Below are 57,671 nucleotides of genomic sequence, written 5' to 3'. Positions count from 1 at the left end.
TGCGCAACCGTTTGCAATTTGTCCCATAAAGTATAATTATCATGACATGATGCATAATTTATTGTTTGATACGGTTCATTTGCCCAAGGCTCTTTTGAATAATTAACTTTACTGTAATCTATTCCGTCGTGCTTAGTAGATGCAACTATACCAAATTTCACAGAATCCTCAAAGCCATTTCCTCCATTTATAAATCCTGCTGATGGCCCATCAAATACATTTCCTTTAATTCCATCTCTAAAATCATCACTAAACATGCCTAATTGCATTTCTCCAAATTTAGGATCATTTGCTTTTAATGATTGCTGTTCCTTTGGTAAGCCACATTGGCCACTAGCCCAGCCTTCACCATACATTAATATTTTATTATCAATTTTATCTAATTCAGATCTTATTTGTTTCATTGTTTCAATATCATGATTAGCCATTAAATCAAACCTAAATCCATCAACATGATATTCTTCAGCCCAATATTTAACTGATTCAACAATAAGTTTTCTAACCATTGAGCGCTCTGAAGCCAATTCATTTCCACATCCTGAACCATTAGAATAAGAACCATCTTCATTTTGACGATAATAATAATCTGGCACTACCAAATTAAATAAAGAATCTTTTGTTGCCCCAGTATGATTATAAACAACATCCATAACAACTTTTATTCCTTGTTTATGAAGTTCATTTATCATTTCTTTAAATTCTTTAATTCTTATTTTTGCATCATATGGATCAGACGAATAAGATCCTTCAGGTACATTATAATTTTGAGGATCATATCCCCAGTTAAATTGTGGAGTATCAAGCTTAGTTTCATTTATGGATCTATGATCAAAGCTTGGCATTAATTGTACTGTATTTATTCCAAGTTCTTTTAAATGAGCTACTCCTGTTTTAATATCTGTGCCTGGAATAGTCGTACCATTTTGCCATACACCTTTATATTTACCTTTGTATTCCAAATTAACACCAGAATTTTCATCTATAGAAAAATCTCTAATATGCATTTCATATATTGTAGCATCTGTTGGACTTTCAAGTTTAGGCCTCTTATCCTCACTCCATCCAGCTGGATTTGTTGAATTTAAGTTTATAACCATTCCAATATTTCCATTAACTCCAACTGCTTTTGCATAAGGATCAGTAACTTCATTTTGCTTTCCATTTACTGTTACAAAATAATTATAATAAACTCCATTTAAATCTCCAGATTGTTTAAGTCTCCAAACACCTTTTTCACCTTTAACCATATCTATCACCTTTTCTGGCGGAGCAATCTTTTTACCATCCTTGCCATAGAAAGCAACTTTCACAGCAACTGCTGTTGGAGCCCATAAAGCAAATTCTGTTTCATCAGCATTGTATATAGCACCAAGTTGTCCTTCATATCCATATAAGTCACTGAATTCTTTAGTATTATATACTTTTCCAAAACTAGAATCCCTGCTCTTATATTTAGGTATTTCTAAAGTGTAATTTTTCTCTAAATCAATTGCTTTGTTAAATTTAATAGTACCGTCTAATGAACTTTCTCCAATTTTTACAGAATATAATTCATTATTAATGACAGTTCCATTTTCTTTTAAAATAATTCCTTCAGTTGCTGAAAGTTTAGAATTTAACTTAAAATTCATTTCATTAATAGAATCTATCTTTAAAGAAATTATTTCTGGTTTTCTTATAGGTTCATTTACACTATAATATACTTTTTCATCTCCTTGAAGAATATAAGCATTAATTTCTCCATTATTATTTGCATATGCTAAATTAACACTTCTATCCTTATCCACATCTTTTGCTTTCCAGTCATTACCACCTTGTCTGATTATAAATGAAATATCTTGTTTAGTTGTTACATTTGTTTTACTAATCTCTGCAATTTTTCCATAATCGTCTTGTTTAGTAAATGCATATCCTGCTGAATCATCATTATTAATCCAAGACCATACATCCCAAGAATCATAATTTTCATCAGCCCTGTAATAGTGGAGATTTAACTTAACTGTGCCAAAATACCTATTTATAGATTTATCTTCACGTGTTGTTGTTCCATTACCTTGAGTAATTACAGTTTCAACATCTCCATTATTTAAATCTACAGCCTCATCTCCTGTTGCTTTTTCCTTCCAATCACCTTTTCTAACAATAAATAGTAATTGTCCGGCTTCTTTAGTAGTTTCAACAACAGCAAATTTTCCTTGCTGATCTTGACCTACAAAATCTACTTGCTTACCATCTTTTCCTTTTTCCCATGCCCAAATATTCCATCCTTCGTAATTTCCATCTGGCCTATTATATCTCATTTTCACATAGACCTTCTCTGATTTTTCTGCTGCTTTTACTAATACAACTGGCATTTGCATCATTGTAACTATAAAAGTAATTATCAGCATTAATACAGAATACTTTTTTAATTTTTTCACTCTAATCCCTCCAGTTAAACATTTTCATAACAATTATAACCTATTATTTTATAAAAGTATCTCACCATGGATTTTTTTATATTTTTTTACAAACATGGCAATATATTATTATACTTTTATACTAAATAAAAATATGAAATTATCAATTCAACTGGGTATATATGTTGTAATACTATTCTTTAATAAAATTTCTTAATATATACTTGTTTCATGTAAATTTTTAATTACAACATATATAATAAATTTTTATTATTAAGTTTCAACTTTATATTCTCATAATACAATATTTCTTATTACTTTTGATTAATACTACTAATGTCCACATCTTCCATATAAATCATATTCGACTATTAACACCTTTAACCGATTATAATACTCCTCTATTTCACTTGGCACTTCAACATGGGCAATGAAATTCTTACCACAAGGGCCATAGCCATTAACATCATCTTTTAGCCTAGGTATTTCTCCCATGATAAGCTCTAAAAATCTTTTTTCCTCCCATATGCCCTCCACGTCTCTATTTATTAATTTTAAATCGTCATCAACTTCTGGAATAAATGGAGCATAATTTATAATCTTTACTTTCTCATTTTTAATATGCTTTTTAAATGAAGCATGTGTTCTTAACTGCATTGTAGGATCTTGAATTAAAAGAAGAGAATTATATGAAATTTGTAATTCTGATAATAATTTAACTGCTTTTAATGCATTGTCTCCACAATTAGTAGATTGATTTTCTACAATTATCTTATTTTCTGGAACTTTATAAATCTTAGTTATAATATCAAAAAATATATCTGCTTCTGCTCTATTATCTACTTGAATATAATTATAACGTTCATCTTTTCTTACTTGATGTCTTAATATTTCCGTAGAATGTCCTATGCCTCCATTAATAAGGATTCTATCACATAAATTATTTTCATATGCGTAAGAAGCGCATTTAATAGTATGAGTAATTGAATTTCCTAATAAAACTAATATATCTACTTTCTTAATTCCAAATGCCTTTTCTAAATCAAATGAATTTAATTTAGGAATACACCTAGCTGCAAGAAATTTAGAAATTTTATTAATAAAATACTTAATTTCATTATTTTCCATGCTTTTGTATCCTCCTGAATATTTTATTGAACTAATTATAAATTCTTCTCAATCCCTGGAAATAATTTATATTAGTTATTTATTTTACTCATTATCTGCTGTGAATACACTTCCACTCTTTTTTCTTGCAATTGTTTGAACTTCTGCTACAGTCAAGCTGTGTTCTATCCTCTATTTTGTCTATCTATTCATATTGTTAATTATTTTGTACACTATCCATAATATCCATTATTTCTATGGAGTCTTTCCAGCTCATAATTTCACTTTCAAGTTTTCCTTGATTTATACACTCAATAACTTCCTTAATTTGATACTCAAATCCATTTATCTCAAAAGGAATTTCTATCTTTTCTTCTTTACCATCAATAAAAATATAAGCTGTATCAGCATTTGAAAATACAGGTACACGAATTCTTCCTTTAGTTCCAATGATATTAGCATCTCTTACAGTATCAAGATTTATTGCAGCATACAACTGAGCTTGTTTTCCTTCTTCATATTCTAAGTTTATTGAAACAGATTCATCTATTCCAGATTTCCCTATATAAAGATTGCTTTTTATATTTTTAGGGTAATTTCCAAAAATAAATGAACTATAAGATACAGTGTAAATTCCTACATCCAATAGAGCTCCTCCGCCTAATTCTTTATTATACAATCTATCTTTTGGATCAAAGACTGAACTAAATCCAAAATCAGCTTGTAATAAGCGAATATCTCCTAATACACCTTGGTTAATAATCTGTTTAACCTTTTGATTTACTGGTAAGAAACGTGTTTTCATAGCCTCCATAAAAAACATTTTGTTTTCTTTAGCAACCTCAATTATTTCTCTAATTTCTTTTCCATTTATTGTAGCGGGCTTTTCACATAATACACCTTTACCACTTTTTAAACATAAAATAGAAATATCTTTATGAAAAACATGAGGCACTGCTATGTAAACAACATCTATATTTTCATCTTTAACTAAATCTTCATAACTTCCATAACACTTATCCTCGGAAACCCCATATAACTTTCCAAAGGCTTCTGATTTTTCTTTATTCCTTGATGCAACTGCTTTAAGTTCCACAGATTCCATAGCATTAACAGTTTGAGCAAACTTGTTTGCTATATTTCCAAGTCCAATTATTCCCCATTTTATCTTTCTCATTTTTGTTCTCCTCATCTTTAAATATAATATATTATTTTGTTTACTTGATTTCATTATAATATTAACACATAAAAACAAACTTTATTACCCTGACAATCTGCCCATATTTTCCCTTTATGAAGTTCTACTATACTTTTTGCAATAGAAAGTCCTATACCTGCTCCTCCTGTTTTATTATTTCTTGATTTATCAGTTCTATAAAACATTTCAAAAATTTTATTTAACTCTTCATATTTTATGGTCGTTCCTTCATTTTCAATAGTAATTAAGACATCTTTACTATTAGAAATGTTTATTTTTATTGTACTATCTTTATTACTATATTTTATAGCATTTGAAATAATATTTTCAAAAACTCTCAACATTTTATTTGGATCAACATTTACTTTAACTTCTTTTTCTGGAGCTTCTAATACAATATTTAAATTATTTTGGTTACAAATAGGCATCATTCCTTCTACTACTTGTCTCATAAACTCATTTAAGGATATATTAATCTTTTCAATTTTCACATCACAAGCTCTGAGTTTTGTATATTCAAAAAGATCATTTATTAGATTTTCTAAGCGCTCTGCTTTATTATCAATTATATCTATATATCTTTTTATGTCATTGTCTAATTTACTATTTTCTTTAATTAATTTTATGTAGCCAATAATAGAAGTTAAAGGTGTTCTCAAATCATGAGATACGCTTACTATAAGCCTATCCTTATTTTTTTCGGCTTCCTTTTCTCTTTCTTTTAGCTGCTTTAATTCCTCCGTCATATAATTTATATTTTTGCCAAGAAGCGATAATTCATCTCTGCCTTTAATTTGAACCCTATAATTCAAATCTCCTTTAGCTATTTCAATTACTCCTTTTGAAAGATAATTTATATACTTCACCCTTCCATAAGTTAATACAAAAAATATTATTAGAAAGATTACTATTCCTAAAGGAAAAATATTAAAATTATCTCCCATGTATAAAATCTGAGTAATTAAAACATATTTGTTATTATCTAAAACATTTACGTAATAATATTTGATTTTTGTATTATTAAAATTAGTCTTACCTTGCTCCTCCAAAATTTTATTTATATCAAATTGTTTCTCAAATCGATTATTATGACTTATAATCACATTTCCTTTTGTATCAACTATAAACACTTCATCTAAATTTGTATCCCTATTTACAATTTCTTTAATTTTTTCTTCATTATTTGAATTTTCTATTATCTCAGCATATATTCTATTACATTCAGAATTAAATTTGCTTATTTGATGAGAATAATCCGTTTGTTTATTCCTCCAAACATCATTTATTATAAGAGCAAAAACTATACTTAAAATTGCAGATATAAGAAATACAAAAAGGAACTCAACTCTAATTCCCCCGAATCTTTTACCCTTCAATTTTATATCCAACTCCCCATACAGTTTTTATATATTTAGGATTTTTAACGTTATCTCCAAGCTTTTCTCTTATATTTTTTATATGAGTCATAATTGTGGAATCTGATTCAAAAAATTCTTCCTTCCATACATTTTCATATATCTTTCTGCTACTAAAAACTATATTTCTATTTTCAGCAAGTAATCTTAGTATTTCAAATTCCTTACTTGTAAATTTTATTTCTTTTTCTCCAATTAAAACTTCATGAGTTTTTGAATTAATGACTAAATTATCAATTATTATTTCATAATTTTGAGGCTTCTTTGTCATGTTAAGATACCTTCTAAGCTGAGCCTTTACTCTTACTACTAACTCTAAAGGATTAAAGGGTTTAGTTACATAATCATCTGCTCCTGTCATAATGCCTAAAATCTTATCATTATCTTCTCTCTTAGCTGACAGCATTATGATTGGAACATCTAATTCTTCCCTTATTCTTTTACAAATTTGTATTCCATCTATATTGGGCAACATAATATCTAGAATCATAAGCTGTATGTTCTCTTTTCGAGCCATTTCTAAAGCTTCTATCCCTTCCTCTGCTAGGATTACTTTATATCCCTCATTTTTTAAATATATTTCTATAAGCTCTCTAATCTCTTTTTCATCATCAACTACTAATATAGTTGGTTGCATCATTTAATAGTCCTCCTTAAATTAATGAATATATGATTATTGCTAGCATCATCAAGGTTGATACAACACTTCTTTTTACTTTCAGCTTATCTTTTCTTAATGTTAAAAGCGTTATGGCCTCACATATACTAATAAAAATCACAAATATGGTTATTGGATCCAAAATTTTATCTCCCACCATAATCTTACTACTAATTCCTGTAGCAATAAACCCTGCTAATACGTAAAATAATAACTTGAAGAAATTTTTTACTATAATCTTAAAAATTTTCTTTTTATCTTTAACATAATTTTTAATAAAAATGAAATGATATACAATAGAAAAAATTATAAACCATACTATAAATCTAGTTCCTAAGTGGATTATATTAGTTAAAAATATTTTAGAAAAACTTTTTTCAATACTACTTGGATCTATATTCCCAGTTATTTTTTCAATCTCATCTTTGCTTGTACTCTTAGTTAATAATTCCATAGTTTTACTGCTTATTCCATTTATATTTAATAATTCCTCACTGCTCTTAAAGCCTTTAACTTTATCTCTGTACAAAATTATTGCTTCTGCATCACTTTTGCTGATGCCATTTATTCTTTCCAAATCTTCCTTTTCACAAATGTTTATATTAAAAATATAAAAAGGATATCTTACACCTCCAAATTGATCAAAAATATAATTAATGTGTTCACTATTACTAATACACCATATCTCTGGTGCACATTCCTCTGTAAATTCATGGCCTGTGCTCTCTTTGAATATACCTAATAACCTGTCTCTTTCTTCTGGATATTCTTTAATATATCCACTAACAAACTGCATTAGCTGAGGTTTATCATTTTTATTTAAATATTTGCTAAAAACATTAAATACTTTATCATATCTTTTATCCAATTCCACAGTGTCAGTGGTTATAAGATTAACAAAAAAATTTGAAATTACTATTTCTGTAGATAAACTTTGTTCTAAGCTTTTAATTTTTGATTTATCTTGTGAAAGGCCCATGTTTCTATACAAAATTGATTTTTCTGTATCACTGAAATCATAACTAGAATTTTTATACTTCCCATCTCCGTTTAAGCCAAGTTCATGTCTTTTTAAATTTTCATAATTTTGCTGCCAAAAAGGTGAAAATTCTCTATAATAATCTAATCTTAGATGAAAAAGAAAATCTCGATTCCCCCCACTTATCATTGGTTTTGTGAAATTTATTGTTCTGTCAATATCTCTATAAATGCTATTTTTAATTCTAGAGTTTTCTTCATACATTCTAGAAACCACTTCAAAATGTTCACCAAAGCCTTCACTAAAAGCAGTGCTATATTCTGTAATAATATTCGAATAATGCATATCTACTGATTTTTGCTTTATTTCTTCATCCTTTGATGTAAGGATTTTTTGTATAACATGTCCCATCTCATGAGGTAATATTTGAGTTATGGATTCTAATGCTCCAAAATTTTTCAATTGCCAAGTAGAAAGTTCAATATAAGGTGATTTGGTCTTATCATAAAGCTGGCCATCTTTTTTTAGATAAAAGCCTACATCACCATAACATCCCGAATTTTCTTTAAAAGCAAAATACAATTTTTTATCTTCTAAATCACAATATTTTTGTGCTTCACTATAAAGTTCTAAAGACTTTTTTATAAACGAATTATGTGTAATTTCAATAAAATCCTTATTTTCCTCCATTGGTTCATAAACTGGCTTTCCATCCTTAGTTTCCCCTGTACCTTTAAGAAGTACAATCTTAGGTACATCCTTTGTAATTTCCTCTGCTGATACTTTTTTAATAATTCCAAGCTGCATTATACACATAATGCAAAACATAACCAAAATATATTTCTTCATAATTTTCTCCTTAAAATCTTATTAAGTCTATAACTTAAAATCTATTTATTCATTTAAGTTGTATTACTTAAATGTTAAAATACATTTCTAATGAAAATTTGGAGTAAATCTGAAGAATTTCTGAAGAATGTAATCTTAGGAATAAATTCGTATTAGAAGTTAAAAATATTTCACATTTATTGTTGACCTAATCAAAAAAAGAGCATCATAAATAATCATAATTATTAATGATGCTCTAAATTCTATTAAAATTTTATCTATTTATTAATCCTTGTAAATGGCAAGTAATTTAGTTATTATTTATATGATTAAACAATACTTCTGAATTTGAAGAAATATGTTCAATAGTAGCTGATACTTCTTCTAATGAAGCAGCCTGTGTAGTAGATATTTCTCCCAATTCATTTATTGTATCTATTATTTGCTTCATACTATTACTCATATCAGCAAGTGCAGCTGAAATTTTCTTAGAAGATTCACCACTATCTAAAGCTAATTTTCTCATTTCACCAGCAACTACAGAGAAGCCCTTTCCGTACTCACCAGCCCTTGAAGATTCAATTGCAGCATTTAATCCAAGAAGATTTGATTGCTTAGCAATACTTTCAATTAAAGTTACAGCTTGACTACTTTCATTTATTAACTTTTCTGTAACTTTTGTATTATCAACCATATAATTTAATTTTTCAGATAACTTAACAGCACTACTAGCAATTTCTGAAACTGTTGAATTTGTTTCTTTAAGTGAACTATTTAACTCTTCACTAGATGATAGGACTTTTACGTATTCTTCTGCGTTAGTGCTAATACCTATACAACCAACAACATCATTTTTTTCATTCATAATAGGAATAGCTATGGATTTTGCATCAAAACCATGAATCTCTTTTTTAAATAAAGAGTTTAAAGTTTTCTTATTTCTAAACACAACTTCTCCGATTCCACTCTTTTCAAGTATGTCTTTTTCAAACTTTTGTCCTTTTTCCATTACAGCTTTGCATTCTTTACCATCTGAACTAAAAATACATCCCTCTTTATCACAAATTATAATTGATGATTTTTCATCAAACATTCTCCTTATTACTGGTGCAACATCAATCATAGATTCTAAAACTTTTTCCATTCCGTTTCCCTCCATAGCATTTTAAATTTAATTAGTAAATATTATGCTGTTTATTGTCATATCTATGTTTTAATTATAACATAATTTTCTTAATATTCATTATATTTCTCTTCTATAGCTAAATATTTACGCAATAGTATATTCTTTGACTACCATTAATAACTTTCGGCTAAAAAGCCTTCAAAACCAGAGCTGCATTATGTCCGCCAAAACCAAAAGAGTTGGATAACGCATATGTTATATTTGCACTTTTCCCTATATTAGGTACATAATTAAGATCACATTCTGGATCTGAAGTTTTATAATTTATTGTTGGCGGCAAAAAGCCTTCTTTAAGTGCCAAAGATGTAATAATAGCTTCAATAGCCCCTGATGCCCCTAGTAAATGACCAGTCATTGATTTTGTTGAACTAATAGCTAGTTCATATGCATGTTTACCAAAGACAGACTTCACTGCTGCTGTTTCACCTTTGTCATTTGCTTTTGTTGAAGTTCCATGTGCATTTATATATCCAATATCAGTAGTATTTATTCCTGCATCTTCAATTGCAAGCTTCATGCATTTTGCTGCCCCTTCGCCCCCTTCAGCAGGTGCTGTCATATGATATGCATCATTTGTACATCCATATCCTACTATTTCAGCTATAATTTCAGCGCCTCTATTTAATGCATGTTCAAGTTCTTCAAGAATGAGAACTCCTGAACCTTCTCCTAAGACAAAACCATTTCTATTTAAATCAAAAGGTCTACAAGCTTCAATAGGATTATCATTTGTAGTCATTGCTTTACTTGCAGAAAATCCAGCTAAAGTTAACCCATTTATACATGCTTCTGCACCCCCAGCTATCATTATATCTGCATCATTTCTTTGTATTACCTTAAAGGAATTGCCTATGGAATTTGTTGAAGATGCACAAGCAGTAACTGTACATTCATTAAAACCTTTAGCTCCAAACTTTATAGCTACAAGACCTGATGCCATATTAGGTATCATCATTGGGACTACAAAAGGACTAACTCTTCTATAACCCCTATCTAGAAATTCTCTATGTTGATTTAACATAGTTTCAATTCCTCCAACACCAGATCCAATTATTACTCCCATTCTATCTTTGTTTACCTTATCCAAATCAAGCTTTGAATCTTCAACTGCCATTTTAGCCGCTGCTAATGCAAATTGTGCAAACCTATCTGTTCTTTTAACTTCTTTTTTATCTATAAATTCTTCTGGATTAAAATCTTTTACTTCTGCTCCAACTTTAACAGGCAAATTGGAAATATCTATTCTTTCAATTGTACTTATTCCACACTTTCCTTCTTTGATTGATTCCCATAGCTTATGAGCCCCAATACCTAGAGATGATATACTCCCCACTCCTGTAATAACTACTCTCCTTTTCATTTTAAGCCTCCTAAAATTATAAAATTCTTCACACTAATTAATTATTGAAGTTATACTGTTATTCAATAAAGAAATAGTATAATTTCATAAAATTAATATTCTTTACTTTAATAACCACATTATATATAATGTTTTTTAACAAATTAATTTTTCCTACAAATACAATTTTAATAGAATTTATTTATTAAAATGAACAGATATTGCTTTTTTTAATAGTTCTATTATTAGGAAAAGGTGTTTAAAATATGAAGGACTTAAAAGAAACTATAATAACAACTATAGATTATATTGAAAAGAATATTTCTGATAGAATTTCTTTAGATGATATCTCTCTTTATACAGGATTATCAAAATATTATCTCCATAGAATATTTAAGTCCCTTACAGGGGAATCTATTATGGAATATGTTCAATCACGTAAATTAACCAATAGCCTTAACGAACTCTTAAATACTAATATGAGAATTATAGATATAGCTTTAAATTATGGTTTTGATTATGAACAGTCTTATATTAGAGCATTTAAAAAGAAATTTGGGGTTACCCCATTAAAAATAAAATCTCAAAAAACCTCTTTAAGCTTAGTTCTTACAGAAAAGATAAATGCTGACGATATTTTTTCTCTAGGAAATTCAATTACCTATACACCAAGCTTTATATTTAAACAAAAATTCAACTTAATTGGTGTTAAACATAAAATATTAAGTAAATCTGGAGATAAAAGTGCTAATTCTTATGGTCGGGATTTCTTTTACAATCATAAAAATAAAATCAGCAATATTGTAAATTCAAATATTTATTATGGTTATACTGACTGGAGCAGTAATGGATTTATATACTACATACCAAGTGCAGAAGTATCTAACTTGGAAGAAGTTCCAAGTGGAATGTCAGGTATTTCAATACCTGCTCATAAATATGTTGTATTTCGTTTTGTTGGTTTTTTCCGCCCTGATGACCTCAACGGAAGACATTTAGGTCGCTTATTAGTCCAATTATATAGAAAATGGATTTTTAAATCAGGTTATAAATTTGCTGATACCTTTAGATTTGAATATATAGATAATTCAATGTCGAAGGATAATTATTGTGAATTATATGTATATCAGCCAATTGAAGCTATCTCTGATACCATATAAATTAATTGAAAATATATTATTTTATAATAAAAAAACAAATACTACCTTTGATTAATTACTTAAAGTTAATCAAAGGTAGTATTTGTCTATAAATTTAATTATTTATTATTTCAAGAATCTCTCTAAAATCTTTTATAGAATAATCAGCAAAATCAATAATAGCTTGATCTTTTCTTTCTTTTTCCAAGAAATATCCTGATAGTATTGTTTTCATTCCTAATCTTTTAGCTCCCCTTAGTTCATCAGAGCCACCATCTCCAATAAAAACTGATTTTTCTGGTATAGTATTCATTTTACCTAATCCAATTTGATATATTTCACTTTGAGGTTTTACATACCCTACTTTATATGAAAATACTGCATCATCAAACAAATTGCTTAATGGAGATTGGTTCCAATACATTACATCTATTACATCTGCATTACTAATTAAACATAATCTTTTGCCACTTTTCTTAATATCTAAAAGAACCTCAAGAATTTTGTAATCCACATCAGTTAATGACTTTTGAAATCTATCTTTTCTTAACTCCAAGATTTCTTTTATCTGCTTATTGCTAGCCTTTATTTCACTTTTTTCAATAATCTTTTCAATTATTTTTTGTGGATTCTTTTCCTTTCCAATAGCTCTTTCTAAATACAAATCATTATCCTCTGCACACTCTTCCCATTGTTCTTTTGATATTTCTAAAACATTATTTTCATTTCTACCATTATTATATTTAGGAGTAATTAAGGTAAAAAACAAATCAAAAAACACAACCTCTATATTATTCTTCATATTAACAAAACCTCTCCTCCAAAAAACAAATTTCTTAGCTTATTAAGCTTTTTTCTTTGCACGGAATGATTCGTTTAAATGAACCAAATGATGCCTTGTCCCAGGCATTAATAATATTCCTGCTACGTTTTTCTTTCCCCAAAAATCTATTAACCAGTTTGAACCTTCAACATCTAAAACAGCACCTTCATCTATTATTCTCTTTAATTGAGCCTTATTAAATTTCTTTTTCATATCCTCATAAGTTAATTTTTTTACTATTTCTTGTGTTTTTCTGCCAACAGCAATTCTGTAATTTTTTAGCTCCTGCATATTTATATTTTTACTAAATTCTAATATTTCCTCTTCATTTAATGCATTACCAGTATCATTTATTATAGAATTTATTTTTTCCTTCCAGTTTCCTGAATTTAATACCTGAGTATCACCCTCAACTAATAAATTCATAGTAATATCTTCTATTCTAGTAGAATGCCATATACCATATGCAATTGTACGTCCTTTTTCATTTGTTGCCGTTTTGAATTTTTCTTCATCTAATCCTTCCCACAATTCATCTTCAAAGGTTTTTTCCCTTATTCCAGACATGTCTGAAGAATGTACCATAGAATGTAATTTTAAGAATAAACTTTTACTTTCCTCTATTTTATCTTTTTTCAAAAGTATTTCTCTTAAATTTTTTAAATTTGAATTCCATGTTTTTAAATCCATTTTATACGCCTCCAATACACTCGCACTAATATGTAGTAGCATCATTACTCTTCTACTGCTACTTATCAAGAAATTTGTAAAAATCCTCTTTTGGTAAAGGCTTGCTATAATAGTATCCTTGTACAAGATTGCATCCTATTGATTTAAGGTGATTAATTTGCTCTTCTGTTTCAGCTCCCTCAGTTATAACTTTCAAATTCAGCTTATTTGAAATATTAGTTATTAGTTCAGCTATTTCTCCATTATCATTTTGAGGATAATCTTTTATAAAACTTCTATCTATCTTTAATTTATCTATATTCAATTTTCTTAAATAACTTAAAGAAGAAAATCCTGTTCCAAAATCATCTACTGCAATAGTTAAACCAAGTTCTTTAAACTTATCAAACTTATTATTAATATCATTTACATCTGTAATAAACGTGCTTTCTGTTATTTCTATTTCAAAATTTGAAAAATCCACCTGATACTTTTCTCCAAATTCTTTAATTTTTTCTATAAGTGCTTCATCTCTAAATTGTATAGGAGAAATGTTAATTGAAATTCTAAAATCTCTGCTTACTTTTTCTCTCATTAATAAATAATCTTTAAATACATTTTCTATAATCCAATAACCAATTTCAATAATAACGCCTGTTTTCTCTGCCAATGGAATAAATACTACTGGAGATACATTCCCAAGTTCTTTGTTATTCCATCTTAAAAGAGCTTCAGCTCCAACAGTTACTCCTTTGTTTATATCAACTTGTGGTTGATAATGAATACTTAATTCATCGTTTTCTACAGCCCTCCTTAATAGCATTTCCATTTTTATTTCATTTTCCATATTTGCTTTCAATTCAGATGTATAATACTCATATTTAGCTTCATTATTATTTAAAGCTTTATTTAAGGCAATATATGCATTACTTACAAGCTCATTTGAATCTTTTCCATCTTCAGGATAACTTGAAATTCCAGCCTTCATATCTAAGAATATTATTTCCTCTTTTTGTCTAAATAGTTTATTGCTTTCATTAAATAATTTATCAACAAAGGTTCTAACATCTTCTTTTGTATTATAAGAAGATATCCCTACTATAAAATTATTTTTAGCAATTTGAGCAATAAAATCTTCTTCTTTAAGTAGCTTTTTAATATTCTTAATTAACGGATTAATAAAAAGTGTATCATCTTCATTAAATTTAAATAAAAGGCTGTTATAGTTTTCGATAGTAAAATATATAATACTAAAATTTATATTTTGATTTTTAATAATATTATTTATTAATAAATTTGTTAAATTTTCATTTGGCAAATTAGTCTTCAAATTATAATTCTTTAGCTTTTCAATATAATTTTCTTTCTCTAAGCTATCTGTTAAATCGCTAAATATTCCCATATACTTAGTAATATTCATATTAGATTTGTCTTTCAATGTATATATGCTAAGTTTTTTAGAGTATAAAACCCCATCTTTTTTCTTATCCCATAATTCTCCTGACCAATAGCCTTTAGTGTTTATGGAATTCCACATTTCCTTATAAAATTCAGCAGATTGTTTCCCTGTTTTAAAATAGTTAGTTTTTAATCCTAAAACATCTTCCCTAGTATATCCAGTTATTTTTTCAAAAGACTGATTTACATATGTTATTTTAGTTTTATTATCTGTAATAAGAACAGCATCATTAATATTTTCAATCATTTTTTGTAATATATTTAATTCTTCTTTATCTTTTTGAGAATAATAAATTATGCTCAAAATTATTAAAATTAATATTGAAACTCCAATTAAGATAAATATGTCTCTATCTCTCATCCCCAAAAAGACTTGTTCATTAACAATAGGCAAATCTTCTAAATTAAATTTAGATACAATAAACCAAGAATAGTTATTTTCACCTGTAAAATCAATGTTATACAATGGCTTTACATTCATGTAATAATATACTTCATTGCCTTTTTCATAATATCCAGAATCCTTTGATTTTATATTTTCCCATAGTTTCTTATCAAAATCATATATCACATTGTTTTTTTCATTTTTCAACGCGAATCCAAAATTTTGCATATCATCTGAATTAAACAAGTAATATCCATCATTATTTATCAATGATGGTTTAATGAAAGTATAAACTGAGTCTTCATATTCTTCACTTAAAACATCTAACATATCTTGTCCTAAATAATTTACAACTAAAACGCCCTTATATATGTTATTAGAGGAATATATAGGTACACATATTCTAATAATAGGTTTATAAGGAATTTCGACTTCTCCGCTTTCCATATTCAAGCCCATGTCTGATATAAAAACTTCATCCTTATTTAATTTACTTGTATTTATATAATAATCACTATTGCTATTATTTTGTAATTTATCCTTAGACACTAAATAAGGCCCTTTTACATCACTGTTAACTCTAATAACCTCATCTCCGTTATTATCTAAAAATCTTATTTGATCAAAATTTTTTTTACTAGTTACGATCCTTAAAAAAAGCTGTTCTAAATCTTCTTTCGTATTTATGTCAGAATAATTAATATAATTTTTTAAATCATTGGAATTTTTTACAACTAATAAATTTTCATAAGCTTCATTAAAATTACTTTGTATAATATATTGAACTGTCTTGGCCTTTTGTTTCTGTACTTCTATTAAAATCTCTTTTGTTTTATCTATTTCACTTTTTGAAAGATAATTATAAATTGATATTGCAATTATAAGTATTGGAATAATTATTGCAACATAAATTTTAATAATTCTTTTAACATCACTTAAATTAAATTTCTTCATAGAACACCTCCATTTATTTTGATGTATTTATTTGATTTATCATATATCTCTAGCTCAATAGCATAATCATTGTAAATTTCATTATCAACTAAAAGTATTTTGTATAATGCGCCATTAAGGATTACTATTCCAATCTTGTTCTATAATGCAAATTATATATGAATAGAACCATAATATTTAAATAAAGGATTTTAAACATATGTTTTATTATATCATATTTAGGTTAATTTTATTTTCTATAATCGAAATATAAAAGAACTAGATTAATATTTAACATGATTTTCACTGGGATATTAGAGGAATTTAAAAAAATCTCAATAAATAATATCCTAAACCTGTTGACTAAAAGCACTTTCTTATAAATAAGAAAATACTTTAAAACGCAATACAAAATACTTTTAAAAGTAATTTATGTTGCGTTTTAAAGTAATTATTAATATAATAGTTAAAAAGCATACTAACAAGGAGGAAATATTTTGGAAGATATAAGTTTAAATGTACCATTGTTACGCCGTCGAATTCCTAATTTAACTGCCGCAGCCCGATCTGTTAACTTACGACCTGCTACGGTTTCGGATCTATGCACTGGAAAAATTCCTATATCACGTGCTGAGGTTCGTACATTATTTGCCCTCGCATCATTAGCTAAGTGTAGCATGGATGAATTAATTTTAAGAGGCGAGAAGACAGAAATGATTGAAACAGGTATAAAAGTTTTAGATTTGTTTTCACCACTAACCAAAGGTGGAACTATTGGATTGGTAGCACGCCCTGGTATGGGGCAGCTTGTTTTGCTTGCAGAAATGTTCTATAGATTAAGAAAAAATGGTTATACCGCCATACTTCTTATGCCTGAAGGAGACCCTATAGAATTAAAAAATGGTATGGAAAATGTCGAAGTTGTTATTCTCCATACTATAGATGAAGTATATGAAGAAATAATAAAGATGAACAATCAAAATGAAATTGTCTTTGCTGCAGACATGTCTAATGTAATAACAGGTGAAATTTATAATTTGCAGGAGAGATTACTAAGTGCTGGTGTTCCTCCACTTTTAACCTTTCTTGTTGATTTAAAAGGAGAGGCTGTTGATGAGGAGTTACCTTATGGTCCTCTCGAGACCTTATGGCGATTTGATGCAGAACTTGCGGCCAGAGATATGTTTCCTGCAATTAACCCATTTTACTCAACATCTTCTATTTTAGAAGGTGAATATTTGGACCAAGTTCATTTTTCTACGCAGCAACGCGCCAAAAAACTGCTTCGTCGATATCGTGAGTTAAGAACTTTAGTAAGCATTCGAGGTGTTAATAGTCTTCCTGCTTCTGAAGTACAAACATATAATCGTGGAGAGCGCCTCGAAGCTTACTTGACTCAATATTTCTTTGTGGCTGAACCATATACAGGTAAAGAAGGTAAATATGTAAGTATTCAAGACATGCTAGCGGATGTAACTAAAATAGTAGATGGAACACTTGACTATACAGAAGTTTCAACTCTACAGTATATTGGAAAACTATTATAGGAGGTAATCACATGGCAACTTACAAAGTAATACCGACCCGTCAAAATATAATTGGTTCTATCTCAGCTGAGTTTAACCCTATATTAACAATCAATTCTGGTGATACAGTACAATATTCATGTTTTGATGCTGGCTGGGGGACTCCAGCTGAAGATGGAAAAAGAATAAAACCTTTAGATAGACGAAAGGACATTGATAACGGACATGCACTTTGCGGCCCAATACAAATTATTGAAGCAAAAAAGGGAATGACACTTGAAATAAAAGTAAATGAAGTTATTACAGGCCCTTATGGGTTTACATCTGCCGGTGGATATCCAAATTGGGAAAATGAAAAACTTGGATTAACTGAATGTAGGGAAATTAATCTTGAATGGAAATTAGATAAAAACTCCATGCTTGGGGAAACAGAAGTTAATGGCAAGAAATTTTCTGTAAGTCTAAAACCCTTTATGGGAATATATGCTATGCCTCCCGAAGAAGAAGGAATACATATTACATGGCCTCCAAGATTTTGTGGTGGCAATATTGATTGCAAGGAGTTAGGCAAAGGAAGTATCTTATATCTACCAATTCCAGTTGATGGTGCTTACTTTTTTGTTGGTGATGGTCACGCTGCCCAAGGAGATGGAGAAATAAGTTGTCAAGCAATAGAGTGTGCCACAGAGTTCGTTGAATTAACTTTTACAGTACATAAGGATATGAAACTTGAAATGCCAATAGCTAATACCCCTAATGGCTGGATTAGTTTCGGATTTCATGAAGATTTGAATGAAGCCACAGTTCAAGCTATGGATGGTATTTTAAACCTAATGTGTAGGCTATTTGACTTAGATAGAGTTGAAGCTATTGCATTAGCAAGTAGCGTAGTTGATCTAAGAATTACCCAAGTTGTTAACGGAGTCAAAGGCGTTCACGCTGTGCTTCCTCATGGTTCTTTGAACTATAATAAATAATAAGATTCCGATTTTCTCATAGGATTTTTAAATTTTTACTAATAATTTAAAAATCCTATGAAACAAGCAATAATATCTTCTAAAAGTGTTTAATATATTTTAAACTCACATCAAAAATCTCGTAGCCCTAATCTCGAAAATACCATAAATTCAATTTTAAATAGAAAAGAATGATCTACTAGGGTGTAATAGATCATTCTGAATACTGGATATTAATATTTTAATAAGGGGCAAATAATGCTTTAACTACTTTATATTTATATATTACATTGCAAAGATGTCAATTAGGTGACAAAAATAATTTTCACAATTTATTTTTAAAATTTATAAATTTAACTACACATATCATAACTTTTAAAATAAAACTATAATCTTCTTTCTTCTTCACTTCTCAATTCTTTACTAGTTCCATAAAAATCAATTTGCTTTAAAATCAGTTCTTTATCCTGAGGAAAGGTTCCTCTCAAAGAAATATAGTTTGATGCATGATTGCATCTAAATATTATAGAGTTGTTTGCATTAATATTCTCAACCAAAATTTTAATTTCTTCTAAAATTTCTTTATCGCTTAAAATTGTAAACTCATTACTTTTTATTTTATGATATAATTCTGTATTTTCTTCTATCATTAATGTTAAAATTCCTAAGTAATCAGGGCACATTTCTGTTATTATTTCACCAGTTTTAATTCCATGACTTTTGCTCTTTTCTCTTCCACCAATCCCAGCTATTACTGTTACCGACAATAAAATGCCTGACTCTTTAACCCTTTGGGCAGCCTTTACTAAATTCTCTCTACTTACACCCTTATTTATATCTTCTAAAATTTCTTCAGCTCCACTTTCAACTCCCATGTATATCATTGAGAGCCCTAAATCTTTAAGAGCTTTTAGCTCTTCCTTAGTTTTAAGTAATATTGATTTAGGGGAACCATAAAGAGTAACTCTATTACATTCAGGAAATATATCCTTAATATATGTAAGTATTTCTAATAAATCTTTTGTTTGTATAATCAAAGCATCTCCGTCAGCTAAAAATATTTTTTCAACATACGCATATATTCTTCTAAAATAATCTATATCATTTTTAATAGCTTCAACTGATCTTACTTCAAATTTCTTTGATTTATACATATTACAAAAACTGCATTTATTATGAGAACATCCCAAGGTTGCTTGTATTATGAGGCTATTACCTTCACTTGGCGGCCTATATAATGGATAATCGTACATAAAATCCTCCCTATATAAGTATAAAACCCAAATCTATGATTTGATTATGGTCATTTCCTTATATTTTACTTACTTTCTTCTATAAGCTTTTTTAATTTATTTTGAACAAGCCATAACTTCTTTTGCTTTCTATTAAAAGCAACCATCCTATTCTTGTTACTTTTATTTTCATCAATTAATCTTATATATTCTGCATCAGCAATCTTAATTGCATCTTCAATTACTAAAAGTTCCTCTTTAGTAAACATTTTATCTCCTCCATCCCATTAGTATTTTTATTTCATATTATACCATATAGACTAAAAATAATTACAGGTATTCAATCTCATGCTCCTATTATATAAATTTCCATTATTTTATAGACATAATAAAAATCTGACATGGATTCCATTCATCCCAAAGTGTAGGAAAACATTCTAATTCTTTAAATCCAAGCTTCTTATAAAAGCCAATTGTTTTGTCATATTCCTCATAACAACCTTCTTTTACTGTTTTAACTTGCATATATAAATACCCTTGATTCTTCGAATATTCATAAAAAGCATTAAATAAATTATATCCAATTTTGTTTCTATGAAACTCCTTTAATACTCCCATAACATAAAGTTCAACAGTATAAGGACTTGTTTCTTTTAAGGTTATAAATCCTCTTACCTTTTTATTTTCTATATCTGCCCAAAATGGCATCTCTTTACTACAATTAATATATTCCTGTGTACTCTCAGGTAATCCAAACCACTCTGGTAAGTCTGATAGTATTTCCATTGCTATTTTTTCTTTTTCACATTTATCAATAATAGTAACTATCATATTTCGCTCCCAAAAAAACATCATTATTTTATTCTTTTTTACTTAATAATTTATCTAAATAAACTGATTTCATTTGTTTACTTGCCATAGCCTTTTTTACAGGTGGAAGCTTTAAAATGGCAGATAAAACCGCTGCCATAGCTCTATGACTGAATAATGCCTTATTATCAAAAATCAATTCCTGAAGCTTTTCTTTTTCAATTGCCTGTAATACTATTCTATGAGTTGTATTAGCTGGAGTTATTATTTCTTTTTCTCTATGTTTTAGATATATGCTCTTTTTAAAGCAATTTCTCACACATATTCCACAGCCTAAGCATATGCCCTCATCCACTTCAGCTTTTTTTGTAATTGGATTAACCTTTATTGCTTCAATAGGGCATGCCTTTGAACATTTTCCACACCCAATACAGCCATCTTCAATAACCTGTGGCAAAAAGGCTGTTGTTTGAATTGGATTTAAATAACCAAATTTCTTAATTGCCAGCATACCTTCGCAGCAGCAGCCACAACAATTACATAAAAAAACTGATCCATCTCTCACATTTTCACCACATTGAACTAAATTATTTTCATAAGCCATATTTAATATTTCTAAGCCTTCTGACACTTCTATCCTTCTACCATATCCATGTTTGCTTAAAGTATATGCACTGTCTCCAAATGTCATACAAGTTTCCATGGGGGCATCACAAGCTTTGCCCAAGTGCTCCATCTTATGCCTGCAAAAGCACATACTTACAGCCATAAACTCTGCATTTTTTATAACATTACTTGCCCTATCATAATCCATAATTTCCAACTGATTTTGACTTGAAAGAACTCCCTCTTGAACAAAAACCTTTCCAAACCTTGTTTCCGTACCTAAGAATAAATCCTTAATAAAATCTTCTTCAACATTTAAGTATTGATAATATAGTTCTGATAACGCCTTTTGGTCTATATCTCCCCTAGTTCTCATAAGTGAAAATTCAAAAAATCCAATCATAGGTGGTGGAAGACAATATTCTTTTTTGCCAGCATAATCAATATCCATTAGAATAGCTCTTTGAGCAAGCTTCTGAAGAATATTTTCAGTTTGAACCTCATCCATTTTCCAGATAGAACTTGCAGTTTTTACTGAGAATGGCTTAATGGGTAACATTGCCACTAGTTCTGCTTCTTTCTCAGAAAAAAGCATACTTAATATTTTATATAAAGTTTTTGATGGCGGTGCTCCTTGTGGAAATCTGTTTATTCTTTCTTCTAATCTTTTGTAGGCTTCTTTACCTAAAATATGCGACATTTTTATCCTCCAAATATTTTATTGACAATTCCCAAGTATATAAAATATTAAATAACTTCATTTTCAAATATTATACAATATAACAGTTATATTGTATAATATTAATATTACTTCTTTAACTTATGTTATTTTAGCTTAATGTTTATTATAGAAATTGCAAAGCTGCATTGCTACACCATTTTCCATCATCTTAAATCCAAACTTTTCATAAAAAACAGCATTTTTCTTGTCTTCTGGCATTATCTCAATGTACAAATAATCTTTATATTTTTCTTTAATCATATTAATCATTGTTCCAGCAATTTTATGTCCTTGATAATCTGGATTTACCAAAACATAATGCATATATGCCATCATTTCACTATCATCTAATACACGTACTAACCCTACTAATTTATCTTTATCCCAAGCTGTTACAACTGTAGATGAATTTATCAATGCCTTATATAGCCGACTTGGATACTGTCCTGACACCCAGCCTACAGACAAGAATAATTGCTGCACGTCCTCTTGGGTGAAAAATTTTTCCTCTGTATAAGTAATTATCATAACATAAATGCCTCCTTTTCTTTATTTATAGTCACACTTTTTACATTGTGCCATTGTATTCGCATTATCTTCCTTGTGATATGCTCCAGACCATCTGCAAATACTCTGCAAAATAGGAATCACAGAATTACCCTTCTCCGTTAAGCAATACTCTACACGAGGAGGAATCTCATCAAATGATTTTCTATTCACAATACCATCTACAATTAATTCCTTAAGCGTTACTGCTAGAACAGCATCAGTTATATTACTCATTTCTTTTCTAATTTCACTATATCGTAAAGTGCCTTTTTCAGCTAAGACGCATATAATTCGTGATTTCCACTTTCCACCAAAAATATCAAGTCCATATTCAAGGGGGCACCTAATATCTTCTTCCATTTTATGTTTATACATCAATTCACCCCCTTACAATATCTATGGCACAATAAAATAAAAACATGCTCAATATAAAATTAATAAGTTTGTAGTTTTTCTCATAAACATTTTGCATCTTAACCCCTAGAAATGCCCATGTTAAACAGGCTACACTTCCAATTATTACTATCCCCACACCAGCTAAGAATAATTTTGGCAAATCTTTAATACTAGGAACAAGATACACTATCAACAAAGTCATAATATAGAAATAGATTTTTACATTTATAAATTGAAGTAAGAATCCTACTTTAAATGATGCTTTTTCACCATTTTTATCCTTTATTGGTTTGCTCAAATAAATATTTATTGCTAACCATACCATATATATGCTTCCAATATACTTTAGAACAACAAGCATTGGTGTCAAAAAATTATTAAGCCCATATGCTGCTAGTGTGCAAATAACCTGTACACAGGCATATCCCGTGCAAATTCCCCAAATTAAGCTTTTTCCTTCTTTCCATCCTAATTGGGTTGTAGTATTTAAAGCTAAAATATTTCCAGGTCCTGGCGTAAAAGAGCAAAGCAACATATATCCTAGCATTGTAAAAAAAACTGATATAGACATTTTCCCCTCCTATGTTCCTTATAATTCTATAATAATTATTAATTGTTGCGCATACACCTATAGATGTAAGACTATTATAGAAGGCTGTCTATATATTAACAAGTAACTATGAAATTTATTAGTAACTCATAAATTCACTGATATATTTTTATTTCTGAGTTCTTAAAATATAATTATACCAGACTCAGGCAGAATAAATGAGTCATATGAATAAATCTGGAGGTAATATTATGAAAGTAAATGCTTATTTAGAAATCACAATGAAAATTGAAAATGTAAACCGTGCTGCTGCAGCAAAAGTTTATACTGATTATCGTGGTCCATTTCTTGACAAAATTACTGGTGCTTTAACAAAAGACCTGCTTATTCGCGATGAGGATGTTCAAGTGCTTCATGGCTTCGATAGTGTAGAACATGCTCAGGCTTATCTATCTAGTGAAATGTTCCAAAATGATGTTTTTGTTGGTCTTAAGCCACTATGGAGCGTTGAACCTGATGTTAAAATTTATAGTGTAGCATAGTTAGCTTATAACACTACATGATTTCTCCGTATATGTTTTTTAACTGTACGGAGTTTTTAATTTAATTAAACCTATAGGAATTTTGTATAAAAATATATATTTCTTCATAAAATCTTCATAACAATTTTGTAAAATTATCTTACAAAATTAAATGGAGGTGTTAATTATGAATATGACACATTATATGTCATTACTTGCTGATAATCAGCCTTGGAATTTAATCATTTTTATGGCTATTCCAGTTATTTGTGCAGAGGCACTAACAATTTCAGAATTTTTTATATTATTTAACAAGAGTAAAAGTGGTGGTTTAAGAACCTTCAATAAAGTAGTTGGTATTTTTGATGGCTTCTATTTTACAGGTATTTTTATTTACTTATTAATAACTGCTGTAATCCCATTAACTACTACAGGTGGATGGCACGGCTTTATAGATGTCTTAGCCGTTGGTTTCTACTTATCAGGTGTTGTTTTCTTACTTCCTATTGCTTTAATGGAACTAGGAGTAATCTACAAAAATAAAACAGCTGATGAAAAAATGAAGCTTCATTTCATCCTTATTGGTGGATTTTTAGTTGTAGCTCATATTGCAATGATCTTTGGTATGGTAAATCCTGAAATTGTATCTAATATGAGTAACATGTCAGCTATGCCTGGAATGTAACAATACACAAAAGATTACAATTACATTTAAATAAACATAACCATAAATAAAACATAATTTTTCTGCCCTAAAAATATAAAGGGATTTTAGCTTTGAAACTTGTCCATTGCTAAAATCCCTTTTATATTTATCAAAACATTAATTATTGTGCATTATTCTTCTTTGCAAAATAAGGCATTATTAATCCTAAACCAAGTAATACAAACGGAGTTATAATATTAAGCACTAATTGGAATGTATCTGTTGAGTACATACCACCAATACATGCAAAAGCAGTAAATGCAAAGCACCATGCTCCAAATATAATTCCTAAAGTTTTATTTTTTATAAAATGATACTCAGCATTAAACTTTTCTCCAGCTTTTTTAAGTGCAATATATGCTGCAAATACCCATAAATATCTTAGTGGCATACATACTGCATTTAATTTTACTAGCCATTTAACTAAAGCATCTACATCTTTTATACCAAAAGCTGGTACAATTATTAAGATTGAAACTATTACTAATATAAGTTTATGACCATTGATATATGCTCCAAACTTATTTTTTACTAGCATTTTTTCTGGTATAAAGTTTGTATCTGCACTATCAAGTAACATACGTAAAGGTGCATCAATTGATATAATTAATACTGCAAATTGCCCAATCATATTTGTAATTGCATATACGATTACAAAGAAATTTCCTAAATGATAATATTCACCAAGCTTTTGGAAAGCATAATATGCTCCATTAGTCATTAAATCCTTAGGAACATTATTTGAATCAAACATCATTCCAAGTGAAATAGTACCTAAAATAGCACATACGGCAACCATAACTGCTAAAGCAATCATTCCTTTTGAGAATCCTTTCGCTGGATCCTTCATTTGATTAACATATGGTGAAATTTTTTCACAGCCTCCAACAGCAAAAACTAAAATAGATAAGCTAGTGAAGAATTTCATATCAAAAGTTGGCATGAATGTTTTTATAGACCAATCTATTGACATTAATTTTGCATCTGTAATTGCAGGCGCTGCTATCATTAATACAATGAATAGGATAGACATAACAAACATAGATGTTCCTGCAAGTGTTGCTAATTTCTTTAATGGATTTAATCCTTTTGATGCTATATAAAGTCCGATTATAAAAATTACTAAACAACATGCTTGTAGTATTATAGGATTCATACTACTAATTCTTTTATCTTGAAAAATAGCCCAACTTGTTGCAATCATAAAACCTGATGGTTTTTGTGAAATATAAGGCATATGTACTACCCAGTATGTCCAACCAGCATAATAAGCAATTTTAGGTCCTATAGTTTCATTTATCCATGAACTAACTCCTCCTCCATGCTCTTTAAATGCTGAACCTAGTTCACCAACCATTAATGCATATGGTACAAAATAAATAGCAAAAATTATGATCCAAGATACAATTGCCTTAAGACCATTATACTCAGAAAATCCATTAATAACGTTTCCAAAGCCCCAAACTGTTGAGAACGCCATAAATGCTAAGCTGTACCAAAGAATCTTTTTATCGTTTTTTTCTGACATAAGCTTTCTCTCCTATTTTTCTTTATATTTTAATATTTACATTAAAATATTATAGTATTTTTCAGCAAATGTATATAAGTTCGACAAAATTAGTCGTTATATTTTAAACAATCAATTACTTTTTACTAGTATTGGAATTTTTATATGTAAAACTTCAGCTATAACAGTTGTTATTTTTTAAACTCAATAGTATAAATTCAATTAGTAAGAATTTAAAGACATTTTTTTATTTTTACTTATCCATTATTAATCTTAGTTAAACTTCATTTTTTCTTTTATAAACTAACAATGGAATCATCAGTAAAATTATTACTCCACCACAAGCGGCAAAACCTATTCTGGCATTGAAATGTTCTGCAAATAGCCCTGCATAGAGGTTTCCAAAAGGTGTAGATCCAGCAAAAACTAATGTATATACGCTCATAACCCTTCCACGATATTCGTTCCTTGAATTTAACTGCAAGGTTGAATTTGCACTTGAAGTGAAAGAAATAAAGAAGAAGCCAGTAATAGCTAGAAAAATCCCTGTAAGCAAATAAACATTTGTATAACCAGTCGCAATAAGTAAAGCTCCTACAATTATAGGTACTAGATATATTATAAACTTTTTAGGGCCAGACTTACTTAGAGTAGCTATAAACATTGCTCCCAAAAAAGAACCAAAGCCCATAAATGACATTAGTATTCCAAAACCAGCTTCATTTTCCTTTAATATCTCCTTTGCAAAAACTGGAACCAATACATTGAAATTAGGGACAAAAGTTCCCACTATTGCCATAACTAATAAGGTGTATAAAAGAACCTTCTTACGATAAATGTATTTTAGTCCATCTTTAATTTCTCCAATTAAATTAGAATTCTCAACATTAGGATTTTTTTGAACAGGGTGTAACTCAATAAAAAACAAGCTTATAACGACCGCTCCGAAGCTTATTGCATTAGCAAAAAAACATACTGCAACTCCAGCATATCCCATTACTATTCCAGCAAGTGCAGGCCCTATAATTCTCGCTAAATTAAATACCATAGAATTTAAAGCAATTGCATTCATTAAATCCTCTCTTCCTACCAGTTCAATTACCATTGATTGACGGGCAGGCATATCTACTGTATTAACTATTCCTAATAATGTAGACATTATTAATATATGCCAATATTCAATCTTTTCTGTCCATACTAATATTGCAAGAATTAAGGTTATTACAAGGGAAGCTGATTGAGTAAACAATAAAATCTTCTTTTTCGAAAACTTGTCCACAAAAACTCCTGCAAAAAGAGCAAATATAAGCATAGGCGTAAATTGTGCAATTCCAATTAAACTGAGTAAAAAAGGAGAATTGGTCAAGGTATATGCCAGCCATGGCTGTGCTATATTCTGCATCCAGGTTCCTATTAAGGAAATGCACATACCTATCCAATAATATCTGAAATTATTATGCTTTAATGCAATAAAAGGATTATTAAATTTATTTTTAACTTCATTAGTAACATTCATATATTATCACTCTTTCATTCTTATAATCTTCTATGTCTAGTATTGTTTACCTTATATATTATGAAAAATAAAAACCGCCAAAGGCTATTAAGGGAATTAATAACATAACTTTACTGAATCCCTTTCCACTAAAACACTATTTATTGTAATATTCTCAAAAGGTTTTTCTGGATTTTTTATTCTTTTAAAAAGAAGCTCTACAGCTACTTCACAGGCATAATCAATATTAAGCTCCAAGGTAGTTAAAGCAGGAATAGATAATGACGACATTTCAGTATTACCACTGCCAATTACAGATATATCGTCTGGTACTTTTATTCCCTTTTCATATAGAAATTTTATAAGCTTTATTGCTGTATAATCCCATTGACAAACTATTGCAGTTGGACCTGTTTTATCACTTATTAAGTTAAGCATCTTTTCTTCAAAATTTTCCTCATATATGAAAAATTCATCTTTTATAGGAAGTTCATAATCCTCTAGAGCTGAAGTAATTCCAAGAACTTTTTCTTTGTTTTTATATACACTGCTATTTCCTAAAAAACCTATTTTTTTATGTCCCTTTTTTATTAAATATTCACATTGCTTATAGCCACCATTATTAAAGTTATACCAAACACTATCACAATTAAAAGAAGGAGAATATCCTGTGTAGAATACTTGATTCTTTACTTTGCTAGAAATAAACTCAACATAATTTGAATTAAATCTACCAATAAATATAATTCCATCAAAATCAACACCTTTTTGAAGCTTATATGGCAAATAAAGCTCCTCTTGATGTTCCTTATCTACAAACTCTAAATCATATTCTGAACCACTCTTTTGTATTGCTTTTTCAATCCCCTGAACCATATGACTATAATTACTAGTGTCTTGTACAAAAGGCTTTTGATGCAAAACTAAAATTTTAATCTCTTCCTTAAGCTTTTCTTTAAAGTACCCCATTTCTTTTGCTTTGCTTATTATTTTATTTCGCAATTCTTCTCCAACTCCTGATTTACCAGAAAGAGCTCTGCTCACAGAAATTGCTGATATTTCAAGCTCTTTAGCTATATCTGAAATTTTTACTTTATTCATTCTTTAAAATACACCTCCAAAAAGTTATTTAATATCTATTTATTTATTTATTTATTTATTTGCTTAATTAATTCCAATTTTATAAACAACATTCCACACATATTACGTTACAAAATATATTTTGTAACGTAATATTAATCCAAAATATTACGTTACTATTTCATAATATCAAATTCACTAAATATAGTAAATGTAAATTTAATACAGTACATTCCTTTATGGAATTATATAAATCAACAAAAAAAGAACCCTATTATTAATAGAGTTCAATTATCTTTTTACATCCATAATTCTATTTCTTCTATATTACCATTACTTAATTCTGGTTTAGAGCTAGCTGCTGGTTTAATTATACCTGCTTTTTCATAATCTCCATGGGCAATAAATCTTAGCTTTTGCAATAACTCTTTTGCCTCAGAATCCTCTTGAAGCTCTTTTTGCAAATCATCAAATGTAAATATCTCTTTGTTTTTAGAAAGCTTTTCTAATATCTCCCTTTGTCTTTTACTAAACATCTTATATGTATTTAATATTTTCTTTATATTAATGTTTTCCATTTACATCTCCCCCTCTCATAATAAACAATTATACAAAAATGTATAAATTCCTTCTAAATTTAATAAATATCTCTCTTATATTTTATTTTTTTACATATTTTATTAAAAAACAAACATACTGCTATAAAATCAAGATCATATTCATTAAGTAAAATTCCAATTATACCACTATACCCCAGATAAACAATTTCCCAAACATATATTATTTGAGCTAAGTTCTAATATTAATGAAGTAGTTTATTCCAATTAATAATTTTTATTTAATAATATACTAAGCTGCTTTAATCCATCAATCATCTTATTTACTTCATCTGAATCAGTATTTTTTATAGCATCAGCTATAAAACCTGTAATAAATTCTTTTTTCATTTTACATATATCATTATTTTTCTTAAACTCTTTTGAAATAGATAACCTTACAATTCTTCGATTATCTTTCGGTATTTCCCTTGTTACAACACCTTGTTTTTCTAAACGGTCAACTATGCCTGAAACTGTACTTTTAGTTAAAAGCATATGCTCACTTAGATCATTAAGAGTTATTGACGGCATCCTATGCAAATGGAATATAACACCTAATTGTGGTGCTGTAAATCCATACTTCTTTGCACTTTCCTCAGACTTAAAGTTAATAGCTTTTTTAATGTTTTTAAATATTTCGATTATTTCATCAGCTTGTTTTTGAGCAACTTCATCATTTACCATGGGTAAATCATTTAAATCCACTAATATTCACCTTCCCAATTTATTTCTTTAGATTCTTTTAGTTCTCATAAAGAAAGTTAAAAACAATGCAGCTGCTACTGCTGCCACTGTTATCATAACTGCATATTGCATTCCCTCTATTGTAGCTTGACCTTTTATAATTTGTGTCAATTTTGATATTGCAGAAGCTTTAGCCATATTTTGAGGCATTCCTGAATACATATATGCTTTTGTAAGTGTACCAATCGTATCATTGGCTGCTTTATTATAAACATTTATTTGTTCTGCCAATTTAGCATAATTATAATCGCTTCTACCTTGCATTATAGTCGATATTATAGTTACAGCAAGTGCTCCTGCAACTTGCCTAATAGTGTTATTAAGAGCTGATGCCCTCGATACTAATTCTGTTTTTACAGCATTCATTCCAGCCGTACTAATAGGCATCATGGCAAGCCCAAGGCCAATTGATCTAATACAAGTAATTAATATTATATGTTCTTTAGTTGTATTTGTATTAATAGTATAGGCAAGTTCATAAGAACTAATACCTAATATTATAAGTCCTGGGATTACAAGAGGTTTTGCACCCATCTTATCAAACAGCTTCCCACTTATTGGCATTAAAACTCCCATTACCAAAGCTGAAGGTAACATAATTAGTCCTGTTTCCATAGCAGTATATCCTCTTATATTTTGCAAAAACATAGGTAATATATAAGAAGATCCCATAAGTGCCAAGGTTAAAACACTTGTTATCATTAAACTTATACTAAAATCAAATAACTTAAGAACTCGCAAATCTAATAATGGATTTGGATGAGTAAGCTCATTTACTACAAATAATATAAGACTTAATATGCCCAAAGTCATTAAAATTGCATTTTCCATCTTACTCCAATCAATAGAAGAACCTTCTCCAAGTACATATAACACACTAACGAGTCCTATCGTACAAGATAAAAAGCCTATTATATCAAAGGATTTTAATGGCTTTTTCTCTGAATCTTTTAATAAAATTCCTGCCATTATTACTCCAACTACCCCTATAGGAACATTTACGTTAAAAATCATTCTCCAGTCCATCTTTTCAATAATAAAGCCTCCCAAGGTTGGACCTATAGCAGGAGCAGCCATGGCTGCAATCCCCCAGAACCCAAGGGCAAGTCCTATTTTTTCTCTAGGGAACAAGCTATATATAATAGACATTCCCACTGGCATTATCATACCACCACCAAGTGCTTGAAGCACACGAAAGGCTATCATTGTTCCGCCACTCCAGGCAAAACCACATAATAAAGAGCCTACAGAAAACATACCTAATGCAAACATATATATTTTTTTAGATCCAAAAGTATCCTGCAGAAATCCTGTTAATGGTATAATTGCACCAAGTGTTAATGAGTAAGCTGTTATAATCCACTTAGCATCGTCTAAGGGCATTCCAAACACAGACATCATCTTTGGAAGAGCAATATTTACTATACTACTATCTAATATAGACATAAATGTTCCAATTACAACTACTCCTAAAGCTAACCAGCTATTTAATAATCCTTTATTATTTTTTTCCATGTTATCACCCCACTACTTAACATGAATCTTAACAACTGCATTTGTTCCCGGAATAATTTTACTATCAAAATCATCAAGTTCGATTTTTACAGCTACTCTTTGAACCACTTTAGTAAATGTTCCACTAGTTGATGCTGGTAAAATTGACAAGGCTGAATTGGAAACTTCTCCTATAGATTTTACTTTCCCATTAAACTTTTTAGCATCATACTGATCTATAGTAATCTCAACAGGTTCACCCATTTTAATTTTTCCAAGTTTTGTTTCTTCAATATCAGCAGTTATATATAGTTTATTAGGATCTATTAAAGTAATTGTACTTTGCCCTACCGATAAAAGTTCTCCAACTGTTCCTTGTTTTTTTACCACTATACCATTTATAGGTGATCTCATCAAAGCTTGTTCAACGCTTGTATCTGGAAGTCCATTCATATCTTGACGAGCTAATATCTCATTTTTAGTAACAGTATCGCCTTCTGTCACATTAAGTTCTAATAATTTCCCTGAAATTTGCGGAGTTACACTAACTATATCAGCACTAACCCTAGCATCATCTGTTGACACATAATATGTATTTTCATACCAATAATAAAACACTATTCCACTTAATGCTACCACAATTGTAATTAAAATTCCAATAATTAAAAATTTACGTTTTTCCTTCATAATTTAAATCACCTCTTCTCCTATTTCTTTAACCCTATTTCCGCAAGCATACCTGGTTTTAACTCAGAATTTGAATCAGATAAACTTACTTTAACCAAAACATTTCTACTTTGAGAATTTAATTTTGAATTAATTACTGTAATTTTTCCTTCAAATTCTTTATTTTCTACATCTGAAATTTTTACCACCACATCTTGTCCCTCTGTAAGCTGGCTTACAATATCTAATGGTGCATAAGCATTTACATATAATGCACTTGTATTAGAAATTGAAATAAGGGGTGAATTAGGTGAAGCCATTTCTCCAACATTAATATTTTTAGCTGTTACTACACCTGAAATTGGTGATGTTATAGTTCCGTTGTTTAGTGATGTTTGAACTGTCTTTAAAGCTGCTTCTGCCTGATCTACTTGTGCTCTATAAACATCTATACTAGTTTGTGTTGCACCATTTTTATGCATATTTAATACTTCTTGAGCTGTTTTTTGTTGAGATTCTGCTGTAACAAACTGCTGTTTAGAAGTTTCAAGCTGCTGCTGAGTTGCTGCGTCTGCTTGAAATAAAGCATTTGTGCGTTCATAATTCTTCTTTGCAACCTCATATGCTTCTGTTGCACTTTTTAAAGAAGCTTCATCTTGTGCTATTTGTTCTGGACGTGCAGTGCTCATTGCATTAGTTAAATTTGCCTTTGCAACATTAACTGCTGCTTGAGCTTGATCAACTTGTGCTTGCAGTTCCTGAGTATCCAACTTTATAATAGTATCCCCAGCATTAACTTTAGCTCCAACATCAACTAATATTTCTGAAACTTTTGCTGAGCTCTTTGCTGCTAGATTAACTTGGTCATTTGCATCTATTTTCCCAGCCATTATATATGTATTTTTAGTTTGCTCTTGTTTATTTTCAATAATTTGTGAATTATTATTTGTACTTTGAGCTGAACTACATCCACTTAAGGTAATTGTTAGAAATAAACAAACTAAAATAGTTTTTTTCATATTATCCCTCCGAATATTAATAATTTGTATGCATATTATTTTTACCGATACAGTTCGTATACCAACAGTTTTGATTATACAACTGTTTTTTTAGATATTCAATAGGTAATTTTCTATAAAATAAAAATAATTATTTCATTAAATCTCTTGTAAACGACTCACTATACTTACCACCAGCTATAGGAAATATCTTATTAAAAAACAACTTAAAAGCTCATCTCGATTCGAGATGAGCTTTTAATATCAAAATTAATTTCTTCTATTATTTTAAAGCATTTAAAACTGCTTCATAATTAGGTTCTGCTGTTACTTCTTCACAGTATTCAACATGAATTACTTTGTCATTTTCATCAATTACAAATACTGCTCTTGTTAATAGTCCAAGTTCTTTAATATAAGTTCCAAATTCTTTTCCAAAGCTTCTATCCTTATAGTCTGATAAAGTTTGAACATTTTCTATTCCAGCATTTCCACACCATCTTGCTTGAGCAAAAGGTAGATCCATTGAAATTGTATAAATCTTTACATTTTCTAATTTAGTAGCCTCTTGATTAAATCTTCTTACTTCTGTATCACATACTCCAGTGTCTATTGAAGGTACACTTACATATACTCTCTTTCCTTTTAAATCTTTTCCCTTAACTTCATTAAGCCCATTATCTGCTACCACAAAATTTGGTGCAGTATCACCTACTTTAACAATGTTCCCCTCTAAAGTTACTTGATTTCCTTGAAATTTAACGTTCATATTTTTTACTCCTCAAAATTTATATTTATTTTAATGGTTTATTAAATATTTTTCTGCTTCATATATGCTAATTGCACCATCTGATGCTGCTGTTAATACCTGCCTAACTGATTTAGTTCTTATATCTCCTATAGCCAAAATACCATCTACATTTGTTTTACAGCTTTCATCTGCAACAATATATCCATTTTTATCCAATTCAACTAGATTCTTAACAAGTTCTGTTGAAGGTGTACTTCCAATTGCAACAAATAATCCATCCATTTTTAATTGAACTTCCTTATTATCTTTATTATTTTTAACTTCAATTGCTTCTAATTTATTTTCACCCTCTAATTTAGTAACTACACTATTCCAAAGAATTTCTACATTACTTGTTTTAAATAATTTATCTTGAGCAACTTTATTAGCTTTTAAAGTATCTCCTCTATATATTAGATATACCTTTTCAGCTATTCTTGAAAGATGAAGTGCATCCTCTACAGCTGTATCTCCGCCTCCAACTACTGCTACAACTTTATTTCTAAAGAACCCTCCGTCACAAGTTGCACAATAAGATACTCCTCTTCCACCTAACTCTAATTCTCTATCTATTCCTAATTTTTTAGGCTTTGCTCCCATGGACAAAATTACTACTTTAGCTTCATAAGTTTCATTATTAGTTATGACTTTTTTTACATCTCCATGAACCTGAATATCTAAAACTTCTTTATATTCCATAATTCCACCAAACTTTTTTGCGTGTTCATACATTACATTTGCAAGATCTGACCCTGTAATATCTATAAATCCAGGATAATTTTCAACTTCATTTGTAGTAACCATTTGCCCACCTTGAAATTCTTTTTCAATCATTAAGGCATCTAATTGTGCTCTTCCTGCATATAAAGCTGCGACTAATCCAGCAGGTCCGCCACCAACTATAATAATATCCTTCATACTCTACTCCCCTTTTGCTGTTTATATTTTCTTATATATTTATATTTATTTTTATGAAATTTATCATTATAAATTTTATAAATGTTTTTTATTTAATTTTATTCAATTATATTTCACAAGATTATATTAACTCTATCTTTAAAGTTTGTCAACTAATTTTAAATTTTAATTAATAATTATTTTCCAAGAAAGTAAATTTAAATTAAGAAAAAGGTTAAAGTAACTAATTATTTTACTTTAACCTTTTTTCCTATTTATATTCTATTATCATTAAATTCAAAATTACACTCATCAAGTGGAACTATTTTAGTCTTTTTAATTAATTTATATCCAACGTATAAACAAATAAATATAGGTATACAAATATAATTTGTTATAAAATCAAACCAACTAAAGGTTTCTGCTTGAAAAATCCATATATTAGCTCCAAATATAACAATTACACACATGATTACAGATATTATTGGCCCAAATGGATAAAATTTTGCTTTAAATTTTAAAGCCTTTAAATCTCTTCCCTGAGCTATATATGCTTTTCTAAATCTATAATGGCAAATCCCTATACCTAACCAAGCAAAAAATGCCATAATCCCAGATGCATTATAAAGAATATAATATATTTTTCCATCTCCAATTAATGATGCAAAAAAAGCAGTACAAGCAACTGCTGTTGTTGCATATAAAGCATTCATTGGAACTCCACGTTTATTTACTTTTCCTAAAAATTTAGGCGCTTTTTTTTCAAGAGATAAAGAATATAACATTCTTGATGCCACATAAAGTCCTGAATTTCCACAAGATAGTACTGAAGTTAATATTACAGCATTCATTACACTAGCCGCAAAAGCTATACCACATTTTTCAAACACCATTGTAAATGGACTATATGCAATATTATCCACACCACCTTTCAGTAGATTTTCATCTGTAAATGGAATTATAAAGCCTATTACTATTATTGCTCCTATATAAAATAATAAAATACGCCAAAATACCGTCTTAATTGCCTTTGGCACATTTTCTTCTGGATTTTCTGATTCTCCAGCAGCTAGTCCAACTATTTCAGTTCCTGAGAATGAAAACCCTGCTACTAAAAATACATTAATAATTCCTATTAATCCTCCAAGAAAAGGTCCTTTATTACCATTTTGATCAGATAATGTCCAATTGCTAAATCCTACAGAGTTATCTCCCAAGATACCTACTATCATAAGTACACCAACTATGATAAATATAATTATTGTTATTACCTTAATACTTGCAAACCAATATTCACTTTCTCCATAAGCTTTAGCTGATAAAATATTCAAAATAAATATAATTGCTAAGAACATTACACTCCACATAGTTCCATTTGTATCAGGAAACCAGAACTTAACAATGAGTGACCCTGCAACTAATTCAGCGGCTACACATATTGCCCAGCAAAACCAATAATTCCATCCAAGAGCAAATCCCAATGCTGGATCAACAAATCTTGTAGCATATGTTTCAAAGGAACCTGAAATTGGCAATAATGTTGACATTTCTCCAAGTGACATCATAAGTAAATATACCATCATTCCCATAACCAAATATGCTAACAATGCGCCACCAGGTCCTGCTGTACTTACAGCACTTCCACTAGCAAAAAATAATCCTGTTCCTATAGAGCCCCCTATAGCTATCATATTCATATGTCTTGCTTTCAAACTTCTTGTAAGTTTTTCTTGCTTTTCTTCTGTATAATCAGTTAGTTCCATTAATATCCCCCACCTATCCTATAAACTTTCTAACAAATAATTATATTGTTTTAAATGTTATCACAGTATCATAATATAAACAATACACTTTTCTGCATAAATATAAATACTAATATTTTTAATTATACCTTCAAACAATTAGTAAATAAACAAATTTAATTGATTGGACTAATGATATAACATATAATATTACTAATAATATGCAAAAATTTATAAAACAATAGAAGCGAGGAAAATATAATGAATCCAATAGAAAATATTTTAAATAATTTTAATTTGATTATTTTAGATGGTGCTTTAGCTACAGAACTTGAAAATAGAGGCTGTGATATTAATGATTCTCTTTGGTCTGCAAAGATTTTAGCAGAAAACCCTGAAATAATTGAAAAAGTACATTATGACTATTTTGTATCTGGAGCTGATTGTGCTATAACTTCAAGCTACCAAGCTACTATAGATGGTTTCATACAAAAAGGTTTTTCTGAAAATGAAGCAATATCACTTATTAAAAGATCAGTACAAATTGCTAAAAAAGCAAGAGATGATTTTTGGAGTAATGCTGAAAATAAAAAAAATAGACCTATGCCCCTAGTTGCCGGTTCCGTTGGTCCATATGGTGCCTATCTTGCTGATGGCTCTGAATATCGTGGAGATTATAATATTAGCGAAGAAGAATTAATTAATTTTCATAGACCAAGAATAAAAATCTTAGTAGATGAAGGTGTAGATATTCTCGCTTGCGAGACAATTCCTAATCTTTTAGAAGCAAAAGCCATCATTAAACTTCTTAAAGAATTTCCTAATGTTTATTGTTGGATAAGCTTTAGCTGCAAAAATGATTTAGAAATAAGTGATGGGACCTTAATTTCCGAATGTGCTAGATATCTAGATAACTGTGAGCAGGTTGCTGCTATGGGCATAAATTGTACTGCACCAGCTTATATAAATTCTTTAATTGAAGAAATCAAAAGTAATTCTAAAAAACCAATAATAGTATATCCAAACTCGGGTGAAGAATATGATGCAAATTCAAAAACTTGGCATGGAGATTCCTCTGGCTGTACTTATGGATGTAATGCTAAAAACTGGTTTGATAAAGGTGCTAAATTAATTGGTGGTTGTTGTAGAACAACTCCTAACGATATTAAATCTATTGCTAAATGGGCTAGACTTTAAACATAAAAAAATACCTTACAAGGTTTTTACATTATCTTGTAAGGTATTTTTATTTTAGCTAATCTAGTGAATAAATTCTAATTAATATTTATTTTGATTAATTTATCAATAATAACAAACAATTGGCGTTCCTGCTTCAATGTTTTCATAAATGGTTTTGGCTAATTCAAAAGGTGAATTTATGCACCCATGAGAACCATTTGTCATATATATCTGTTTACCAAACTCTGTTCTCCAGCTTGCATCATGAATTCCGATATTCCCATTAAAAGGCATCCAATATTCAACAGGAGATCTGTAATCTTCTCCAACCAAAGTAGCATGTCTTTCTTTATAATTTAATACATAAGTTCCAGCTGGTGTTAAAGTATTTGTACTTGCGCCTCCAGTTACAACATCACCTTCAACCACCAATGCTCCATTTTTATAAAACCATAAATGTTGTTTTGTCATATCTATCTCTACATATGTATTTCCAACATCATTACTGCCCTTAACTTTTGCTGTTTGAGAAAATGCTGGTTCTTTTGTTATATCTTGTCCATTTTTCACAGCTTCTATTATTTCTTTAGCTTCCTTACCATTATCCACAATCCACCCATAATTTCCTCCACTTACTTGTATATTATTTTTAGAGGTTGTTACAAAATTTCTTGTGCCTTCATAAGTATTATACATACTTGATATTTTATATACATAATTCCGAACTTTAGCTTCATCAAATGAAATTTCCATCTTATCATTAACACTAAGCCACTTATTTATTGTAGAACCATCTAAAACTTCTGTTTTATTATCCATTTTATATGTAATTTTAGTTCCAATATATTTATCAAGTGTCTTTTTGGTATCTAATACTTCTGGTGAATCTGAAGTATATTGTGGTTTTTCGTAGGCTTCACTTGAATCTAAATTTAGCTTTGGCTGCATATTAAGAATTGCCTTTCCTATAGCTTCATGTAAAGCATCTTTATTTATTTTATTCCCTAAAACTTCTTTTTCAATCTGATAAGATCCATTTTCAAATTTAAAACTTGCACTTTTGGGTGGTTCTATTTTTTTGTCATTTAAGCAATTAAGTTTATCTATAGTTTTATTTAGCATATCATCATCATAATTTACTATTTGAGATCTTTCTGAATCCTTCTTCTTTAAAATTGTAGAAATCCAAGCAAATGGATTTTGTTCGTCTTTTATTTCTTTAATCTTACTACTATCATATTTAAGACCAACATCTGTTGCTTTAATTTCTTCTGTTTTATCTCCTCTTTCCTCCAAAGTTAAAATATATTTATTTACTTCAGCGGATAATTTATTTTCAGCCTCTTCAATATTTCTCCCAGAGACATCTATCCCATTAATTACAGTTCCAAAATTAAAATGATTAATACAAAATAATGACACGCCCATGTATATAGCTGCTAAACTACAAAGAGAAATTACACCGCCTAGCATAACTTTGCTGTTGTGATTGTTGCTTCTTTTTCTTCTCATTAATAATTACTCCCTTCTTGTCTATTATACTAGAAAAAAGTAATTAAGAATATATTCATTTGTAACAAAGTTTCTGTAAAAAATATTAACTTTAATTTCTTCAATTAGAATTCTTATTGAAATATCACCTATTAAAATAAGTCTAGCAATAATTATGCATCAAAAATTTTCACATGATGAAGTAAAAAATTATGTCGTATATGCAAAAAATTGTATCGTGAAAAAGTAAAATATCGTCCTTTTATTGTTTTACGCTTTTATTGAATACGATTACGAAAATCCGGTTAAAAAAAAGAAAAATTTAGTGTATTATTGCATACAAGGAGGTGAAATGTAATTATTTCTGCATCAACAAGTGCGGACAGGTAGCAACACAAATTTTTATCTTAAAATAGGGGATGATATTATGTTTAACAAAAAGTTATTAACATCATTGTTAGTACTGAGCATTTCTTTTACTGCTTTTTCTTTTGGAGGAATTAAAGATGCAAGTGCTGCTGTGACTGCATCAGATTCGTCTTATGCAACTCAATTTTCTTCTCTTACTTTATCAAAAAATTATAAACCTTTAAATCAAGGTAATCCATGTATGACCCAACGCTTCAATGCCGATCCTGGAGTAATGGAGTATAACGGAAGAGTATATGTATATACATCGCACGATCAATACATATATGATAGTAAGGGTGTTGTTCAAAATAATACCTATGGTAATATTCAAACAATTAATTGCATATCCTCTGATGATATGATCAATTGGACTGACCATGGCACAATTAATGCTGCAGGAAGCAATGGTGCAGCTAAGTGGGCAGCAAATTCTTGGGCTCCAACTGCAGCTCATAAAACTATTAATGGGAAAGAAAAATTCTTTCTATATTTTGCAAATAGTGGCGGCGGAATTGGAGTTTTGACAAGTGATTCACCTACTGGTCCATGGATAGATCCATTAGGACATGCATTAGTTACTGGTGCTACTCCAAACTGTTCTCAAATTCCTTGGCTTTTTGATCCAGCAGTATTAATTGATGATGATGGAAGTGCATACTTATATTTTGGAGGCGGTGTTCCTTCTGGTCAAGAGGCTCATCCCAAAACTGCTAGAGTAGTTAAACTTGGAAACGATATGACTAGTCTTGCTGGAACTCCAATTACTATAGATGCCCCATATCTATTTGAGGATTCTGGAATTAACAAAATAGGAAATACGTATTATTACAGCTACTGTACAAACTGGGCATCTAGACCTAATAAAAGTGATCCAGGAATTGCAGCCATTGCATATATGACAAGTAATAGTCCTACTGGTCCATTTACTTACCAAGGAACTTTTCTAAATAATCCTGGAACATTCTTTGGATGTACAGGCAATAACCATCATACACTTACAAAGTTTAATAATAAATGGTATGTATTCTATCATGCTCAATGGTTAGAAAATAAAATGGGTACAAATAAGGGCTATAGAAACACACATGTTGATGAAGTAAACATTAGTAACGGAAAAATCTCTCAAGCTACTGGAACTCTTACTGGTGTACCTCAATTAAAAAATTTAGATCCTTATGCATTAAATAAAATGTCAACTATTGCATGGCAAGGTGGTATTAAGGTATTAGGTTCAGGGAATACAACTGTTGAAATGAATGCTGGTGATTGGGTAGGAGTTTCTAATGCAGCCTTTGGAGCTGGAGCAGCTTCTATTAAAATGAAAGCAGCTTCAAAAAACGGAGCAGTAATTAAAGTTTGTGTTGATGATCCATCTAATACAGCATGTGGATACATTTCTATACCAGCAACAGGAAGTACAAACACATTTACAAATGTGTCAGCAAATCTTTCTAATTTAACTGGAACAAAAAAATTGTTCTTTGTAGCATCTGGAGATTGCGTAGTAGATAGCTGGCAATTTTCTAAAAGCCTTTCTTAGAAAATATAATTTAAGAATATTAATTTATAGTATTAGCTGATTTAATTTGAAATTTCTTATTCTATTAATGTAGATCCCTGGATCTATAACTAATTAGTATATTACGAGGAGGAAAAAATATGAAAACAAAAAAATATCTAAGTGTTATTTTGTCTGCAACTCTTATGATGTCTACACTTCTTACTTCAGGAATTCAGGCAAATGCAGCAACAACTACACCAACTGCTAAGGCGGAGGCAACTAATGCAAATTTATTAAATACTTACGGGAAAGTGTTTGGAAAGGTAGGAACTACATTAAACGGTGGTCAAATTTCAGATAGAAATGCAATAAATGCTACAAAGAAGGAATATAATAGTGTAACCCCAGAAAATGAAATGAAACCTGATGCTATTTTAGGCCATTCTTCAAATGTCATTTCTATATCAGAAGCAAAAGCACTTGGTTACTATATTCCTGATAATTATCCAGAAAATACAGTTCCAAGACTTAATTTTGGAACTGTAGATAATATGCTAAAATTTTGTTATGATAATGGTTTGTCAATGCGTGGTCATACACTTCTTTGGCATTCTCAAACTCCAGATTGGTACTTTAAAACTGGTTATAACCAAGCTGGAAACTATGTGAGTCAAGATGTTATGAATAAGAGAATGGAATTCTACATCAAATCTGTTATGGGACATGTTTTTTCAAGCAAATATGGAAGTGTAATTTATGCATGGGATGTTGTAAATGAATATTTACATGCAGAAAGTGCTCGTGAACTTTCTGGATGGCAAAAAATTTACGGAAAAAATCTTGGTCCAAAAGCTGGTTTTGTGAAACAAGCTTTCCAATATGCTTATGATACATTAAGTTATTATGGCTTAACAAATAAAGTAAAATTATTCTACAATGATTACAATGAATACATGGAAGTAAATGACATTATTAGTTTAATTAATAATGTTAATTCAGGCAAGAAAATCTGTGCAGGAATTGGTATGCAATCTCATTTAACTACTAAATTCCCTTCAGTTGCTTATTACAAAGCTGCATTAGATGCATTTGCAAAAGCAGGCTTTGAAATTCAAATTACTGAACTTGATGTAGGATGTACATCTGAATCAGAACAAGCAAAATATTATTATGACTTAATGACTGCTATTTTATCTGCCAAAAAATCAGGCGCTAATATTACTGCTCTTGTATTTTGGGGATTAAGCGATGATCATTCATGGCGTTCTAGCGAAAAGCCATTATTATATTCTAATTATTCAACACCAAAACAAGCTTATTATTCAGTTTTAAAAGCATATACTGATGCTGGATATACTGTTGGTAAGTAATTTAATTAAAGTGACTTAAATTAAGTTATGATATTCATAACTATTCTGGGTTATTTAACACTACACCTGTTGCAAAATTCATTTTTCATATTTATTTAATTAATATTACACTTATTTAACTCTAACATATTAATCATCATACTTTTATGTTAATTTTGTTACATTTAGATGATTAATTTTGTTAGAGTTTTCTTTAATTTAGTCCAATGTATTATTTGCTATATTCTGCAATACTATTAGCTGCCTTCATGCCAGTACTCAACGCACCTTCTATCCATCCATGAGTTAAAGATATATGCTCTCCTGCAAAAAAAACTTTATTATTATACTCAGGTTGTTCCATTCCATATGAAAAAAGTACCTGCTGCTCTGGTTTGAAATAACAAAATCCACCATAAAAGCCACTTTCTCTATTCCAATCTAAAGTTATAGCTTCCTCAACTATTGAATCTAAATATCCTTCTCTAAGACCATGCACAGCTTCAATTTGTCTTTTTATTTTTTCAAACCTAACATTATCTTGTAAGTTTCCCACACGTATTGCATCTAAATTTAAATTATAGGCTGCAAGTAATACACCTGGACTATTGGGGATTGATACAGGTACATTTTCGTCTTTTATATCATCATTTCCAAAGGTAAAATTATGACTAGGATACCATATAGTCGAAATCGGCAAATCAGTGCTAGAACCTCCTCCAAATATTCTTTCATCTTTATTGCCTTTTTCCCAAAATCGCTCCTTGCACATAAATATGGTTTTTTGTGAGGATGTATAAAATACTTCCTTTATAGCCTGCATCTTTCTATTACTAAACATGGGATATACATCTAAATTTCTAAGGCTAGAAAATGGAATTGCACAAATGATAAAGTCAAAAGCCTGAGCTTGTATTTCTGAAGCTTTTGTATCTTTATATTTAAGTACAACTTTATTATCCTTCTCTTCTCTAAATATCCCCGTTACAGTTTTTCCATTTCCAAAAACTACCTTTCCCAAATCTTTTTCTTTAACGTTAGAATACTCTTTAGGTTTTTCTGATAATAAAGAATAATAAAATGAAAGAGGAAAATTAACCATTCCACCATCAATTTCATATCTATAGGCATAATCCAAAGTGTATTCTTCAATTAAATTTTCTGAATAGCTGTTATAATAAAATTCTCCTAAGAATGGAGCAACACCTGAGATTAGTTCAATAGCTTCTTGACTTAATCCCGATTCCTCAAGAACTTGTCTTATTGAATGACTGCCTATATATTTAATTATTGGCGAATAATCATTTTTTATTTGTATTAATTCCTTCCTTATTTCCGGCTCTATTTTTAATAAATTATTTGCAAGTGCATCTCCAATTAGTTTTTGCCAAGGCGTAATTCTTTCTATTGGTGTTAAATTAAACTCTGGATAAATATTTTCCATAACACTTCTGCCTTTTGAATCATTTCTTGCTCGTTTATTTCTTACATAAATAAATGCATTTTCATTGTTTTGAATAAAAGGTCTTGTTTTTAAGCCAAATGTATTTATATAATGCCAGGTAGTCTCGTGAGAAGCTGGTATTCTCATTGCCCCAAATTCACCATAATACCTTTTTTCTTTATCAAAGTAATGAGTATAAACCCTTCCACCTACACGATTTTCTTGAGTTTCAAAAATTGTAATATCAAATCCAAGCTTTCTAAGTTCAAAGGCTGAAGCTAGTCCAGCAAGACCACCTCCTATTATTCCAACACTAATTCCCTTGCAGCTGCCTGGAGCTCTAATAGTTGTAATATCTTTAGGTGGACTTAAAAGTTCTATTATGTTATAAAAATCTTCTAATCTATTTACTTCTTGCAAAGTAATCTGAATCATTTTATATCTTTCCTCATCAGTTGGATTAATTGGCTGTATATAATTATTTGTTTGCCTAGCCAAATAACTGCAACTCCTTTTTATTGTTTACAGGTTTTATTTTATGACTCAACCAGCTTATTCAATTTACTAATATAATATGCTTAATCATTCTTTAAATTACAGTTATTAGATATAAACTCTCTTAAAATAAAATATATTCTTTTATTCAAAAAGGGAAGGGAGTATCACTCATGATTAAAATCTAATCATATTTGATACTCCTTTCATCTTTGATTTAGTAATAACATACAATCGGGGTATTTTCCTCTATATTGTTAAATATAGTATTCGCTAAATTATAAGGTGCATTTACGCAGCCATGTGATCCATTTGTCATATATATATTACCACCAAAGGCATATCTCCAATTTGCATCATGGATGCCTATTCCTCCATTAAATGGCATCCAGAAACTTACTTGAGTAGCATAATTATCACCTTTTAAAGTTGCATCCTTTTGCTTATATTTTAATTTATATATGCCTGCTGGAGTTGAACAATTGTTATTTACATTTCCTGTGACAACATCTCCCTCAGTAACAAGATTTCCATTTTTGTAAAACCATAAATGCTGCATTCCCATATTAATTTCCACATAAGTATTACCAAGGTCATTATCTTTATGGGAAGCTGCTTTTTGAATATATACTGGTTCTTTTGTTGTTGTTTGTCCATTTTTTATTATATTAATTAATTGTTTTACTTCTTCTTTTTTATTAATTGACCAGCCATAATCTCCACCACTTATCCTTTTTACTGTTTTTAATGAAGTATTAAAATCTCTTGGTTTCCCAACAGTATCATAGATAATAGAAAGTTTATCTAAATATGCTTTGATTTTTTCTTCATCAAATGTAACTTGTAAATCATCATCTACTTTAATCCAATCCTTTATTATTGATCCATCTATTACTTCATTTTTATCTCCAAACTCATAATTTACCTTTGTCCCTATATATTTATTAAGTTCTTCATTAATATCTAAAACTTCCTGTGATTTTGAAGTATAATCAGGCTTTTCGTAGCATTCCTCAGCTTCTAAGTTAATTAATTTTTCACCTTTTAAAATTGCATTAACAACTTTATTATATAAAATATCCTTATTAACTTTGTTTCCACTGATTTCTTCTTTAATAACATAACCACTATTGGTATATTCAAATCTTGGATTTTGTGGTTCTACTATATTACTATCATTAAAACAATTAAGCTCTTCTAAAACTTCCTTTAAAATTTTTTCATCATATGTTACTACATTTTCAACTTCAAAATCTTTTTTATCAAATATTCCTTTAACCCATGCAAATGGATTTTGCTTATCTTTTAATTGTCTAACCTTTCCATTTGAATTATATTCTAAATCTATATTATCTCCTCTTATTTCTTCTATAACATTTCCCTTCTCCTCCAACTGTAATATATATTGTTCGACTTCTCTTGGCATTTGTTCCTCTACTTCTTCCAAAGTTTTTCCTGACACATTAACGCAGCTAACTGTTGATCCAAAGAAAAAGTGATTTCTAAAATACACGGTCATTCCAAAATATAGTATTAGCAAAGTAAAAAAAGAAATTATAATACCTTTAAAAAATTTAATGTGTTTATTTTTTTGATTTTTCATGCTACCTCTCTCACCCCCTTATTATTATACCAAAATATGGAATTAAATATTTATTCTTTCACTCGCCTCTTATTTACAAAAGTTTCGTTTATATAGAAAATTTAAACAATAAATCAATAAAAAAATATATCGAAATTGACACTTCATAGGTAATAACCTTTACATATAATTCTGAACTCTTAACTAATTTACAAATTTCGAATTTTTGTTAATTTTCTATGTAAAAGAAAATAGAGATAATAGCTAATTTAATAACTATTATCTCTATGCCTATATATTTTTAGCTCAAAATATTATTTTCGTGGAGTATTAATATATGAAATTCCATTTAAGTCAGTATAAATCTTAACTTTAATGTTTTTGATTTATCTATATAAATATTATAATAACTAAGTTATTCATATTCTATTTTTAAAAAAGATTATCATATTTACAAAAGTATATTTAATAACTAAATATCTAATTATTTTGAGGGTTATATTTATAATAATTCATTATAGATTGTTCTTCAAATTCACAATCTTTATATAAATTTAGAGCTGTATTATTTTTACACTCTACATCTAATTCAACTGTATAAATATTTTTTTCATTTATTAAATGCAGTGCCTCTTTTAAAGCTGCCTTTCCATAACCTTTTCCTCTAAAGTCAGGTAAAATTCCAAAACCACATATAAAAGCATAGTCTTCACTAAATTCAATGTTAATTTTACCAATAGTATCTCCTTCAAATTCAATTATATATGATGATTCAGTCATACTCTCGTCTTCCTTAAAACTATCTTCCTCTTTTTCGTCATTAAAATATATTGAATTTTGTCTTGCTATTTCTTTTCCATCTGATTTTCCAGCCTTCCTTAAGCTTATTACTTCAATCCGTTCAGGACTAATTTTACTCTCACGTCTCATTCTATATTCTGAAAAATCGTACTTTCCACCTACCGCTTTAATAAAATCACCTCCTGAATTAGATTTTCCATCTGACAATAATAATATTTTATAAAACTTTCTCTTAACACACTCTTCTGCTGCAAGTTCAAAAAGTTTATTAAAAATCCTTTTTCTTCTCCACTTCGGATGAATCATTCCATTAAGTTCACCAATATTCCTTCCAAAACATGATATACCTATATATCCAATTAAAATACCATCAACATAATAAAAAAACTCATTTATATTTTTAATAGCTCCATCGGGTTTCTTTGGTGTATCTAATTTATAATTTAACCCAAGCTTTAAATTTACATTGTCTTGTGAAGTACACAATTCATAAAGAGACTTTATTTCACTATAATCTTTTTCATCTATATATTCCTTTAAACATATTTCATGATTAATTGATTTTTGTAACATCTTATCTTCCCCTCTTCATTTCTTTTTGAAACTTAGATATACTTTTCGATTTATTTTTTTCCTTTAATCTAAGATTTATATTTTCCTTTTGCTCTGCAAATCTAGCTTCTTTCTTTAATTTAATATAATTGTTCCATCTATCCCTTGAAAGTTCTCCACTCTCCAAAGCAGCTTTTACTGCACAGCCAGGCTCATTTTCATGGGAACAATCATTAAATCTACACTTTTTAGCTAATTCTTCAATTTCATCAAAAGCTTTGTCTAACCCCTCTGATACATCCCACATTCCCAATTCACGCATACCAGGAGTATCAATAATCATGCCGTGATTTTTAAGAGTAATTAACTGCCTGTGTGTAGTTGTATGTCTTCCTTTGCTATCATCTTCACGTATTGTATTTACCTTCATTACCTGCTCACCAGAAATAGCATTAACAAGTGACGACTTTCCTATACCAGAAGAATCTAAAAACACTATGGTTTTATGAGGCTGAGCATAATTCCAAACTTCCTCTAATCCCTCTCCAGTTACTGAACTTATTGCTATTGCAGGAACAAAAGGAGCTATTTCGTCCACTTTTTCTTTTTGAGCAGTATAATCATTGCATAAATCACGTTTAGTCATTATAATGACAGGCATTGCTCCACTTTGCCATGCAGCTGTTAAATAACGTTCCGTTCTCTTTATATTGAAATCATTATTTAATGAAAGCATTATAAAGACATAATCAAAATTAGCGGCTACAATTTGCTCTACGTTATTAAAAGAATCAAGTCTTGAAAATTTACTTTTCCTCTCCAGTACATGATAAATAATATCATCTCCTGAAGGATTATATTTAACGAGTACAAAATCCCCTACTGTAGGATATACATTATGAATTTTATCATTATAAAATAATGAACCCTTTAGCTTTGCATTCCTTTCTCCATGTTCTGTTACAATTTTATATTGTTCCTTTTGAACCTCAATTACTCTTCCAGGTATTAAATCCTCCGAAGATACCTTAAGCATCTCAACTTGTTTTTCAAAATAATTATCATATCCGTATTTTTCCATAACATTGTCGTTCATTGATTTCCTCCAAATTAATTAAATATATTTTAGTTTCCAGTTTGATTTTTTTCATATTGCATCTCTCCTTTATTTACTGTAAAAGAAGCTGCTGCACAAAGAAACGCAACAACTTCTTTCACTTAATATTCTCTAAAAATGGGTATAAAAATCCCGCAGATAGAAACCCTAAAATTGGCTGCTATCTGCGGGTAATAAAAAGCTATTCAAATGAATCTTCTATACCATTTGAACTCAATTAAAATCCTTTTATAGTCAGTATATTATGAAAGGTTACTTATAATTGCAAAAATGCACAAGAAACAAAGGGTATATAAAACCCACTTAAATCACATTTTCGCCCATATTTAGTTTTAAGATGCAATCACCATTACACTTAATTCCATATCACATTTCTCCTTTCATAGAACATATTGAAATTTTACAATAAATTCTTTTATAAAACAATTGTACTACTTCCATAAATTTGTGTCAATTGTAACTTTTAACACTTCTAATATTTTCATTATCTCATGTAGTATACAATCTCCTTATTGGAGATAAATTTCGAATTGCAGAGAAGTTCCGTATTGTGGCATAGTCACTCTTTTCATATGTGCATAGCTGCTCTTTTTATAGGTGAAAAGTTCCGAATCGCAGGAAAGTTCCGTATTGCAGCATAGCTGCTCCTTTTAGAAGTGCATAGCTGCTCTTTTTATGGGTGAAAAGTTCCGAATCGCAGCATAGCTGCTCTTTTTATAGGTGTATATTTTGAACATTTAGAACATGCTTTTTATCACTATTTAAATTATACATATGTAATATTGCCATAAGAATTATACCCATAAAAACTACAATAAACACTAATGACCAAACCTTATTTATCCCATAAGAGTCTATGTATCTTCCAACGACAGAAGTTCCTACTGCATTAGATAAGGCATGCATTAAATTATTTACGCCACCAATTCTAGCTCTAAAATTTTTAGGACTGTTATTAGCTAAATATACACCATTATTTGTAGCTGCAATAACTTCCCCGATTGACCATAATATAGTTGAAAATATAAATAAATAAAAAGACTTCCCAATTATCCCTATCATTCCAAAGCCTATCATATAGAATATTCCTGCAATTATTAAATTCACAAGAGTTTTAAATCTTTTAGTAATTGAAATAACTAAAACAGTCAAAAATATTACAGTTATTGCATTTGTACTCATCAAATATCCATAATAAGTTGCTCCATTTTCTTTAAAAACTTTATTCATCATCATTGGAAGTGAAAATATAGTTTGACTATAAGCAAAACTAAAACACATATTTATTAATAAAAAGAAAGTAAGACTTGGCCTTTTTAGTAATACTTCAAGCAAATTACCTGATGCTTCTTTTTCTTTTGAATTTTTCTCTTCCATTTCTCCTGTTTTAGGCTTTGTCTCTTCTACATAAATATAAAAAATTCCTATTGCTATAAATGAAGATATAGCGTCTAAAATAAATAGCAATGAAAGATAATTATTAAATAAAAATCCTGCTATTATAGGTCCTAAGGCTACTCCTATATTTATACCTAAATAAGTTAATGACGAACCAATCTGGCGTTTATTTGGGGACAACACATCTGCTGTGATTGCTGATATGGTTGGTCTAACAAAACCATTAAAAAATGCTGATATTATTATCAATATAATAATTGCTATAGAATTGTTAATAATTCCACAAGTCAAAATCGCTAAAGCAGCTATTCCCTGTCCAAATAAATATGTCTTTCTTCTGCTTATAACATCTGCAAATCTTCCACCTAATAAAGATGCTGGAACTGCAACTAAAGATACTGTCATTACAATTAATCCAGTCATAGAGTAAGTAAAATTTAGTTTTTGAGTCAATAATAATGATAAAAAAGGAATTACAAAATCACCTAATCTGTTAATTATCTGCACACAAAATAATGCATATATGCATTTAGGCAATCCTTTATAAGTTTTAAAGATATTCAATTTTAGCCCCCCTCTAAATTGTCTTAATAAAAAATAAAGCCCACTTTATAAATGAGCTTTATAAATATATTATGTTATTATACAACAACTTCTTAAGTAAAAAAAGCCTTATTTGTATTTAAACGGTAATATAATTTTAAAGGTGACAATCACCACTTTTTTAATATTTATCAACTACATTTCCTATTATTGCATGTTTTATCATAGGATTATTTTGAAGTGCCTTAATTTCTTTAGGACTTCCTACAACAACAATTCCACTAATTTTAAAATTATTTTCATCAATATTTTGTACATCTTGATCATGTCCTATTTCCTTTAATTTTTTAACTGCTTCTTTAAAATCCTCTCTAAACACTCTAGTTCCATGTTCAAATTGTCCTGGCATAACAGAAGCTTTAATTCCAACCACATCATATGTAGGAACTTTTTCCTCAGTAACTCTTTTCTTTTCTTCTTCTGAATTATTATCGACCCAATAAAAAGTTATTAATTTATTATCTATTATATTATTTATATCTTCATATATGTATTCCTTATCAAAAGATAACGCCATTTCAACGATCTTATTATTATCAATTTCATCTAATAGACTAAAGTCGTTTACTTTTGTTTCTTCATCATTTATTAGAATTTTATTTTCATCGCTTGGAAATTGGTGTATATAATTTCCATATGCAACATATGGATATAAAAAATATAATTTTCTTAAACCATATACATCACTATATCTTTTATCTAAAGTATCATTAATCGAATATTGTAGCAATGGCCATCCTTTTATCGATACTCCATTTTTAGAAATTCCACCTAAATAACTATCTGATCCTGCATATATAATCTTACTTCCAAGTCTTTTTCCGTACTCATAAGTAGTTTCAAATTTAAAATATCCTGTTTCTCTGCAGTTTTCTTTTCCTATAAATTCATTTGGGTGTTTAATTTCATATTCCAATAATTTTATCTCATAATCCTTACGATATGAATCGTTAATATATTTTTCACTCGCATAGTTTAATCCAAATATTCCAGTAACAATTATAACAATCGTTGAAATAACTGATATTATTATAAGCTTCAAATTTAATCTATTTCTTTTCTTTTTTATTTCCTCTGTTATTTCAGCTTCCATTTTATCTGAAAATATATCTTCAATATCTTTACTCACAATTTTCACCTTCCCATATTTCTTTAAATTTATTCCTTGCCCTATAACATAAAGTTTTAGCTGAACCTTCTTCAATATTAAGAAGATTGCCTATATTTTTATATGATAATCCCATGCTATATTTTAAAACCAATAGATTTTTTTCACTTTCTTTCAATAAATCTAAAACTCTGTTCATTTCTATAGCATTATCTATATGTCCAATGTTAAAATCACCTTCAATAGCAACTGACAATTCATCTGTTAAGCTTATATTTACCTTACTCTTTTTATATAAGGTATAAAATTTATTAATAGAAACCTTAAACATCCAAGCCTTTATATTTCCATCTATTAAAATATCAATATTTTCATAAGCTTTAATAAAGGTCTCCTGAACTATATCTTCTGCATCCTCTTTAGCAGCTCCTATTGAAATTAGATACTTATATATTAGGGACAAATCCTTTTTTATCAGTCTGTATATATCATCTTTTATGTTTCATCCCTCCTTGATTTCTTTACTAATTAATGGTACCACATTTATATAACTATTGAAGAGGATAAAAGGTGAACAAGCAATTTGAAACTTTTGTTAATAAATTTCCCAAACCTTATATGCATATATTTGTTTTTTGCCAACTAATAACTTCTTCTATCTTCTAAATTACATTTGACCTAAAAAATTAAAAATGTTGTAATTAATTTATTATTGTATAAGTGAACAAAACTATACAGAAAATGTCAAGAATAATGAGTTTAGATTTGATAAGATTATATTCAGAAGGAGGTTAAAGCATGGACTGGATAGAATGTATTCAAGCTTCAATTGACTATATTGAAGAAAATATAGAACAGGAACTAAATAGTGAAATAATATCTTCAAAACTATATGTATCTAGTTATAACTTTCAGCGTATGTTTGCAATACTATGTAATTGTACTGTAGGCGAATATATTAGGAATCGCAGATTAACTTTAGCAGGCTATGAACTTTGGGATAACAACACTAATATTTTAGAAATTGCACTTAAATATGGATATGAAACAAATGAAAGCTTCACAAGAGCATTTTCAAGATTTCATGGTGTCACTCCATCAACTGCAAGAAAAAACAAGCTAAGCTTGAATATATTTTCTCGTATATCTGTAAAATCTAATTTGTCAGGAGGAAAAGAAATTATGAATGATTTTAGTAAAAGAGGTTATGTTGTAAAAGAAACAGGAGCAGTTTATTACACCTTAGATATGGATAAAACATTAAAATGGTTTACGGAAGTTTTAGGATGGTATGGGCAAATTGAGTCAAGGGATGAAAATGGACAAGGAACCTATGGATGTTTAAATAATATTCCAATTGAAATTGAAGCCTTGCATATAGCTCCTTTCACAGGAATTCATATGTTTAAAGGTGAATGCTTACCAATAGTAGTAGGTTTCATGCTCGTTCAAGGCATTGAGCAGCTATATTGCTTTGTAAAGAATAGTGGTTGGAATCAAATAACTGAAGTTATCTCCGAACCATGGGGAGGTAAATCATGTCAAGTAACAACTATTGATGGAAGCATTCTAAGGTTCTTTGAAATATAAAACATAATAAATAGTTTATAAATCGCTTTTTTTGATGAATTAGCGATTTATTAATATACTACAATAGCCGCTTAATTATATTTATTGTAATAATTAACAAAAATAAAATCCTTTAAAATTTTAATCTTTCCCTTTTACAATTTATGTTACAATTTATACATACTAGTAATATATTTTAATTATTCTATGAAAACGGAGATGCACATATATGAATGAATGTTATAAACATAAAGTTCCAACATTAGAAGATGCAAGGCAATTACTAAAGGAAGCTGAAATTCTGTTTCCAGGTCCATGGGTGCAACATTCACTTTTTGTTGCTGACGCAGCAAAACTAATAGCAGAAAATTGTGAAGATATGGATTCTGAGGTAGCATATATACTAGGATTACTTCATGATTTTGGGAGAAGAGACAGCCTTAAATACGGAATAACAACAATGGTACATATTTTAGGTGGCTATAATTATGCTAAAAAATTAGGTTATGATTTATTAGCAAAGATATGCATGACCCATTCTTGTCCGAGTAAAAGTATTTATGATATTGACGATATTGTAAATAAGAACTGTACTGACGAAGAATATGAGTTTGTTGAAAATTATTTTAATAAGGTTGAATATAATGATTATGATAAATTAATACAATTGTGTGACGCATTAGCCTTGCACAATGGTTTTTCACTAATAGAAAAAAGACTGATTGATGTTGCTCTGCGACATGGTGTAAACGAATATAGTGTTCCTAAATGGAAAGCTTTCATGGAACTACAAAATTATTTTGAAGAAAAAATAGGCAAATCTGTATATAGTATATTACCAGGTGTTGTTGAGAATACTTTTAATTTATAAAACTAAATATAAAGTATTGTTTATTATATAGAAATTAGCATTTATTGAAAGGTGGAGTTAACGAAATGGATTGTCCTCATTGTGGTAATACTAATATTGAAGAGGGAGTTTCAATTGGACAAAGTGCAGAAACAGGGAATATTGGACCATCTTATAAAAAAGGTTTATTTATAGGGTCTGTTCAAATGTATTGTGATATATGCCTAAACTGTGGCGAGATTACACGTTTCTATATTAAAGACTATACCAATAAAAAGTGGCATAAAAAGCCTGGTTCATTATTCAGCAAATAAGTTTAAGAAAAATATTTTTCGTTCGTTTATTCTTAAGTCATAATTATTCTAAATATACATATTCAAATTTCAAGAACATAAATAAAGAAAAATCTCTTTACTTATGTTCTTGAAATTTGAATAATCATACAATATTTTCATTAAAAAATCATGGACTATTCATAAAATTCAGGTGCGACCTTTATAGTCTGAAAAAATTCATAGTCATGTGCAAAAAATACTTTCCCGTTATATTTCTTTTCTAGTGCTTTTACTTTATTAACTGACTTAAAAAATGAAAGGCTATCATAAAGTAACCCTGAAACTTTAACTGGAGGTCCATAAATTTCTGAAGTATATACGCAATCTTGTGGAAAAATTAAAGTTCCTTCCTTTTCTAAATGAATTACCAATCCAAGCAAGCCAGGAGTATGTCCTGGAAGATTTATGATTTCTATTCCTTCTTCAAATTCAAAATCTTCATCAATCAAATGATACTGCTTTACTGAAACATCTAAATCTGCTTTTATATACCCGCCATGTGTCAAAGGATCTGGATTAATTCTTACCTGAGTTTGTGCATGCATAAAGTCAGCTTTTGAAACATATATATCTGCATGCTTAAACAGCTCAAGATTTCCTGCATGGTCTAAGTGCATGTGTGAAATTATTACCTTCTTAATTTCTTCTGGTTTAGTTCCACAAAAAGCCAATTGATTTTCTATTCTTTCTTCCTCTGTTTGATATAATGGATATATTTCCTGAAGATTTTTAGGCCAATACCCTTTCATAGCATTTGGATTGCTGCCTAAGTCATATAAGATTTTACCACTTGGATGATCTATTAAAATCGACATAACTGGCAATTTTATCCACTTATTTTTCACATAAGGCTTACTATAGGTTCCTAGAGTTGCACTACCTACAACATTATTTTTATCCGTTTCTAAATATCCTGTATTAAGTATATATACTTTCATTTTCACACCCCATAAAATCTAAAATTAAATTATAAATTATTTATTTGAAATTATATCATTTTAAATTCTATAATCATATGTACTTTACTAACGTATATATTGTGCATTAGGTATAAAAACAAAACTATTATTTTACCCTATTTCTGATAACTAGAAGTTTTGTACAGAATTATTTAAATATTATTCATAACATAGTAAAAGATCCGCTATTTATTAATATAGGGATCTCTTTACCAATTATTTTAATGCATCTTCAAGCAATTTATTAATGACCTCATATAATGAATTATAATTCGTATTCATATATGTATATTTATTATTTTTTGAATTAATTGTTATTTCAAATTCACTATAGCATTTTTCATCATTCATTGCTTTAAATTTTATAACAGAATCTCCATTTAAATAATCAAAATATAATTTCTTATTATCTGGAAACTCAAGTATATTTTTTTCTTTGTGATACAACGCTTTATAATGTAATTTATTTTTTTCAAAATTTTTATTTAATTCTCGTATAATATCCTCACAACTTTTTTCAACTTCTTCATGATTAAATTTAGTTTTCGAATCATTGTCTATACTTTCTGATACTTTTTTAGTATACTGCCCCATCCAACTAGTGTCCATAAATATCACCGCCTTACATATATTAATTATATGTAATTTATGAAGATTATTCAATAAATGTAAATCAACATTCTTTAGCTTATATATCTAAAATATTTTCCATCTAATTTTTAAACAATTCCTTAAATTCCCTTTTAACATTCAAAAAATCTTCTAAGTCATTTAAAAACTGAAATAGCAAAGCCCTATTTTCAAATTCTGTTCTGTTCTTTGGCAATTCCATATTTTCGTATTCCTTTCTTAGACGATTAAGCTTATCAATAAGTTCAACACAATCATTATCTTCATGAATATTTAAAGCCACTTCATTAGTAAATTCTGATAATATTCTAGTCTGCTCATAGGCCATATAAAATCTTGAAAAATGCCTTTTCATTCTTTTTATAGTTTCCAGCTGTATTATTCTCATATCAATATAGCTTATATAATAATCATTACTTTTAAATAAATTATTATTGTTTATTTTTTGAGCTAAAGCTTTGGTTTCCTTAATTAATCTTTCTGCACTTAAAAGTACACTTTGCTCATACATAGGTACAGATTGAGTCATTAGGCTTACTGCCATGTCTGAAATCATAGCTCTAAAATAATCTTCAATTCTTGCTTTATTTTTTTCAAATTCATTTTCTAGAGAAGGAGTATATAAATTAAAAATCAATGCAACTCCAATTCCAATAGCATTTAGCTTTTCTTCATTAATAATCCAAGAAGTATCAATATGAGAACTAATTAATAGATGAGTTGATAATACAGCTCCAACCACCATTCCTTCACTTATATTTAAAGCCTTGGTTATTGGAATAAATATAAGCAAAAATAGACCAAATACAATTGGATTATTTCCAAGAAATACATAAAGCACATAAGATAAAAGTATAGCTATGGTAGATGAAATCATTCTCTTTCCACCAATTAGTAATGCTTCCTTTTTTGTATCTTGAATACTAAGTATTGAAATTATCCCAGAGGTTACTCCAAATTGTAATCCAAAATAATTTGATATGATAATTGCTATTGTAGCAGAGCAAACCATTTTAAATGTTTTTGTTTGTAAATACTTTATCATAAGTTTAATTTTTCTCCCCCTTAACTATTTTACGATCTGTTAAGTTATATGAACATTGCGCTTCTCAACCTTAGGAAATACAATAGGTTTGCGAGGCTTAATAATACCCCCTTAAGAAGGAGAGAAACGTAATGAACAAGACTACTATAAA

General features: G+C 29.1%; 51 protein-coding genes (1 of these 51 running past the window's edge). 11 read left to right on the top strand and 40 right to left on the bottom strand.

Annotated elements, in window-relative coordinates:
- From pulA to fabF, 8 genes are all read right to left on the bottom strand, one after another.
- A protein-coding gene (gene pulA, locus GXK56_RS13220; RefSeq protein ID WP_243156115.1) for a type I pullulanase crosses the window boundary here: on the bottom strand, positions 1 to 2,420 show its 5' portion. Its footprint begins 580 nt before the window's first position; only the first 2,420 of its 3,000 coding nucleotides appear in the window; it begins with the start codon at positions 2,418 to 2,420; the stop codon falls past the left edge of the window.
- A gap of 312 nt (positions 2,421 to 2,732) precedes the next feature.
- A complete protein-coding gene (locus tag GXK56_RS13215) occupies positions 2,733 to 3,527 on the bottom strand; it encodes a YdcF family protein (RefSeq protein ID WP_160688080.1) in 795 nt (264 codons plus the stop codon).
- Between the two features lie 196 nt (positions 3,528 to 3,723).
- Positions 3,724 to 4,683: a Gfo/Idh/MocA family oxidoreductase gene (locus GXK56_RS13210; RefSeq protein ID WP_160688078.1), complete on the bottom strand. Its 960-nt coding sequence runs from the start codon at positions 4,681 to 4,683 to the stop codon at positions 3,724 to 3,726.
- A 53-nt stretch (positions 4,684 to 4,736) separates the two neighbouring features.
- Positions 4,737 to 6,080, bottom strand: a complete 1,344-nt coding sequence (locus GXK56_RS13205) for a HAMP domain-containing sensor histidine kinase (RefSeq protein ID WP_160688076.1) — start codon at positions 6,078 to 6,080, stop codon at positions 4,737 to 4,739.
- Positions 6,070 to 6,759, bottom strand: coding sequence for a response regulator transcription factor (locus GXK56_RS13200; protein ID WP_160688074.1), 690 nt, complete (start codon positions 6,757 to 6,759; stop codon positions 6,070 to 6,072). The genes GXK56_RS13205 and GXK56_RS13200 overlap by 11 nt, the downstream gene beginning before the upstream one ends.
- Positions 6,760 to 6,772: 13 nt before the next feature.
- Positions 6,773 to 8,605 (bottom strand): helix-hairpin-helix domain-containing protein, encoded by a 1,833-nt coding sequence (locus tag GXK56_RS13195; protein WP_160688072.1) that lies wholly within the window; start codon positions 8,603 to 8,605, stop codon positions 6,773 to 6,775.
- Positions 8,606 to 8,894: 289 nt separating this feature from the next.
- Positions 8,895 to 9,728: a methyl-accepting chemotaxis protein gene (locus GXK56_RS13190; RefSeq protein WP_160688070.1), complete on the bottom strand. Its 834-nt coding sequence runs from the start codon at positions 9,726 to 9,728 to the stop codon at positions 8,895 to 8,897.
- Positions 9,729 to 9,897: 169 nt separating this feature from the next.
- Positions 9,898 to 11,130, bottom strand: coding sequence for a beta-ketoacyl-ACP synthase II (gene fabF, locus GXK56_RS13185; protein WP_160688068.1), 1,233 nt, complete (start codon positions 11,128 to 11,130; stop codon positions 9,898 to 9,900).
- A 245-nt stretch (positions 11,131 to 11,375) separates the two neighbouring features.
- On the opposite strand from fabF, the gene GXK56_RS13180 reads away from it, so the two are divergent.
- On the top strand, positions 11,376 to 12,269 hold the full coding sequence (locus GXK56_RS13180) for an AraC family transcriptional regulator (RefSeq protein WP_160688066.1): 894 nt from the start codon (positions 11,376 to 11,378) through the stop codon (positions 12,267 to 12,269).
- Positions 12,270 to 12,363: 94 nt separating this feature from the next.
- Here GXK56_RS13180 and GXK56_RS13175 read toward each other — a convergent pair whose 3' ends face one another.
- Genes GXK56_RS13175 through GXK56_RS13165 form a run of 3 tightly spaced genes read right to left on the bottom strand, consistent with a single transcriptional unit; the run spans position 12,364 to position 16,537 of the window.
- The gene (locus GXK56_RS13175; RefSeq protein WP_160688064.1) at positions 12,364 to 13,050 is read right to left on the bottom strand and encodes an HAD family hydrolase; all 687 of its coding nucleotides are present in this window, start codon (positions 13,048 to 13,050) and stop codon (positions 12,364 to 12,366) included.
- Between the two features lie 42 nt (positions 13,051 to 13,092).
- The gene (locus tag GXK56_RS13170; protein WP_160688062.1) at positions 13,093 to 13,761 is read right to left on the bottom strand and encodes a DinB family protein; all 669 of its coding nucleotides are present in this window, start codon (positions 13,759 to 13,761) and stop codon (positions 13,093 to 13,095) included.
- 58 nt (positions 13,762 to 13,819) lie between these two features.
- Positions 13,820 to 16,537: an EAL domain-containing protein gene (locus tag GXK56_RS13165; RefSeq protein WP_160688060.1), complete on the bottom strand. Its 2,718-nt coding sequence runs from the start codon at positions 16,535 to 16,537 to the stop codon at positions 13,820 to 13,822.
- A 476-nt stretch (positions 16,538 to 17,013) separates the two neighbouring features.
- Here GXK56_RS13165 and GXK56_RS13160 point away from each other — a divergent pair, with 476 nt between their 5' ends.
- Positions 17,014 to 18,063, top strand: a complete 1,050-nt coding sequence (locus GXK56_RS13160; protein WP_160688058.1) for a hypothetical protein — start codon at positions 17,014 to 17,016, stop codon at positions 18,061 to 18,063.
- Positions 18,064 to 18,074: 11 nt separating this feature from the next.
- Positions 18,075 to 19,019: an acetamidase/formamidase family protein gene (locus GXK56_RS13155; protein WP_160688056.1), complete on the top strand. Its 945-nt coding sequence runs from the start codon at positions 18,075 to 18,077 to the stop codon at positions 19,017 to 19,019.
- A 365-nt stretch (positions 19,020 to 19,384) separates the two neighbouring features.
- Here GXK56_RS13155 and GXK56_RS13150 read toward each other — a convergent pair whose 3' ends face one another.
- The 7 genes from GXK56_RS13150 to GXK56_RS13120 form a co-directional block, all read right to left on the bottom strand.
- Entirely contained in the window at positions 19,385 to 20,251 is an 867-nt protein-coding gene (locus GXK56_RS13150; protein WP_160688054.1) for a radical SAM protein, read from the bottom strand.
- 65 nt (positions 20,252 to 20,316) lie between these two features.
- Positions 20,317 to 20,499 carry a hypothetical protein gene (locus GXK56_RS13145; RefSeq protein ID WP_160688052.1) on the bottom strand — a complete coding sequence of 61 codons (183 nt, stop codon included), beginning with the start codon at positions 20,497 to 20,499 and terminating at the stop codon, positions 20,317 to 20,319.
- 103 nt (positions 20,500 to 20,602) lie between these two features.
- Entirely contained in the window at positions 20,603 to 21,061 is a 459-nt protein-coding gene (locus tag GXK56_RS13140) for a GNAT family N-acetyltransferase (protein ID WP_160688050.1), read from the bottom strand.
- Between the two features lie 28 nt (positions 21,062 to 21,089).
- Positions 21,090 to 22,346 carry a 4Fe-4S dicluster domain-containing protein gene (locus GXK56_RS13135; RefSeq protein ID WP_160688048.1) on the bottom strand — a complete coding sequence of 419 codons (1,257 nt, stop codon included), beginning with the start codon at positions 22,344 to 22,346 and terminating at the stop codon, positions 21,090 to 21,092.
- A 135-nt stretch (positions 22,347 to 22,481) separates the two neighbouring features.
- Positions 22,482 to 22,895, bottom strand: coding sequence for a GNAT family N-acetyltransferase (locus GXK56_RS13130; protein WP_160688046.1), 414 nt, complete (start codon positions 22,893 to 22,895; stop codon positions 22,482 to 22,484).
- 21 nt (positions 22,896 to 22,916) lie between these two features.
- A complete protein-coding gene (locus tag GXK56_RS13125; RefSeq protein ID WP_160688044.1) occupies positions 22,917 to 23,291 on the bottom strand; it encodes a helix-turn-helix domain-containing protein in 375 nt (124 codons plus the stop codon).
- Positions 23,292 to 23,295: 4 nt separating this feature from the next.
- Entirely contained in the window at positions 23,296 to 23,883 is a 588-nt protein-coding gene (locus GXK56_RS13120) for a LysE family transporter (RefSeq protein WP_160688042.1), read from the bottom strand.
- 230 nt (positions 23,884 to 24,113) lie between these two features.
- Here GXK56_RS13120 and GXK56_RS13115 point away from each other — a divergent pair, with 230 nt between their 5' ends.
- Complete coding sequence (locus tag GXK56_RS13115; RefSeq protein ID WP_160688040.1) at positions 24,114 to 24,404, top strand: hypothetical protein; 291 nt, start codon at positions 24,114 to 24,116, stop codon at positions 24,402 to 24,404.
- Between the two features lie 166 nt (positions 24,405 to 24,570).
- Positions 24,571 to 25,068 (top strand): DUF6803 family protein, encoded by a 498-nt coding sequence (locus GXK56_RS13110; RefSeq protein WP_160688038.1) that lies wholly within the window; start codon positions 24,571 to 24,573, stop codon positions 25,066 to 25,068.
- Between the two features lie 142 nt (positions 25,069 to 25,210).
- On the opposite strand, the gene GXK56_RS13105 is transcribed toward GXK56_RS13110, so the two are convergent.
- The 11 genes from GXK56_RS13105 to GXK56_RS13055 form a co-directional block, all read right to left on the bottom strand.
- Entirely contained in the window at positions 25,211 to 26,617 is a 1,407-nt protein-coding gene (locus GXK56_RS13105; protein WP_160688036.1) for an amino acid permease, read from the bottom strand.
- Between the two features lie 256 nt (positions 26,618 to 26,873).
- A complete protein-coding gene (locus tag GXK56_RS13100; RefSeq protein ID WP_160688034.1) occupies positions 26,874 to 28,112 on the bottom strand; it encodes an MFS transporter in 1,239 nt (412 codons plus the stop codon).
- A gap of 96 nt (positions 28,113 to 28,208) precedes the next feature.
- Positions 28,209 to 29,192 (bottom strand): LacI family DNA-binding transcriptional regulator, encoded by a 984-nt coding sequence (locus GXK56_RS13095; protein WP_160688032.1) that lies wholly within the window; start codon positions 29,190 to 29,192, stop codon positions 28,209 to 28,211.
- A gap of 278 nt (positions 29,193 to 29,470) precedes the next feature.
- On the bottom strand, positions 29,471 to 29,749 hold the full coding sequence (locus GXK56_RS13090) for a hypothetical protein (protein ID WP_160688030.1): 279 nt from the start codon (positions 29,747 to 29,749) through the stop codon (positions 29,471 to 29,473).
- A gap of 246 nt (positions 29,750 to 29,995) precedes the next feature.
- Positions 29,996 to 30,475, bottom strand: a complete 480-nt coding sequence (locus tag GXK56_RS13085; protein WP_160688028.1) for a MarR family transcriptional regulator — start codon at positions 30,473 to 30,475, stop codon at positions 29,996 to 29,998.
- A gap of 27 nt (positions 30,476 to 30,502) precedes the next feature.
- Positions 30,503 to 32,029 carry a DHA2 family efflux MFS transporter permease subunit gene (locus GXK56_RS13080; protein ID WP_160688026.1) on the bottom strand — a complete coding sequence of 509 codons (1,527 nt, stop codon included), beginning with the start codon at positions 32,027 to 32,029 and terminating at the stop codon, positions 30,503 to 30,505.
- Between the two features lie 12 nt (positions 32,030 to 32,041).
- Positions 32,042 to 32,695, bottom strand: a complete 654-nt coding sequence (locus GXK56_RS13075) for an efflux RND transporter periplasmic adaptor subunit (RefSeq protein ID WP_160688024.1) — start codon at positions 32,693 to 32,695, stop codon at positions 32,042 to 32,044.
- A 20-nt stretch (positions 32,696 to 32,715) separates the two neighbouring features.
- Positions 32,716 to 33,693: an efflux RND transporter periplasmic adaptor subunit gene (locus GXK56_RS13070; protein ID WP_160688022.1), complete on the bottom strand. Its 978-nt coding sequence runs from the start codon at positions 33,691 to 33,693 to the stop codon at positions 32,716 to 32,718.
- 262 nt (positions 33,694 to 33,955) lie between these two features.
- Positions 33,956 to 34,441, bottom strand: a complete 486-nt coding sequence (gene tpx / locus GXK56_RS13065) for a thiol peroxidase (protein ID WP_160688020.1) — start codon at positions 34,439 to 34,441, stop codon at positions 33,956 to 33,958.
- A 30-nt stretch (positions 34,442 to 34,471) separates the two neighbouring features.
- The gene (gene trxB / locus GXK56_RS13060) at positions 34,472 to 35,380 is read right to left on the bottom strand and encodes a thioredoxin-disulfide reductase (protein WP_160688018.1); all 909 of its coding nucleotides are present in this window, start codon (positions 35,378 to 35,380) and stop codon (positions 34,472 to 34,474) included.
- A 254-nt stretch (positions 35,381 to 35,634) separates the two neighbouring features.
- On the bottom strand, positions 35,635 to 37,122 hold the full coding sequence (locus GXK56_RS13055; RefSeq protein WP_160688016.1) for an amino acid permease: 1,488 nt from the start codon (positions 37,120 to 37,122) through the stop codon (positions 35,635 to 35,637).
- A gap of 240 nt (positions 37,123 to 37,362) precedes the next feature.
- Between GXK56_RS13055 and mmuM the strand changes: the two genes are divergently transcribed.
- Positions 37,363 to 38,298, top strand: coding sequence for a homocysteine S-methyltransferase (gene mmuM, locus GXK56_RS13050; protein ID WP_160688014.1), 936 nt, complete (start codon positions 37,363 to 37,365; stop codon positions 38,296 to 38,298).
- A 105-nt stretch (positions 38,299 to 38,403) separates the two neighbouring features.
- Here mmuM and GXK56_RS13045 read toward each other — a convergent pair whose 3' ends face one another.
- A complete protein-coding gene (locus GXK56_RS13045; RefSeq protein WP_160688012.1) occupies positions 38,404 to 39,792 on the bottom strand; it encodes a peptidoglycan binding domain-containing protein in 1,389 nt (462 codons plus the stop codon).
- A 406-nt stretch (positions 39,793 to 40,198) separates the two neighbouring features.
- On the opposite strand from GXK56_RS13045, the gene GXK56_RS13040 reads away from it, so the two are divergent.
- Both GXK56_RS13040 and GXK56_RS13035 read left to right on the top strand, forming a co-directional pair.
- Positions 40,199 to 41,722 (top strand): glycoside hydrolase family 43 protein, encoded by a 1,524-nt coding sequence (locus tag GXK56_RS13040; protein ID WP_160688010.1) that lies wholly within the window; start codon positions 40,199 to 40,201, stop codon positions 41,720 to 41,722.
- A 119-nt stretch (positions 41,723 to 41,841) separates the two neighbouring features.
- Positions 41,842 to 43,053, top strand: a complete 1,212-nt coding sequence (locus GXK56_RS13035) for an endo-1,4-beta-xylanase (RefSeq protein WP_160688008.1) — start codon at positions 41,842 to 41,844, stop codon at positions 43,051 to 43,053.
- Positions 43,054 to 43,264: 211 nt separating this feature from the next.
- Here the strand turns inward: GXK56_RS13035 and GXK56_RS13030 are convergent, their stop codons facing one another.
- From GXK56_RS13030 to GXK56_RS13000, 7 genes are all read right to left on the bottom strand, one after another.
- On the bottom strand, positions 43,265 to 44,911 hold the full coding sequence (locus GXK56_RS13030; protein WP_160688208.1) for an FAD-dependent oxidoreductase: 1,647 nt from the start codon (positions 44,909 to 44,911) through the stop codon (positions 43,265 to 43,267).
- Positions 44,912 to 45,188: 277 nt separating this feature from the next.
- Complete coding sequence (locus GXK56_RS13025) at positions 45,189 to 46,574, bottom strand: L,D-transpeptidase family protein (RefSeq protein WP_160688006.1); 1,386 nt, start codon at positions 46,572 to 46,574, stop codon at positions 45,189 to 45,191.
- Positions 46,575 to 47,033: 459 nt separating this feature from the next.
- On the bottom strand, positions 47,034 to 47,927 hold the full coding sequence (locus tag GXK56_RS13020; RefSeq protein ID WP_160688004.1) for a GNAT family N-acetyltransferase: 894 nt from the start codon (positions 47,925 to 47,927) through the stop codon (positions 47,034 to 47,036).
- 1 nt (position 47,928) lies between these two features.
- On the bottom strand, positions 47,929 to 49,002 hold the full coding sequence (gene rsgA, locus GXK56_RS13015; protein ID WP_160688002.1) for a ribosome small subunit-dependent GTPase A: 1,074 nt from the start codon (positions 49,000 to 49,002) through the stop codon (positions 47,929 to 47,931).
- 735 nt (positions 49,003 to 49,737) lie between these two features.
- Entirely contained in the window at positions 49,738 to 50,985 is a 1,248-nt protein-coding gene (locus tag GXK56_RS13010; RefSeq protein WP_160688000.1) for an MFS transporter, read from the bottom strand.
- A 160-nt stretch (positions 50,986 to 51,145) separates the two neighbouring features.
- Positions 51,146 to 52,153: an anti sigma factor C-terminal domain-containing protein gene (locus GXK56_RS13005; protein WP_160687998.1), complete on the bottom strand. Its 1,008-nt coding sequence runs from the start codon at positions 52,151 to 52,153 to the stop codon at positions 51,146 to 51,148.
- Positions 52,146 to 52,607: a sigma-70 family RNA polymerase sigma factor gene (locus tag GXK56_RS13000; protein ID WP_279283106.1), complete on the bottom strand. Its 462-nt coding sequence runs from the start codon at positions 52,605 to 52,607 to the stop codon at positions 52,146 to 52,148. Before GXK56_RS13000 ends, GXK56_RS13005 begins: the two co-directional genes overlap by 8 nt.
- Positions 52,608 to 52,930: 323 nt before the next feature.
- Here GXK56_RS13000 and GXK56_RS12995 point away from each other — a divergent pair, with 323 nt between their 5' ends.
- The 3 genes from GXK56_RS12995 (at position 52,931) to GXK56_RS12985 (ending at position 54,865) form a co-directional block, all read left to right on the top strand.
- Positions 52,931 to 53,722 carry a helix-turn-helix domain-containing protein gene (locus tag GXK56_RS12995; protein ID WP_160687996.1) on the top strand — a complete coding sequence of 264 codons (792 nt, stop codon included), beginning with the start codon at positions 52,931 to 52,933 and terminating at the stop codon, positions 53,720 to 53,722.
- A gap of 208 nt (positions 53,723 to 53,930) precedes the next feature.
- Complete coding sequence (locus GXK56_RS12990) at positions 53,931 to 54,572, top strand: HD domain-containing protein (RefSeq protein ID WP_160687994.1); 642 nt, start codon at positions 53,931 to 53,933, stop codon at positions 54,570 to 54,572.
- 65 nt (positions 54,573 to 54,637) lie between these two features.
- Positions 54,638 to 54,865 (top strand): hypothetical protein, encoded by a 228-nt coding sequence (locus tag GXK56_RS12985; protein WP_160687992.1) that lies wholly within the window; start codon positions 54,638 to 54,640, stop codon positions 54,863 to 54,865.
- A 155-nt stretch (positions 54,866 to 55,020) separates the two neighbouring features.
- Here the strand turns inward: GXK56_RS12985 and GXK56_RS12980 are convergent, their stop codons facing one another.
- The 3 genes from GXK56_RS12980 to GXK56_RS12970 all read right to left on the bottom strand — a co-directional run bounded on the left by GXK56_RS12980 (position 55,021) and on the right by GXK56_RS12970 (position 57,520).
- Entirely contained in the window at positions 55,021 to 55,824 is an 804-nt protein-coding gene (locus tag GXK56_RS12980; protein ID WP_160687990.1) for an N-acyl homoserine lactonase family protein, read from the bottom strand.
- A 237-nt stretch (positions 55,825 to 56,061) separates the two neighbouring features.
- Positions 56,062 to 56,454 (bottom strand): hypothetical protein, encoded by a 393-nt coding sequence (locus GXK56_RS12975; RefSeq protein ID WP_160687988.1) that lies wholly within the window; start codon positions 56,452 to 56,454, stop codon positions 56,062 to 56,064.
- 103 nt (positions 56,455 to 56,557) lie between these two features.
- A complete protein-coding gene (locus GXK56_RS12970) occupies positions 56,558 to 57,520 on the bottom strand; it encodes an aromatic acid exporter family protein (RefSeq protein WP_160687986.1) in 963 nt (320 codons plus the stop codon).
- Positions 57,521 to 57,671 lie beyond the last annotated feature (151 nt).

It is taken from the genome of Clostridium sp. C2-6-12 (genome assembly GCF_009928485.1).
GTDB lineage: Bacteria > Bacillota > Clostridia > Clostridiales > Clostridiaceae > Clostridium.
The sequence above is the reverse complement of the archived record's forward strand: the minus strand, read 5'-3'. Positions and strand labels throughout refer to the sequence as shown.

Bases quoted from the DNA above. Each gene is read 5' to 3' on its own strand.
- GXK56_RS13075 (WP_160688024.1), bottom strand. From the start codon at position 32,695: ATGAAGGAAAAACGTAAATTTTTAATTATTGGAATTTTAATTACAATT.
- GXK56_RS13040 (WP_160688010.1), top strand. From the start codon at position 40,199: ATGTTTAACAAAAAGTTATTAACATCATTGTTAGTACTGAGCATTTCT.
- GXK56_RS12995 (WP_160687996.1), top strand. From the start codon at position 52,931: ATGGACTGGATAGAATGTATTCAAGCTTCAATTGACTATATTGAAGAA.
- tpx (WP_160688020.1), bottom strand. From the start codon at position 34,441: ATGAACGTTAAATTTCAAGGAAATCAAGTAACTTTAGAGGGGAACATT.
- GXK56_RS13145 (WP_160688052.1), bottom strand. From the start codon at position 20,499: ATGTTTACTAAAGAGGAACTTTTAGTAATTGAAGATGCAATTAAGATT.
- GXK56_RS13035 (WP_160688008.1), top strand. From the start codon at position 41,842: ATGAAAACAAAAAAATATCTAAGTGTTATTTTGTCTGCAACTCTTATG.
- GXK56_RS13070 (WP_160688022.1), bottom strand. From the start codon at position 33,693: ATGAAAAAAACTATTTTAGTTTGTTTATTTCTAACAATTACCTTAAGT.
- GXK56_RS13020 (WP_160688004.1), bottom strand. From the start codon at position 47,927: ATGTTACAAAAATCAATTAATCATGAAATATGTTTAAAGGAATATATA.
- GXK56_RS12985 (WP_160687992.1), top strand. From the start codon at position 54,638: ATGGATTGTCCTCATTGTGGTAATACTAATATTGAAGAGGGAGTTTCA.
- GXK56_RS12990 (WP_160687994.1), top strand. From the start codon at position 53,931: ATGAATGAATGTTATAAACATAAAGTTCCAACATTAGAAGATGCAAGG.
- GXK56_RS12970 (WP_160687986.1), bottom strand. From the start codon at position 57,520: ATGATAAAGTATTTACAAACAAAAACATTTAAAATGGTTTGCTCTGCT.
- mmuM (WP_160688014.1), top strand. From the start codon at position 37,363: ATGAATCCAATAGAAAATATTTTAAATAATTTTAATTTGATTATTTTA.
- GXK56_RS13200 (WP_160688074.1), bottom strand. From the start codon at position 6,759: ATGATGCAACCAACTATATTAGTAGTTGATGATGAAAAAGAGATTAGA.
- fabF (WP_160688068.1), bottom strand. From the start codon at position 11,130: ATGAAAAGGAGAGTAGTTATTACAGGAGTGGGGAGTATATCATCTCTA.
- GXK56_RS13045 (WP_160688012.1), bottom strand. From the start codon at position 39,792: ATGAGAAGAAAAAGAAGCAACAATCACAACAGCAAAGTTATGCTAGGC.
- rsgA (WP_160688002.1), bottom strand. From the start codon at position 49,002: ATGAACGACAATGTTATGGAAAAATACGGATATGATAATTATTTTGAA.
- GXK56_RS13115 (WP_160688040.1), top strand. From the start codon at position 24,114: ATGAAAGTAAATGCTTATTTAGAAATCACAATGAAAATTGAAAATGTA.
- trxB (WP_160688018.1), bottom strand. From the start codon at position 35,380: ATGAAGGATATTATTATAGTTGGTGGCGGACCTGCTGGATTAGTCGCA.
- GXK56_RS13105 (WP_160688036.1), bottom strand. From the start codon at position 26,617: ATGTCAGAAAAAAACGATAAAAAGATTCTTTGGTACAGCTTAGCATTT.
- GXK56_RS13120 (WP_160688042.1), bottom strand. From the start codon at position 23,883: ATGTCTATATCAGTTTTTTTTACAATGCTAGGATATATGTTGCTTTGC.
- GXK56_RS13130 (WP_160688046.1), bottom strand. From the start codon at position 22,895: ATGATAATTACTTATACAGAGGAAAAATTTTTCACCCAAGAGGACGTG.
- GXK56_RS13080 (WP_160688026.1), bottom strand. From the start codon at position 32,029: ATGGAAAAAAATAATAAAGGATTATTAAATAGCTGGTTAGCTTTAGGA.
- GXK56_RS13135 (WP_160688048.1), bottom strand. From the start codon at position 22,346: ATGTCGCATATTTTAGGTAAAGAAGCCTACAAAAGATTAGAAGAAAGA.
- GXK56_RS13110 (WP_160688038.1), top strand. From the start codon at position 24,571: ATGAATATGACACATTATATGTCATTACTTGCTGATAATCAGCCTTGG.
- GXK56_RS13140 (WP_160688050.1), bottom strand. From the start codon at position 21,061: ATGATAGTTACTATTATTGATAAATGTGAAAAAGAAAAAATAGCAATG.
- GXK56_RS13175 (WP_160688064.1), bottom strand. From the start codon at position 13,050: ATGAAGAATAATATAGAGGTTGTGTTTTTTGATTTGTTTTTTACCTTA.
- GXK56_RS13090 (WP_160688030.1), bottom strand. From the start codon at position 29,749: ATGGAAAACATTAATATAAAGAAAATATTAAATACATATAAGATGTTT.
- GXK56_RS13095 (WP_160688032.1), bottom strand. From the start codon at position 29,192: ATGAATAAAGTAAAAATTTCAGATATAGCTAAAGAGCTTGAAATATCA.
- GXK56_RS13030 (WP_160688208.1), bottom strand. From the start codon at position 44,911: ATGATTCAGATTACTTTGCAAGAAGTAAATAGATTAGAAGATTTTTAT.
- GXK56_RS13150 (WP_160688054.1), bottom strand. From the start codon at position 20,251: ATGTACGATTATCCATTATATAGGCCGCCAAGTGAAGGTAATAGCCTC.
- GXK56_RS13180 (WP_160688066.1), top strand. From the start codon at position 11,376: ATGAAGGACTTAAAAGAAACTATAATAACAACTATAGATTATATTGAA.
- GXK56_RS13165 (WP_160688060.1), bottom strand. From the start codon at position 16,537: ATGAAGAAATTTAATTTAAGTGATGTTAAAAGAATTATTAAAATTTAT.
- GXK56_RS13210 (WP_160688078.1), bottom strand. From the start codon at position 4,683: ATGAGAAAGATAAAATGGGGAATAATTGGACTTGGAAATATAGCAAAC.
- GXK56_RS13025 (WP_160688006.1), bottom strand. From the start codon at position 46,574: ATGAAAAATCAAAAAAATAAACACATTAAATTTTTTAAAGGTATTATA.
- GXK56_RS13190 (WP_160688070.1), bottom strand. From the start codon at position 9,728: ATGGAAAAAGTTTTAGAATCTATGATTGATGTTGCACCAGTAATAAGG.
- GXK56_RS12975 (WP_160687988.1), bottom strand. From the start codon at position 56,454: ATGGACACTAGTTGGATGGGGCAGTATACTAAAAAAGTATCAGAAAGT.
- GXK56_RS13170 (WP_160688062.1), bottom strand. From the start codon at position 13,761: ATGGATTTAAAAACATGGAATTCAAATTTAAAAAATTTAAGAGAAATA.
- GXK56_RS13195 (WP_160688072.1), bottom strand. From the start codon at position 8,605: ATGAAGAAATATATTTTGGTTATGTTTTGCATTATGTGTATAATGCAG.
- GXK56_RS13215 (WP_160688080.1), bottom strand. From the start codon at position 3,527: ATGGAAAATAATGAAATTAAGTATTTTATTAATAAAATTTCTAAATTT.
- GXK56_RS13055 (WP_160688016.1), bottom strand. From the start codon at position 37,122: ATGGAACTAACTGATTATACAGAAGAAAAGCAAGAAAAACTTACAAGA.
- GXK56_RS13125 (WP_160688044.1), bottom strand. From the start codon at position 23,291: ATGTATAAACATAAAATGGAAGAAGATATTAGGTGCCCCCTTGAATAT.
- GXK56_RS13100 (WP_160688034.1), bottom strand. From the start codon at position 28,112: ATGAATGTTACTAATGAAGTTAAAAATAAATTTAATAATCCTTTTATT.
- GXK56_RS13155 (WP_160688056.1), top strand. From the start codon at position 18,075: ATGGCAACTTACAAAGTAATACCGACCCGTCAAAATATAATTGGTTCT.
- GXK56_RS12980 (WP_160687990.1), bottom strand. From the start codon at position 55,824: ATGAAAGTATATATACTTAATACAGGATATTTAGAAACGGATAAAAAT.